The 56,545-nt window shown below is 73.2% G+C and carries 52 protein-coding genes and 1 pseudogene (2 of these 53 only partly in view); 28 read left to right on the plus strand and 25 right to left on the minus strand.

The annotated features are described in order from the left end of the window. Nucleotides 1–896 carry the 3' portion of an adenosine deaminase gene (locus tag CK485_RS17185; protein ID WP_109451555.1) on the plus strand. The gene continues 421 nt to the left of window position 1, outside the view, so only the last 896 of its 1,317 coding nucleotides appear in the window; its start codon lies off the left edge, out of view; it ends in the stop codon at nt 894–896. A 238-nt stretch (nt 897–1,134) separates the two neighbouring features. Beyond that, a complete protein-coding gene (locus CK485_RS17190; protein WP_109451557.1) occupies nt 1,135–1,455 on the plus strand; it encodes a hypothetical protein in 321 nt (106 codons plus the stop codon). A 128-nt stretch (nt 1,456–1,583) separates the two neighbouring features. Here CK485_RS17190 and CK485_RS17195 read toward each other — a convergent pair whose 3' ends face one another. The 4 genes from CK485_RS17195 to CK485_RS17210 all read right to left on the minus strand — a co-directional run bounded on the left by CK485_RS17195 (nt 1,584) and on the right by CK485_RS17210 (nt 5,280). Continuing rightward, complete coding sequence (locus CK485_RS17195) at nt 1,584–2,147, minus strand: VanZ family protein (protein WP_241968378.1); 564 nt, start codon at nt 2,145–2,147, stop codon at nt 1,584–1,586. Nucleotides 2,148–2,300: 153 nt separating this feature from the next. Further along, the gene (locus CK485_RS17200; RefSeq protein WP_199239371.1) at nt 2,301–2,963 is read right to left on the minus strand and encodes a hypothetical protein; all 663 of its coding nucleotides are present in this window, start codon (nt 2,961–2,963) and stop codon (nt 2,301–2,303) included. Further along, the gene (locus tag CK485_RS17205) at nt 2,960–4,606 is read right to left on the minus strand and encodes a HAMP domain-containing sensor histidine kinase (RefSeq protein WP_109451559.1); all 1,647 of its coding nucleotides are present in this window, start codon (nt 4,604–4,606) and stop codon (nt 2,960–2,962) included. The genes CK485_RS17200 and CK485_RS17205 overlap by 4 nt, the downstream gene beginning before the upstream one ends. After that, entirely contained in the window at nt 4,603–5,280 is a 678-nt protein-coding gene (locus CK485_RS17210) for a response regulator transcription factor (protein WP_199239372.1), read from the minus strand. The genes CK485_RS17205 and CK485_RS17210 overlap by 4 nt, the downstream gene beginning before the upstream one ends. Nucleotides 5,281–5,570: 290 nt before the next feature. Here CK485_RS17210 and CK485_RS17215 point away from each other — a divergent pair, with 290 nt between their 5' ends. Together CK485_RS17215 and CK485_RS17220 are read left to right on the plus strand one after the other, a co-directional pair. Further along, on the plus strand, nt 5,571–6,386 hold the full coding sequence (locus tag CK485_RS17215) for a SigE family RNA polymerase sigma factor (RefSeq protein WP_199239373.1): 816 nt from the start codon (nt 5,571–5,573) through the stop codon (nt 6,384–6,386). 244 nt (nt 6,387–6,630) lie between these two features. Further along, nucleotides 6,631–7,197 (plus strand): hypothetical protein, encoded by a 567-nt coding sequence (locus CK485_RS17220; RefSeq protein WP_109451564.1) that lies wholly within the window; start codon nt 6,631–6,633, stop codon nt 7,195–7,197. A gap of 65 nt (nt 7,198–7,262) precedes the next feature. Here the strand turns inward: CK485_RS17220 and CK485_RS17225 are convergent, their stop codons facing one another. After that, complete coding sequence (locus CK485_RS17225) at nt 7,263–7,925, minus strand: ATP-binding protein (protein ID WP_241968379.1); 663 nt, start codon at nt 7,923–7,925, stop codon at nt 7,263–7,265. A 205-nt stretch (nt 7,926–8,130) separates the two neighbouring features. Between CK485_RS17225 and CK485_RS17230 the strand changes: the two genes are divergently transcribed. Then, entirely contained in the window at nt 8,131–8,490 is a 360-nt protein-coding gene (locus CK485_RS17230) for a hypothetical protein (RefSeq protein WP_109451566.1), read from the plus strand. A gap of 125 nt (nt 8,491–8,615) precedes the next feature. Here CK485_RS17230 and CK485_RS17235 read toward each other — a convergent pair whose 3' ends face one another. Genes CK485_RS17235 through deoC form a run of 3 tightly spaced genes read right to left on the minus strand, consistent with a single transcriptional unit; the run spans nt 8,616 to nt 11,861 of the window. Next, nucleotides 8,616–9,485: an aldehyde dehydrogenase family protein gene (locus CK485_RS17235; RefSeq protein WP_109451568.1), complete on the minus strand. Its 870-nt coding sequence runs from the start codon at nt 9,483–9,485 to the stop codon at nt 8,616–8,618. Continuing rightward, nucleotides 9,478–10,914, minus strand: a complete 1,437-nt coding sequence (locus tag CK485_RS17240) for an aldehyde dehydrogenase family protein (RefSeq protein ID WP_109451570.1) — start codon at nt 10,912–10,914, stop codon at nt 9,478–9,480. The genes CK485_RS17235 and CK485_RS17240 overlap by 8 nt, the downstream gene beginning before the upstream one ends. 5 nt (nt 10,915–10,919) lie before the next feature. Continuing rightward, a complete protein-coding gene (gene deoC / locus CK485_RS17245) occupies nt 10,920–11,861 on the minus strand; it encodes a deoxyribose-phosphate aldolase (protein WP_109453150.1) in 942 nt (313 codons plus the stop codon). Nucleotides 11,862–13,316: 1,455 nt separating this feature from the next. Here deoC and CK485_RS17250 point away from each other — a divergent pair. Then, nucleotides 13,317–13,994 (plus strand): PH domain-containing protein, encoded by a 678-nt coding sequence (locus CK485_RS17250; protein ID WP_109451572.1) that lies wholly within the window; start codon nt 13,317–13,319, stop codon nt 13,992–13,994. Nucleotides 13,995–14,031: 37 nt separating this feature from the next. Then, on the plus strand, nt 14,032–14,868 hold the full coding sequence (locus CK485_RS17255) for a pentapeptide repeat-containing protein (RefSeq protein WP_109451574.1): 837 nt from the start codon (nt 14,032–14,034) through the stop codon (nt 14,866–14,868). Between the two features lie 22 nt (nt 14,869–14,890). Here the strand turns inward: CK485_RS17255 and CK485_RS17260 are convergent, their stop codons facing one another. The 3 genes from CK485_RS17260 to CK485_RS17270 all read right to left on the minus strand — a co-directional run bounded on the left by CK485_RS17260 (nt 14,891) and on the right by CK485_RS17270 (nt 18,219). After that, nucleotides 14,891–16,561, minus strand: coding sequence for a phospho-sugar mutase (locus tag CK485_RS17260; protein WP_109451576.1), 1,671 nt, complete (start codon nt 16,559–16,561; stop codon nt 14,891–14,893). A gap of 32 nt (nt 16,562–16,593) precedes the next feature. Then, a complete protein-coding gene (locus CK485_RS17265) occupies nt 16,594–17,415 on the minus strand; it encodes a purine-nucleoside phosphorylase (protein ID WP_109453152.1) in 822 nt (273 codons plus the stop codon). 366 nt (nt 17,416–17,781) lie between these two features. Next, on the minus strand, nt 17,782–18,219 hold the full coding sequence (locus tag CK485_RS17270; protein ID WP_109451578.1) for a gamma-glutamylcyclotransferase: 438 nt from the start codon (nt 18,217–18,219) through the stop codon (nt 17,782–17,784). A gap of 244 nt (nt 18,220–18,463) precedes the next feature. Here CK485_RS17270 and CK485_RS17275 point away from each other — a divergent pair. After that, nucleotides 18,464–19,912 (plus strand): annotated as a pseudogene (locus CK485_RS17275) (NAD(P)H-quinone dehydrogenase); the annotation flags it as partial. Nucleotides 19,913–20,066: 154 nt separating this feature from the next. Continuing rightward, on the plus strand, nt 20,067–21,029 hold the full coding sequence (locus CK485_RS17280) for a DeoR/GlpR family DNA-binding transcription regulator (RefSeq protein ID WP_109451581.1): 963 nt from the start codon (nt 20,067–20,069) through the stop codon (nt 21,027–21,029). Nucleotides 21,030–21,118: 89 nt separating this feature from the next. Here the strand turns inward: CK485_RS17280 and CK485_RS17285 are convergent, their stop codons facing one another. After that, nucleotides 21,119–22,894 (minus strand): biotin carboxylase N-terminal domain-containing protein, encoded by a 1,776-nt coding sequence (locus CK485_RS17285; RefSeq protein ID WP_109451583.1) that lies wholly within the window; start codon nt 22,892–22,894, stop codon nt 21,119–21,121. A gap of 384 nt (nt 22,895–23,278) precedes the next feature. Between CK485_RS17285 and CK485_RS17290 the strand changes: the two genes are divergently transcribed. Further along, nucleotides 23,279–23,722, plus strand: a complete 444-nt coding sequence (locus tag CK485_RS17290) for a hypothetical protein (protein ID WP_109451585.1) — start codon at nt 23,279–23,281, stop codon at nt 23,720–23,722. 7 nt (nt 23,723–23,729) lie between these two features. On the opposite strand, the gene CK485_RS17295 is transcribed toward CK485_RS17290, so the two are convergent. From CK485_RS17295 to CK485_RS17305, 4 genes are all read right to left on the minus strand, one after another. Continuing rightward, nucleotides 23,730–24,329: a nucleoside triphosphate pyrophosphatase gene (locus CK485_RS17295; RefSeq protein WP_109451587.1), complete on the minus strand. Its 600-nt coding sequence runs from the start codon at nt 24,327–24,329 to the stop codon at nt 23,730–23,732. 36 nt (nt 24,330–24,365) lie between these two features. After that, the gene (locus CK485_RS29085; RefSeq protein ID WP_199239374.1) at nt 24,366–24,509 is read right to left on the minus strand and encodes a hypothetical protein; all 144 of its coding nucleotides are present in this window, start codon (nt 24,507–24,509) and stop codon (nt 24,366–24,368) included. A gap of 91 nt (nt 24,510–24,600) precedes the next feature. Beyond that, a complete protein-coding gene (locus CK485_RS17300) occupies nt 24,601–24,810 on the minus strand; it encodes an acyl-CoA carboxylase epsilon subunit (protein WP_109451589.1) in 210 nt (69 codons plus the stop codon). Between the two features lie 9 nt (nt 24,811–24,819). Beyond that, nucleotides 24,820–26,400 (minus strand): acyl-CoA carboxylase subunit beta, encoded by a 1,581-nt coding sequence (locus CK485_RS17305; RefSeq protein WP_109451590.1) that lies wholly within the window; start codon nt 26,398–26,400, stop codon nt 24,820–24,822. 151 nt (nt 26,401–26,551) lie between these two features. On the opposite strand from CK485_RS17305, the gene CK485_RS17310 reads away from it, so the two are divergent. The 5 genes from CK485_RS17310 to hutH all read left to right on the plus strand — a co-directional run bounded on the left by CK485_RS17310 (nt 26,552) and on the right by hutH (nt 32,578). After that, a complete protein-coding gene (locus CK485_RS17310) occupies nt 26,552–27,430 on the plus strand; it encodes a biotin--[acetyl-CoA-carboxylase] ligase (RefSeq protein WP_109451592.1) in 879 nt (292 codons plus the stop codon). A gap of 114 nt (nt 27,431–27,544) precedes the next feature. Next, nucleotides 27,545–28,621, plus strand: coding sequence for an adenylate/guanylate cyclase domain-containing protein (locus tag CK485_RS17315; RefSeq protein ID WP_241968380.1), 1,077 nt, complete (start codon nt 27,545–27,547; stop codon nt 28,619–28,621). Nucleotides 28,622–28,640: 19 nt separating this feature from the next. Beyond that, complete coding sequence (locus tag CK485_RS17320) at nt 28,641–29,456, plus strand: enoyl-CoA hydratase-related protein (RefSeq protein ID WP_109451594.1); 816 nt, start codon at nt 28,641–28,643, stop codon at nt 29,454–29,456. A 390-nt stretch (nt 29,457–29,846) separates the two neighbouring features. Further along, complete coding sequence (locus tag CK485_RS17325; protein WP_109453154.1) at nt 29,847–30,995, plus strand: diguanylate cyclase; 1,149 nt, start codon at nt 29,847–29,849, stop codon at nt 30,993–30,995. Nucleotides 30,996–31,027: 32 nt separating this feature from the next. Next, a complete protein-coding gene (gene hutH, locus CK485_RS17330; RefSeq protein WP_109451595.1) occupies nt 31,028–32,578 on the plus strand; it encodes a histidine ammonia-lyase in 1,551 nt (516 codons plus the stop codon). 18 nt (nt 32,579–32,596) lie between these two features. Here the strand turns inward: hutH and CK485_RS17335 are convergent, their stop codons facing one another. Continuing rightward, on the minus strand, nt 32,597–32,947 hold the full coding sequence (locus CK485_RS17335) for an LAETG motif-containing sortase-dependent surface protein (protein WP_109451597.1): 351 nt from the start codon (nt 32,945–32,947) through the stop codon (nt 32,597–32,599). A 177-nt stretch (nt 32,948–33,124) separates the two neighbouring features. Here CK485_RS17335 and CK485_RS17340 point away from each other — a divergent pair, with 177 nt between their 5' ends. The 6 genes from CK485_RS17340 (at nt 33,125) to CK485_RS17365 (ending at nt 38,581) form a co-directional block, all read left to right on the plus strand. Next, nucleotides 33,125–33,508, plus strand: a complete 384-nt coding sequence (locus CK485_RS17340) for a hypothetical protein (RefSeq protein WP_109453156.1) — start codon at nt 33,125–33,127, stop codon at nt 33,506–33,508. Between the two features lie 178 nt (nt 33,509–33,686). Further along, nucleotides 33,687–34,964: an Ig-like domain-containing protein gene (locus CK485_RS17345; RefSeq protein ID WP_241968381.1), complete on the plus strand. Its 1,278-nt coding sequence runs from the start codon at nt 33,687–33,689 to the stop codon at nt 34,962–34,964. Nucleotides 34,965–35,125: 161 nt separating this feature from the next. Next, the gene (locus CK485_RS17350; RefSeq protein WP_109451601.1) at nt 35,126–36,535 is read left to right on the plus strand and encodes an ABC transporter permease; all 1,410 of its coding nucleotides are present in this window, start codon (nt 35,126–35,128) and stop codon (nt 36,533–36,535) included. 21 nt (nt 36,536–36,556) lie between these two features. Continuing rightward, on the plus strand, nt 36,557–37,276 hold the full coding sequence (locus tag CK485_RS17355) for an ATP-binding cassette domain-containing protein (RefSeq protein ID WP_109451603.1): 720 nt from the start codon (nt 36,557–36,559) through the stop codon (nt 37,274–37,276). Nucleotides 37,277–37,443: 167 nt separating this feature from the next. Next, on the plus strand, nt 37,444–37,965 hold the full coding sequence (locus CK485_RS17360) for a DUF2165 domain-containing protein (protein ID WP_275124640.1): 522 nt from the start codon (nt 37,444–37,446) through the stop codon (nt 37,963–37,965). Between the two features lie 292 nt (nt 37,966–38,257). Further along, complete coding sequence (locus CK485_RS17365) at nt 38,258–38,581, plus strand: GYD domain-containing protein (protein ID WP_109451605.1); 324 nt, start codon at nt 38,258–38,260, stop codon at nt 38,579–38,581. Between the two features lie 391 nt (nt 38,582–38,972). Here CK485_RS17365 and msrA read toward each other — a convergent pair whose 3' ends face one another. Next, nucleotides 38,973–39,626, minus strand: a complete 654-nt coding sequence (gene msrA, locus CK485_RS17375) for a peptide-methionine (S)-S-oxide reductase MsrA (protein ID WP_109451607.1) — start codon at nt 39,624–39,626, stop codon at nt 38,973–38,975. Nucleotides 39,627–39,723: 97 nt separating this feature from the next. On the opposite strand from msrA, the gene CK485_RS17380 reads away from it, so the two are divergent. Beyond that, the gene (locus CK485_RS17380; protein WP_109451609.1) at nt 39,724–40,884 is read left to right on the plus strand and encodes a cystathionine gamma-synthase; all 1,161 of its coding nucleotides are present in this window, start codon (nt 39,724–39,726) and stop codon (nt 40,882–40,884) included. A 34-nt stretch (nt 40,885–40,918) separates the two neighbouring features. Here CK485_RS17380 and CK485_RS17385 read toward each other — a convergent pair whose 3' ends face one another. The 3 genes from CK485_RS17385 to CK485_RS17395 all read right to left on the minus strand — a co-directional run bounded on the left by CK485_RS17385 (nt 40,919) and on the right by CK485_RS17395 (nt 42,311). Next, the gene (locus CK485_RS17385; RefSeq protein WP_241968382.1) at nt 40,919–41,182 is read right to left on the minus strand and encodes a hypothetical protein; all 264 of its coding nucleotides are present in this window, start codon (nt 41,180–41,182) and stop codon (nt 40,919–40,921) included. After that, complete coding sequence (locus CK485_RS17390) at nt 41,179–41,697, minus strand: sigma factor-like helix-turn-helix DNA-binding protein (protein WP_109451611.1); 519 nt, start codon at nt 41,695–41,697, stop codon at nt 41,179–41,181. Before CK485_RS17390 ends, CK485_RS17385 begins: the two co-directional genes overlap by 4 nt. 131 nt (nt 41,698–41,828) lie before the next feature. Continuing rightward, complete coding sequence (locus tag CK485_RS17395) at nt 41,829–42,311, minus strand: MarR family transcriptional regulator (RefSeq protein WP_109451613.1); 483 nt, start codon at nt 42,309–42,311, stop codon at nt 41,829–41,831. A 96-nt stretch (nt 42,312–42,407) separates the two neighbouring features. Between CK485_RS17395 and ilvA the strand changes: the two genes are divergently transcribed. The 3 genes from ilvA to CK485_RS17410 all read left to right on the plus strand — a co-directional run bounded on the left by ilvA (nt 42,408) and on the right by CK485_RS17410 (nt 45,715). Then, a complete protein-coding gene (gene ilvA, locus CK485_RS17400) occupies nt 42,408–43,649 on the plus strand; it encodes a threonine ammonia-lyase (RefSeq protein ID WP_109451615.1) in 1,242 nt (413 codons plus the stop codon). A 189-nt stretch (nt 43,650–43,838) separates the two neighbouring features. Beyond that, nucleotides 43,839–44,861 carry an ATP-binding cassette domain-containing protein gene (locus tag CK485_RS17405; protein ID WP_109451617.1) on the plus strand — a complete coding sequence of 341 codons (1,023 nt, stop codon included), beginning with the start codon at nt 43,839–43,841 and terminating at the stop codon, nt 44,859–44,861. Continuing rightward, the gene (locus CK485_RS17410) at nt 44,858–45,715 is read left to right on the plus strand and encodes an ABC transporter permease (RefSeq protein WP_109451619.1); all 858 of its coding nucleotides are present in this window, start codon (nt 44,858–44,860) and stop codon (nt 45,713–45,715) included. The genes CK485_RS17405 and CK485_RS17410 overlap by 4 nt, the downstream gene beginning before the upstream one ends. An 82-nt stretch (nt 45,716–45,797) precedes the next feature. Here CK485_RS17410 and greA read toward each other — a convergent pair whose 3' ends face one another. Together greA and CK485_RS17420 are read right to left on the minus strand one after the other, a co-directional pair. Next, on the minus strand, nt 45,798–46,295 hold the full coding sequence (gene greA / locus CK485_RS17415) for a transcription elongation factor GreA (RefSeq protein WP_109451621.1): 498 nt from the start codon (nt 46,293–46,295) through the stop codon (nt 45,798–45,800). Nucleotides 46,296–46,619: 324 nt separating this feature from the next. Further along, nucleotides 46,620–47,024: a DUF4307 domain-containing protein gene (locus tag CK485_RS17420; RefSeq protein WP_109451623.1), complete on the minus strand. Its 405-nt coding sequence runs from the start codon at nt 47,022–47,024 to the stop codon at nt 46,620–46,622. Between the two features lie 130 nt (nt 47,025–47,154). Between CK485_RS17420 and mca the strand changes: the two genes are divergently transcribed. Together mca and CK485_RS17430 are read left to right on the plus strand one after the other, a co-directional pair. Continuing rightward, a complete protein-coding gene (gene mca, locus CK485_RS17425; RefSeq protein WP_109451625.1) occupies nt 47,155–48,030 on the plus strand; it encodes a mycothiol conjugate amidase Mca in 876 nt (291 codons plus the stop codon). A gap of 12 nt (nt 48,031–48,042) precedes the next feature. Next, nucleotides 48,043–48,351, plus strand: coding sequence for a hypothetical protein (locus CK485_RS17430; RefSeq protein ID WP_342673482.1), 309 nt, complete (start codon nt 48,043–48,045; stop codon nt 48,349–48,351). Between the two features lie 153 nt (nt 48,352–48,504). On the opposite strand, the gene CK485_RS30095 is transcribed toward CK485_RS17430, so the two are convergent. Both CK485_RS30095 and CK485_RS17445 read right to left on the minus strand, forming a co-directional pair. Beyond that, nucleotides 48,505–51,678 carry a tetratricopeptide repeat protein gene (locus CK485_RS30095; RefSeq protein WP_109451629.1) on the minus strand — a complete coding sequence of 1,058 codons (3,174 nt, stop codon included), beginning with the start codon at nt 51,676–51,678 and terminating at the stop codon, nt 48,505–48,507. Nucleotides 51,679–52,498: 820 nt separating this feature from the next. Next, a complete protein-coding gene (locus CK485_RS17445) occupies nt 52,499–54,439 on the minus strand; it encodes a DNA/RNA helicase domain-containing protein (RefSeq protein ID WP_109451633.1) in 1,941 nt (646 codons plus the stop codon). 167 nt (nt 54,440–54,606) lie between these two features. On the opposite strand from CK485_RS17445, the gene CK485_RS17450 reads away from it, so the two are divergent. Next, nucleotides 54,607–56,545, plus strand: the 5' portion of a protein-coding gene (locus CK485_RS17450) for a thioredoxin domain-containing protein (protein WP_109451635.1). The gene runs 86 nt beyond the window's last position; the window shows 1,939 of its 2,025 coding nt (coding positions 1–1,939); it begins with the start codon at nt 54,607–54,609; its stop codon lies beyond the right edge, outside the window.

Here is a 56,545-nt window from a genome sequence, read left to right on the forward strand (position 1 = left end):
TCGCCGCCGAGTGCGCCGAGGACCTGGCGGCCGACGGCGTGGTCTACGCCGAGATCCGCTACGCCCCCGAGCAGCACCTGGAGGCGGGCCTGTCCCTCGAAGAGGTCGTCGAGACCGTCAACGAGGGTTTCAGGGAAGGCGAGCGCCGCGCGCTGGCGGCCGGCCACCGCATCCGGGTCGGCGCGCTGCTGACCGCGATGCGGCACGCGGCCCGTTCGCTGGAGATCGCCGAACTCGCCAACCGCTACCGCGACCTGGGCGTCGTCGGCTTCGACATCGCGGGCGCGGAGGCCGGCTTCCCTCCGACCCGCCACCTCGACGCCTTCGAGTACCTCAAGCGGGAGAACAACCACTTCACCATCCACGCCGGCGAGGCGTTCGGCCTGCCGTCGATCTGGCAGGCGCTCCAGTGGTGCGGCGCGGACCGGCTCGGCCACGGCGTGCGGCTGATCGACGACATCCACGTCGCCGAGGACGGCACGGTCAAGCTGGGCCGGCTCGCCTCCTACGTGCGAGACAAGCGCATCCCGCTGGAGCTGTGCCCGACCTCCAACCTCCAGACGGGCGCGGCCCCTTCGTACGACCGGCACCCGATCGGCCTGCTGCGCGCGCTGCACTTCCGGGTCACCGTCAACACCGACAACCGGCTGATGAGCGCGACCAGCATGAGCCGCGAGTTCGGCCATCTGGTGGACGCCTTCGGCTACACGCTGGACGACCTGGAATGGATCACCGTCAATTCCATGAAGTCCGCGTTCATTCCTTTTGACGAACGTCTGGCCATGATCAATGACGTGATCAAGCCGGGTTACGCCGAGTTGAAGGCCGAATGGCTGTTCCAGCCCGCGGCCGGATCATCCGGCGTGGCCAGCGGTTCCGCCACGCCCGGCGCGTAACGGGACGGCGGCGCGGAACCGCCCGAACGAGGCAGGCAGGCCGGGGTCACGCGCGAGGCGCGCGGCCCCGGCCCGTTGTTTGCGCGGCATGGCGCACCTGGCTAGCGTCTGACGAACGGTGATCACAGCTTCACCTGTCGTGATCACCACTTTCCGCGGTAACGGTAGCGGTCCGCACGCCATCGCGGGCCGGCGCACGCCATCGCCGACACAAGCCATCGTTCGAGGATGTAATTCGATGAAGACCGGAACCATGAAGACCCTCGGTGCCGCCGCTCTCGGCGTGGCCTTCGCCGCCGCGGCCGCCGGCACGGCCAGCGCGGCCCCGGCGCTCCCCTCGGTGCCCGCCGCGGACCCGGCCTCCGCTCTCGACGCGCTCACCACGCAGCTGCCGGTCGACCAGGTCTCCAACCTGGTCCCGGGTGCCGCCCAGGCCACCGACGCGGTCAAGGGCGTCGTGCACAACGCCCCGTCGACCCTCGCCGCCGCCAACGGCGGCGGCCTGCTGGGCGGTCTGCCGGTCGGCAACCTGAGCGGTTCGCTCCCGCTGGGCGGCTGACGCCCGCACGCCAACGGCACCGACGCGCCGCCGACCGCGTGCGTCGCATGTCCGCAAACGGGCCGTGCTCCTTCACCGGGCGCGGCCCGTTGGCGTACCCGGGGCCACCGCGCCGCGGGACCCGCGGCTTACGGCACCAGCCGCACCGACGGCAGCGCGGCGCCGGAACCGGCCCCCGCGCCCGCCGCTCCCGAAGCCACCGCGCCCCCTCCCGCCGTCCCCACGGCCGAGTCGGCCGTCCGCGGCTCGGCGGGCCGTCCGTAGCCGCGCCGCCGCAGCGCCGCGCGGGCCGCCGGGACCACGGCGAGGTGCGCCAGCACCACCCCGAGCGTGTTGAGCAGCACCACGTCCACGTCGAAGACCGAACCGGCGACCCCGGTCCGTACGACCTCCGCGCCGAACGCCAGCATCAGCCCGCCGAACGCCGTGCGCGCGAAGGAGGCCGGCGCCGAGGTGGTCACCCGGCCGCCGGCCAGCGGCAGCAGTACGCCCAGCGGCGCCAGCAGCAACAGCCCGGCGGCCAGGTGGTGCACGGCGGCGGCCGGGCCGAGTTCCAGGTACTGCCGGATGGTGTGCAGCGGCACCACGCTCCCGGCCGGGATCCAGGTGCCCGACGTCGGGCGCAGCGCCAGCAGGTAGACGCCGACGAGGTGGAGTGCGACGAGAGCGGCGCCCACCGGACGCGCCCACATCGGGGATGGCTGTCGCCGCCCGCCGCCGCGCGTGGTCCGCTCCTCGACGGGAAGCACTTCTCGCTGCACGTCAAGTAGGGACGCCGCCGGCCAGGCGCCGGTTCCGTGCCCACCGGTGCGACCCGGGTCACGTCCGACGCGCCGCCGGTCGTCCTACGACACCGGCTTGCCCGCCGTCGTGCCCGCGTCCGGCACCGTGCGCATCGTCTCGTCGCAGGTGTAGCGGCGCGGCGGCACGTGCGGGTCGGGCCCGCCCAGCACGACCGTGCGGCCCGAGTCGCCCGCCGGGGTGCCCGCGAAGGTGCACACCAGCTGGCCCATCGCGTACGAGGGCAGGTCGTCGGGGTCCTGGTCGAGGCGGAGCGTCGCGGCCGGGTCGCCCTGCGCGGGCCCGGAGACCTGGAGGCCGCCGGGCACCTCGGTGGCGAAGCCGCCCTTCTCCTCGGCCTGGTCCGGCTTGCGTTCCAGCTCGGCCAGCAGCAGCCGCGCCGCGTTCAGGCGACCCGACTGGTTCAACGCCTTCGCCGGGACGGCGCGTTGCACCGGTGAGACCCGCTGGCTGCACACCAGGTAGACCTCGGCGGAGGTCAGGCCCGCCGCGTCGTCGGACGCACTCGCCCGCGGCAGCGCGCAGGAGACCCGGGTCGGCGCGGGCCCGGCGTCCACCGGCACGGCCGTCGCCCTGATCCCGCAGCCCGCCGCGGCGCCGCCCAGCACCGCGAGACCCAGCGTCAGCCGCAGCGCCCGCGTGACGGCCCGGGACGCCGCCCTGCCCGCAGTCGTGCCGTTCCCGGGGCGGGTCGTCGCACGTCTCACCGCCGCCCCCCGTCCGCGTGGCCGCCCTGGCCGTCGTGCGCCGCGGGGTCGTGGTCCGCCCCGTCACCGTGGCCGCCGTCGCCGTCGCCGTCGCGCTCCTCGCCTTCCGGCGGGGGCATCGGCAGGCGCAGGGTGAACACCGCGCCGCCCTCGGGGCGGTTGGCGGCGGTGATGTCGCCGCCGTGGATGTGCGCGTTCTCCATGGCGATGGACAGGCCCAGGCCGCTGCCCTCACTGCGGGCACGGGAGGCGTCCGCCTTGTAGAAGCGGTCGAAGACGTGCGGCAGCACGTCCTCGGGGATGCCGGGTCCGTTGTCCGCGACCCGTACCACCAGTTCGGCCCCTCTCCCGCCACCACCCTCGGCAAAGGCGTTTCGCGCCCCGCCCTCGTCGGGCCCCTCCGTGCGCACCGTGACGCGGACCGGGGAGCCGCCGTGCTTGAGGGCGTTGCCGATCAGGTTGGCCAGGACGACGTCCAGGCGGCGCGGGTCGAGGCGGACCAAAATGCCGCGCGGCGCGTCGAGTTCGACCGCGTCCAGCCAGGCGCGGGCGTCGATGCAGGCGGTCACCAGGTCGGCGACGTCGACCTCGTCGACGCGCAGCTTGGCGGTGCCGGCGTCGAAGCGGGTGACCTCCATCAGGTTCTCCACCAGGTCGCCGAGGCGGCGGGTCTCGGTGACCACCAGCCGCACCGCGGGGGCGATCATCGGGTCGAGGGAGTCCGCCTCGTCCTCCAGCACCTCGGTGACGGCGGTGATGGCGGTCAGCGGGGTGCGCAGCTCGTGCGACATGTCGGCGACGAACCGCCGGGAGGCCGCCTCGCGGTTGCTCAGCTCCTCGACCTGGCGCTGCAACGCCTCCGCCGCGTTGTTGAACGTCCGTGACAGCTCGGCCAGTTCGTCCGTCCCCGACACCCGCAACCTGGTGTCGAGCCTGCCCTCGCCCAGCCTGCGCGCGGCCACACTCAGCCGCTGCACCGGCCGCAGCACGGTGGAGGCGGCGGCCTGCGCCAGCAGCGCGGCGCCGATCAGCGCCAGCGCCGTGGCGATGCCCAGCGACCAGGCGAGCGAGTTGAGGTCGCTGCGCTCGGCGGCCAGCGACTTGTACATGTAGCCGGTCGGCCCGTCGCCGATCATCCGCGCGCCGCCCACCAGGTACGGGTGTCCGCCGACCGTCGTGCGCTGCCAGTACAGGTGGTACGCGTCGTGGTTGCCGTCGGTCAGCGGCCGGGCCTTGTCGACGGCCGTCCGCAGCGACGCGGGCACCTGGGAGAGCGTGAAGGCGGCCCGGTCCGAACTGGCCGCGCACCGCGTGCCGTTGACGTCCGTGCCGAGCAGCAGGACCTGGTAGCTCTGGGTGTTGCTCGCCATCCGGTCGGCGGCTTCCTGCAACTCGTCGCAGGGCGCGTTCACCGGGAGCGAGCCCACGTTGCGGGTCATCGAGGCGCGGAAGTCGTCGAGCGCCGCGTTCTGGGCGCGAGTGAGCACCGCGTCGCGGTTGAGCCAGTACGCGATCCCCGACGCGGACACCGCCGCGGTCAGCGCGACCGCGGCGAACACCGCGAGCAGCCGCAGCCGCAGACTGCCGAACCGCACCCGGGTCACCCAGGACAGCACGCGGCGCACCGCGGAGGGCGTGGTCACTGCGGCGGATCCAGCCGGTAGCCGACGCCCCGCACGGTGCGGATCAGCCGGGGCGAGGAGGGCACGTCCTCGACCTTGGCCCGCAGCCGCTGCACGCACGCGTCCACCAGCCGGGAGTCGCCGAGGTAGTCGTGCTCCCACACCAGGCGCAGCAACTGCTGACGGGACAGCGCCTGTCCGGGCCTGCGGCTCAGCTCCAGCAGCAACCGCAGCTCGGTGGGCGTCAGTTGGAGGTCCTCGCCGTCCTTGGTGACGGTCATGGCGGAGCGGTCGATGACGATCGAGCCGAACGCGGCGGCGTCGGTGCTGTCGCGCTCGCCCCGGCGCAGCACGGCGCGGATGCGGGCGTCCAGCACCCTCGGCTGGATCGGCTTGACCACGTAGTCGTCGGCGCCGGACTCCAGGCCGACGACCACGTCGATGTCGTCGCTGCGCGCGGTCAGCAGGATGATCGGCAACTGGTCGGTACGCCGGATGCGGCGGCACACCTCGAACCCGTCGATGCCCGGCAGCATCACGTCCAGCACGACCAGGTCGGGACGCTGCTCGCGCAGCCGTTCCAGACCCTCCTCGCCGGTCGCGGCGGCCACCACACGGTGACCCTGTCGGGTCAGGGCGAGTTCGAGGCCGGTACGAATCGCGTCGTCGTCCTCGATAAGCAACAGGTAGGGCACGCAGGCCATTGTGTCGCACGCCTCCGGCGGCCCACGACCGCCGTCGTCCCGCCATTCCCCTCACACCACGCGGGCGTTCACCCTGCGTCACGTGCGATCGCCCGCGCGTCGATGACGAACGGGTCCGCCGCCCGTCGCGTCACGTCCGTCCGGCGTAGCGGGCCGCGCTGTGACGGTGCTGTGACATTCGACGGACAGCCCCATGAAACTGATCCGACAGTCTTTTCTCCACGGCGGCCGACCACCGCCGAATCCGTCAGAAGCTGGTTCCACTCCACGGGGGTCCCGAGATGAGCGCCATGCACACCACCACCTCCGCCGCGATCGTGCGGCAGCGCCCGCACTCCGCCGAGTGGAACGACAATCTGTCCGGTGCCGAGGGACACCTCCTGCCGCAGAGCAGGGGCGGGCGGGGGTGCGCGCCGCGCCTGCGGCCTGAGGTCTCCCGAGGCACCGGACGCCAGCCGGTCGGGTCGGGTTCCGCGCGCCACCGCGCGCCGTTCATGACCGCGATCGAGGGCGGGGCCGCGGGGGTCGCCGCCACCGCGTACGGGGAGGCCACGGGGGAGCGGAAGAGCCGTTCGAGCGAGGCGGACTTCACCGCCTACGTCGCCGAACGCCGCGCCTCCCTGTACGCGACCGCCTACCACCTCACCGGTGACCGCCACGAGGCGGAGGACCTGCTGCAGAGCGCGCTGTTCTCCACCTACCGCGCCTGGGACCGGATCACCGACAAGGCCGCGGTGGGCGGCTACCTGCGCCGCACCATGACCAACCTGCACATCTCCGCCTGGCGCCGCCGCAAGCTCAACGAGTACCCGACCGAGGAACTGCCCGAGACGGTCGGCGACAGCGACGAGATGCACGGCACCGAGCTGCGCGCCGTCCTGTGGCAGGCGCTGGCCAAGCTGCCCGAGGCGCAGCGCACGATGCTGGTGCTGCGCTACTACGAGGGCCGCACCGACCCGGAGATCGCCGAGATCCTGGGCATCAGCGTCGGCACCGTCAAGAGCAGCATCTGGCGCTCGCTGCGCCGCCTGCGCGACGACCAGGCGCTCGCCCAGGGCCGCGACGAGACCGAGGCGTTCGGCGAGCTGGTGGCCTGAGAAGACCGGGGGAACCGAGGGGGAGCGGGGCAGGGCCCCGCGCCGAGGGGAAACAGGCGGTCGCGCGCGCCTGCCGGGGAAATGGGACCCCGCAGGCGCCCGCGACCGCCTTCGGCGTGGCGTGACCACGGGCCGCTCCGCCGGGGCCCGAGCCGCACGCTCCTCCCGGTGATCCCTCGTTCCCGGGCGCTCCGTAGGATGCGCGCACGCTCGTGGCGAACACGGCGCGATCAGGAGGGGAAGCATGAAGATCTCAAGGCGCGTGACCGCGGTGGCGGTCGTGGGGGCGAGCGCGCTGGCGCTGCTGCCGGGAGTGGCCCAGGCGGCGCCCGCGGCACCGGCCTCGGTGCCGTCGGGTACCTGCGTCTACGGGGCGGTCACGGGTTCGGGGAACCTCGGTGACGAGCCGATCTCGACCAAACCGGGCCAGAACCTCGTCACCTACACCACGGTCCGCGACGCCAAGCCGACCGCGTTGTCGGGGGTGTTCATCGACTACGAGATGACGTCCCCGTCCACCCACAAGGGCCCTGCGCCCACCGTGTGGTGGAAGTTCAACGGCGGCTCCTGGCACCACATGCCGATGAGCTGGAACCCGGCTGTCAACGGCGCGTCCGCGGTCTGGATCGGCGGTGACGGCACGCTCGGCAACATCCCCGGGCATTCCACCCGCACACTGGAGATGACCGTGGACTATCCCAAGGGCGCGGCGCGCGGCATCTACAGCGGAAACGTCTGGGTCGGTGCGAAGACCTGCGGAACGCAGCTGCTCGGCGGCCTCCTGGTCACCACTGCCTACGAACCGAAGTAAGGCCCGTCGACGGGCGGGACGGGCAGGGTGCGCCACGCCCCGCCCGTCCCAACCGCCCGCGCCGGCTACCGGATCGCGTACGCCCGCGGTTGGCACCGGGCGGGCGTCGACGCCGTGCGGGTGATCAGGGTGAGGGCCGCTCCGCCGTCGCACGCCTTCGCGCCCAGGGCGGTCTGGTGGGCCACGATGCCGCGCTCCGCACGCATCAGGCGCCAGCCGCGCCGCAGCAGGTACGGCACCGACTTGCGCCCCTCGCGCAGGTCGCGGCGCAGCCGCCGCCACGCCGTCACCACCGGCCGCCCGCGCAGGCACACCGCCGCGCCCAGCAGCCCGGCCGCCTCGCACCGCGCGACCAGCTCGGCGGCGAAGATCCCCTCCGCCACGAACAGGCCGGCCCCGCCGAGTCCGACGACCGCGTCGCCCGTGATCGAGCTGGACGCGATGTCGTACACCGGCACCCGCGCGGTTCCCGTCCGCGCCAGCGTCTCCAGCGCGGCCATCGCCGCGTCCGCGTCCCACGACAGCGGCGAGTCCCAGTCGGGGCCCGCGCCGTGCGGCAGTTGGGGCAGCGTGGGGTCGCCGGCGGCCTTGTAGAAGTCGTCGAGGTTGAGCACCGGCAGCCCGGTGCGCTCGGCCAGCGTGGACTTCCCCGACCCGGAGGGCCCGGTCAGCAGGACGACGCGGGCGGTGGGCACGGCGGCGGGGGCGGCGGGATCAGCGGTGGTCACGGAAGACCAGTGTGACGCATCCGCCGCGCACGAGCGCTGGTGGACCGTACGCGCCGGATCAACTACGCTGTGCGGTCAGCGCGTTGTGTCCGTAATGCCCGTTAATCGTACGGTTCGATGAGCGGACTTACGGCCCTGGCCCGCACCAGAAGACCGCACAGGCAGAAGCAACAGACCACCGCACCGTCCGGCAGGCAGGTACCCCATGTCGTTCCGCACCACCTCCGCCTCCCGCGCCCTGCTGCGTACCGCACTCGCCCTGTCGGCCGCCGGGGCCGCCCTGGCCGCGGGCGCGGGCGCCGCCCAGGCGAGCCAACTGCCCGGCGCCGACGACGTGGTGGGCGGTACGGTCCAGGGACTGGAGAGCGGCGTCTCCCCCGTCAAGCACCTCCAGCTCGACCCGCTGGCCCGCACCACCGTCGACCCGCTGACCAACGGCGTCGGCACCCAGATCGCCGACTTCAAGCCGGTCGGCACCCAGACGGTCACCGGGCCGCTGACCGACGGCGACTCGCTGTCCCAGTTGCCGCTCGTCGGCGAGGTCACCAACCTGCTGCCCGGCTGAGCGGACCGCTCCGGCGATCGCGCCGACTCCCGCCGTGAGCGCGCCGCGGCCCCCGGACACGCCGAAGGCGGCGGCCCGTCACGCACACGGACCGCCGCCTTCGTTCGCCGCCGGAAGGGCCGCGTTCACACCCCGATCGGGTGCCAGACCGTCTTGGTCTCCAGGAACGCCAGCAGCCGCTCGGTGCCCGGCTCCGCCGTCCAGTCCTCGGCCGCCCCCGCCGGACGCAGCACCCGCTTGAGGTTCTCCGCCGCCGCGACCTCCAGCTCGCGCGCCAGGTCGGCGTCCGCGCCGGTCAGGTCGATCGCGTTGACGTCGGCGTGCGCGGCCAGGTGCGGGGCGATCTCGGAGGCCTTGCCGGACAGCACGTTCACCACGCCACCGGGCACGTCCGAGGTGGCCAGCACCTCCGCCAGCGACAGCGCGGGCAGCGGCGCGTCATGCGACGTCACCACGACCGCGGTGTTGCCGGTCGCGATCACCGGCGCCAGCACCGAGATCAGGCCGAGGAACGACGACTCGCGCGGCGCCAGCACCGCGACCACGCCGGTCGGCTCGGTGGTCGAGAGGTTGAAGTACGGCCCGGCCACCGGGTTCGCGGCCCCCGCGATCTGCCCGATCTTGTCCGTCCAGCCCGCGTACCAGACCCAGCGGTCGATCCCTGAGTCCACGACCGCCGCCGCCCTGGACTTCGACAGCCCCTCGGCGTCGGCCACCTCGCGGACGAACTGCTCGCGGCGCCCCTCCAGCATCTCCGCGACGCGGTAGAGGACCTGGCCGCGGTTGTACGCGGTCGCCCCCGACCAGCCGCCGAACGCCTTGCGCGCGGCCACGACCGCGTCCCGGGCGTCCTTGCGCGAGGCCAGCGGGGCGTTCGCGAGCCAGTTGCCCTTCGCGTCCTGCACCTCGTACACCCGCCCGCTCTCGGACCGGGGGAACCTGCCCCCGACGAACAACTTGTAGGTCTTGAGGACGTTCAAGCGCGAGTCAGACATTGAGGTACGCCTCCAGACCGTGCCGGCCGCCCTCGCGACCGAAGCCCGACTCCTTGTAGCCGCCGAACGGCGAGGTCGGGTCGAACTTGTTGAACGTGTTGGCCCACACCACGCCCGCGCGCAGCTTGTCGGCCATCCACAGGATCCGCGAGCCCTTCTCGGTCCAGATGCCCGCCGACAGCCCGTACGGCGTGTTGTTCGCCTTCTCCACGGCCTCCGCGGGCGTGCGGAAGGTCAGCACCGACAGCACCGGGCCGAAGATCTCCTCGCGGGCGATCCGGTGCGCCTGGGTGACGCCGGTGAACAGCGTCGGCGCGAACCAGTAGCCGGAGGAGGGCAGTTCGCATGCCGGGGCCCAGCGCTCGGCGCCCTCCGCCTCCCCGGCCTCGGCCAGCGCGGTGATCCGGGCCAGCTGCTCGGCGGAGTTGATGGCGCCGACGTCGGTGTTCTTGTCCAGCGGATCGCCGACCCGCAGGGTCGCCATACGCCGCTTGAGCGCGTCCAGCACCTCGTCGGCGACCGACTCCTGCACCAGCAGGCGGGAGCCCGCGCAGCACACGTGGCCCTGGTTGAAGAAGATGCCGTTGACGATGCCCTCGACGGCCTGGTCGACCGGCGCGTCGTCGAAGACGATGTTGGCCGCCTTGCCGCCCAGCTCCAGGGTGAGCTTCTTGCGGGTGCCCGCGACGGTGCGGGCGATCGCCTTGCCGACCTCTGTCGAGCCGGTGAACGCCACCTTGTCGACGCCCTCGTGCGCGACCAGCTCGGCGCCGGTCGAACCGTCACCGGTGAGGATGTTGACGACACCCTTGGGCAGGCCCGCCTGGCGGCAGATGTCGGCGAAGAACAGCGCGGACAGCGGCGTGGTCTCGGCCGGCTTGAGCACGACCGTGTTGCCGCAGGCCAGGGCCGGTGCGACCTTCCACGCCAGCATCAGCAGGGGGAAGTTCCACGGGATGACCTGGGCCGCGACGCCCAGCGGCTTCGGGTCGCTCCCGTAGCCGGCGTGACCCAGCTTGTCGGCCCAGCCCGCGTAGTAGAAGAAGTGCGCGGCGACCAGCGGCAGGTCGGCGTCGCGCGACTCGCGGATCGGCTTGCCGTTGTCCAGCGACTCCAGCACGGCCAGTTCGCGCGAGCGCTCCTGGACGATCCGGGCGATGCGGAACAGGTACTTGGCGCGCTCGGCGCCCGGCAGCGCGGACCACTTCTCGAACGCCTTGCGGGCGGCGCCCACGGCGGCGTCCACGTCGGCGGCGCCGGCCTGCGCGACCTCGGAGAGCACCTCCTCGGAGGAGGGGCTGACGGTCTTGAAGACCTTGCCGTCCGCCGCCTCGCGGAACTCGCCGTCGACGAACAGCCCGTAGGACGGGGCGATCTCGACGACCGACCGCGACTCGGGGGCGGGCGCGTAGCTGAAGGGGGAGGTCATCGTGATCAGTCCACCGTCACGTAGTCGGGACCGGAGTACCGGCCGGTGCTCAGCTTCTGACGCTGCATCAGCAGGTCGTTCAGCAGGCTGGAGGCGCCGAAGCGGAACCACTCCGGGGTCAGCCACTCCTCGCCGAGCGTCTCGTTCACCATCACCAGGTACTTGATCGCGTCCTTGGAGGTGCGGATGCCGCCGGCGGGCTTGACGCCCACCTGCACGCCGGTCGCGGCGCGGAAGTCGCGGACCGCCTCCAGCATCAGCAGGGTGCCCGGCGGGGTCGCGTTGACGGCGACCTTGCCGGTCGAGGTCTTGATGAAGTCGGCGCCCGCGAGCATCGCGAGCCAGGAGGCGCGGCGGATGTTGTCGTACGTGGACAACTCGCCGTTCTCGAAGATCACCTTGAGGTGGGCGGCGGTGCCCTCGGGACGGGCGCAGGCCTGCTTGACCGCCTTGATCTCCTCGAAGACGGCCATGTAACGGCCGGCCAGGAAGGCGCCGCGGTCGATGACCATGTCGATCTCGTCCGCGCCCGCGGCGACCGCGTCCGCGGTGTCGGCCAGCTTGACGGGCAGCGCGGCCCGGCCGGCCGGGAAGGCGGTGGCGACCGAGGCGACGTGGACGCCGGAACCGGCGAGCGAGGCCTTGGCGGTCTCCACCATGTCGGGGTAGACGCAGATCGCGGCGACCCTCGGGGTCGTGCGGTCGGTCGGGTCGGGGTTGACGCCCTTGGCGCACAACGCCCGGACCTTGCCGGGGGTGTCGGCGCCTTCCAGGGTCGTCAGGTCGATCATCGAGATCGCCAGATCGATGGCGTAGGCCTTGGCCGTCGTCTTGATGGAACGCGTACCGAGCATCGCGGCCCGGCCTTCGAGGCCGACCGCGTCGACACCGGGAAGCCCGTGCAGGAACCGGCGCAGCGCGGCATCGGAGGCGGTCACGTCCGCCATGGACGCCAGCCGCGCGGCGGCGTCGGGGCCGTGAGCGGGGACCGTCTGGGGGATGGACTGGGGCATGGTCACCACCCGAGCATATCTACGCGCGTAGCGGATGTCACCCCCCGGGGTTCCGGGCGGCTCCGGGCGGCCCTGCTCGGGCCGCCCGGAGCGGACGGGATCGGGCCGCGCGGCCGGAGGCGGGCATGTACCGGCCGTCGGCCGTGGGGGCCCGCCTACGGCGGCTAGACCGACGGCCTGCGGCCGACGGGTCGCTTTCGGTAGTGGTCCGGCGCGGGTGCGTTGTGGCTGGTCGCGCAGTTCCTTGCGCCCCTGTGGGGCCTGCGGCCCCCTCTGGGTTGCGGCGGACTAGGGCGTCGGCGTGCGGTCGAGGGGTCGTTCTGGGTGTGGTCCGGCGCGGGTGCGTTGTGGCTGGTCGCGCAGTTCCCCGCGCCCCTATGGGGCTGCGGCCGCCCTCTGGGCTGCGGTCTGCGGTCGAGGGGTCGTTCTGGGTAGTGGTCGGGCGGGGGTGCGTTGTGGCTGGTCGCGCCGTTCCCCGCGCCCCTGTGGGGCGTCGGCCCTCGTGGGCGTTGGCGAACGGGGTGAGGGAGAGGCGTGCGCTCAGCTGATTATCGGGCTGCCACTGAAGAGGCCACTGGCCTGCGGTCGGTGACACCGCCTGCGGCTTCATTGGCCTCTGCCCTCGCGCAGTCCCCGGGGCACTGTGGGGCGACGGTCTCGGGGTGTGGGTCAGCGGAGTCGGGGGGGGGTGTGGAGGGTCGTCGCGGCTCGTTCGTCGTTGGTGCCCACGCCAGCGTCGGCGCCCGGATCTCGCGGAGCGCCTCGACCGGTGTCGCGCGATCGAGTCCAGACTGCGGCCCCAGCGCGACCGGGTCCACATCGGCCGCTCGGAGCCACTGTTCCGTGCGCGCCTCCGCCGAGTCCGGTGCGAAGCTCCCCCCATCCGTCGCGACCGCGAGTCTGCCCCTTCCGCCGCGCCGCGTTCGAGCATCCGCTCCGCGATCCGCCCGTCGTGCGAATAGCGCTCCAGGAGCGCTGGGCCGTCGTAGGTCAGGACCGCAGCGGGGTGGTGCGGCTTGGCGCTGCGGGTGTGGGCCAGCCACAGGCTGGCGTCGTCGGCCACCCTGTGCGGCAGGACCAGCGCGGCCTGTCATCGCCCACCTCCGGGTAGGCGAGCCGCGCGCCGTCACCGCTGGCACCGGTTTCGGCGTGTTGGCCGGGCGGCGACCAAGGTCCGCGGATTACTTGTCGCCCCGTTGTCTCCAGCAAGGAAATCGTCAACCTCGCTCCCCTCGCCCTCTACGAAAACCCTTGCCGGAGACAACGACCAGACAAGTAATCTCGCGACCCCCACCCCCACCCCGCCGGATCCACCTGCCCGCCATCGATGCCATACCGCAACCCGAGCCGCTCGCGGTTCACCCCGGCGTCTCGTGCAGAATCGATCGCATGACCAGCCAGTACCCGTCCCCCTCGCCGAACCGGCGCGCCGGCGCCGACGGCTCCCCGTACGCGGACCGCGCCTTCCGCTCGCCCATGGGCGTCGTCGGGGGCGTGCTGCTGCTCGCGCTGGGGCTGTGGCTGGTGATCGACGCCATGCTGCACGGGACCGGACGCACGCCCTGGCTGGCGCTGGCCGTCCTGGTGCTGGGCGCGCCGCTGGTCTACGCCTTCACGCTGCGTCCGGTGGTCTACGCGGGCGAGGCCCGGATGCTGGTGCGCAACCCGTTCAGGACCATCACGATCCCGTGGGCCGCCGTCGAGGCCGTGCGGTCCGGCTACACCAGTGAGGTGCTGGCCGGGGGCAGGACGTTCCAGCTGTGGTCGGTGCCGGTCTCGATGCGGGCCCGCAAGCGCGCCAGCCGGCAGGCCATGCGGGCGGCGGCGGGCGGCGACACCGCAGCCGCCCCCTCCCGCGGCCCGGTGTTCGGCCGCGGCGGCACCGCGGCCGCGGACGGCCCGCCCCGCGCGCAGTCCGACCAGGTCGTCGACCAGCTCAACGAACTCGCCGAGCGCAACGCGCCCAAGGAGGGCGCCAAGGGCGAGGTGGCGGTGCGCTGGGCCTACGAGGTCATCGCACCCGCCGTCGTCGGCGCGATCGCGACCGTCGTCCTGGCCGCGAGCTGACCCCGGCCCGCCCCCGCCTCCCTCGAAGGACCCCCGCGTGCTCCCTGGCGACCCGGCAGCGAACCCGTCCCCGTCCGAGCTTCCCGAGCTGAGGGCCGACTGCGCCCGCTGCTTCGGGCTGTGCTGCGTCGCGCTGCCGTTCTCGCGGTCGGCGGACTTCGCGCTCGACAAGCCCGCGGGAACGCCGTGCCCCAACCTGGCGGACGACTTCCGGTGCCGAACGCACGACACCCTGCGGCGCGACGGCTTCACCGGGTGCACCGTCTTCGACTGCTTCGGGGCCGGGCAGAAGGTCTCGCAGGTGACGTTCGAGGGGCGCGACTGGCGTGGGGACGCCGGGCGGGTCCGGCGGATGTCCGAGGTCTTCCCGGTGATGCGGCACCTGCACGAACTGCTGCGGTACCTGGCCGAAGCGCTGGCCCTGCCCGCCGCCGCGCCCGTCCACGGGGAACTGGCGCAAGCCCGCGAGCGCGTCGAGGCGCTGACCCGGGGCACCCCGGAAGAACTCGTCGCGCTGGACGTGGCCGCGTTGCGCGCCGAGGTCAACGCCTCCTTGCTGCGCGCGAGCGACCTGGCCCGCGCGGGCGTCCCGGGGCGGAAGAAGGACAGGAGGGGCGCCGACCTGTTCGCGGCCCGCCTGAAGGGCGCGTCGCTGCGCGGAGCGAGCCTGCGCGGCGCCTGTCTCGTCGCGGCCGACCTGCGCGGAGCGGACCTGCGCGAAGCCGACCTCACCGGCGCCGACCTGCGCGACGCGCGCCTGCACGGCGCCGACCTCACCGGCGCCCTGTTCCTCACCCAGCCCCAACTGGCCGCCGCCCAGGGCGACATGACGACGAGGCTGCCGGAAACGGTGAGCAGGCCCACCCACTGGTGAGCCTGCCCGTACCGCTGTCCGATCAGATCCCGGCCGCCGCCGCGAAGTCCTTCTTCAGGGCCTGAAGCGTCTCCCGGGCCGTGGCCCGCGCCGCGTCCAGCCGCTCCGCCCCGGCCACCGGGACGACGGTCTCCAGGTAGCACTTGAGCTTGGGCTCGGTGCCGCTGGGCCGGACGATGACCCGGGCCGAGGCCACCTCGCCGTCGCCGGAGAGGTGGTAGCGCAGACCGTCCGTCGGCGGCAGCCGGTCCGTGCCCTGAGCGAGGTCCTCCGCCGAGGCGACGTCGAGACCCGCCAGCCGGGACGGCGGCCGCTCACGCAGCCGCGCCATCGCGCCCGCGATCAGGCCGAGGTCGGCGACCCGCACGGACAGCTGGTCGGTGGCGTGCAGCCCGTGCTCCAGCGCGATCTCGTCCAGCAGGCAGGAGAGCGTGCGGCCCTCCGCCCTCAGGCCCGCCGCGAGTTCGGCCACGGCCAGCGCCGCCGTCACGCCGTCCTTGTCCCGTACGCCCTCGGGGTCGACGCAGTAGCCCAGCGCCTCCTCGTAGCCGTAGCGCAGCCCCGGCACCCGGGCGATCCACTTGAAACCGGTCAGCGTGTCCTCGTACGGCAGTCCGGCCGCCGCGGCGATCCGCGACAGCAGGGAGGACGAGACGATGGAGGCCGCAAGCGTGCCCTTCGCGCCGGAACGCACCAGGTGCGTCGCGAGCAGCGCGCCGACCTCGTCGCCGCGCAGCATCCGCCAGCCGCCCTCCGCCGAGGCGTCGGGCACGGCCACGGCGCAGCGGTCGGCGTCCGGGTCGTTGGCGATCACGATGTCCGGTGAGACGCGGCGGGCGTGCGCGAACGCGAGGTCCATCGCGCCCGGCTCCTCCGGGTTGGGGAACGCCACCGTCGGGAAGTCCGGGTCGGGATCGGCCTGCTCGGGCACGACCGAAGGGGTGCCGAAGCCCGCGCGTTCGAACGCGGCGACCAGCACGTCACGGCCGACCCCGTGCATCGGCGTGTAGACCACCGACACCTCGCGCGGTCCGTCCTCCGTCACCACGGACCCGGTACGCGCCAGGTAGGCGTCGGTGATCTCCTCGCCCAGCACCTGCCAGCCGCCGTCCGCCAGGGGCACGTCCGCGAGCGCCTCGACGGCGGCGATCTCGGCGGCGATCTGCCCGTCGGCGGGCGGCACGATCTGCGAGCCGTCACCCAGGTAGACCTTGTAGCCGTTGTCGCGCGGCGGGTTGTGGCTGGCGGTCACCATGACGCCCGCGACCGCTCCCAGGTGGCGGATGGCGAAGGCCAGCACCGGCGTGGGCAGCGGCGACGGCAGGACCGCGGCGCGCAGGTCCGCCCCTGTCATCACGGCCGCGGTGTCTCGGGCGAAGTCGTACGACTTGTGGCGCGCGTCGTAGCCGACGACGACCAGCCCGTCGCCCTGCCCGCGGCCCCTGAGGTACGCGGCGAGACCGGCCGCCGCGCGGATGACGACGGCGCGGTTCATCCGCATCGGGCCCGCGCCCAGCTCTCCGCGCAGACCGGCGGTGCCGAACTGCAGCGTCCCGGCGAAGCGGTCGGCCAGCTCGTCCGCGGCCGCCTCGGTGCCCGCCTCCAGCAGTTCGGCCAGCTCGGCCCGGGTCTGGGGGTCGGGGTCCTCGGCCAGCCAGGCGCGTGCCTGCGACAACGTGTCGTCGTTGACCATCTACGGCTCCTAGTCGCGTCGGTGCGAGTGCGTCACATACGGCCGAGGACCTGGGCCAGCAGGCTGCCCATCCGGGTCGCCGACTCGCGTCCGGCCTCCAGGACCTCTTCGTGGTTGAGCGGCTCGCCCGTCATGCCGGCGGCGAGGTTGGTCACCAGGGAGATACCCAGCACCTCGGCGCCCGCCTCACGCGCGGCGATCGCCTCCAGCGTGGTGGACATGCCGACCAGGTCACCGCCGATCGCGCGGACCATGCCGATCTCGGCCGGGGTCTCGTAGTGCGGGCCGGGCAGCTGGACGTAGACGCCCTCGGTCAGCGTCGGGTCGACCTCCTGGCACAGCGCGCGCAGCCGCGGCGAGTACAGGTCGGTCAGGTCGACGAAGTTGGCGCCCTGGATCGGCGAGGTCGCCGTCATGTTGATGTGGTCGCTGATCAGGACCGCCTCGCCGGGACGGAAGGTGGGACGCAGCCCGCCGCACCCGTTGGTCAGCACGATGGTCTTGCATCCGGCGGCGACGGCGGTACGGACACCGTGCACCACGGTGGCGACGCCCTTGCCCTCGTACAGGTGGTTGCGGCCCAGGAAGACCAGGGCGCGCTTCTCGCCGATCCGCACGGAGCGGATCTTGCCCGCGTGCCCCTCGACGGCGGGCGGCGGGAAGCCGGGCAGCTCGGTGACGGCGATCTCGTGCTCGGGCTCACCCAGCGCGTCGGCGGCCGGGACCCAGCCCGACCCCATGACCAGCGCGACGTCGTGGCTCTCCGCACCGGTCAGCTCGCGCAGGCGTGCGGCGGCGGTCTCGGCGGCGGCGTAGGGGCTCTCGGATGCGGATGCGGTTGCGTTCACGCGGATGAGGGTAACCGAGGTTTGCCTACGCGCGTAGACGTCTCCTGGACAGGAGCGCGAGAATTGTCCGATCGAACAGTTGACAGCGATCGTTATGCGCGGATCACACAGATTTGTGCCCACGTGCGTCGTCGGTCAGGAACAGTCGGCCGGTTTCCGGCGGAGTCCAAGGACGACCGGGATGGTGGAGGACGGCGTGAGGGGGCGGGGTGGGGCAGTTCCTCCGTGGACGCTGCCGCATATTCGTGAGTCCTCTGACGTCCCCGTGAAGCAGCGCCGTACGTCCAGGGCGGGGGCTCGTGAGCATGCGGTCCACGGAGGGACTGCCCCACCCCGCCCCCGACCCCCGCGCCACCCGCGGAGGAACGACGATCAGCAGGGCCGCTTCCGCAGCTCCATCACGTAGTCGTGCGGCGCCCCCGCCGACTCCGCCGCGTCCGCGATCTCCCCGAGATACCGCGCCGAAGGCAACCCGCCCTCGTAGTCGTTGAGCACGTAGACCCACGCCGTCAGATCCCCGTCCAGCGTGTGCACCCGCACCGTCGTGCGCCGGTAGATCCCCAGCGGCACGCCCTCCCACCGGTCCATCGACTCCTCGTCCACCGGCGCGATGTCGTACAGCCCCACGAACACCTGGTGCAGGGGATCCTCGACGAGCGTGGCGATCGCCCCCTCCCACCCCATCTGCTCGCCGCCGAACGTCAGCCGCCACCCGTTCAGCCAGCCCGTCCCGCGCAGCGGGGAGTGCGGTGCGCGGCGGGTCATCAGCCTGGCGTCGAGGTTGCCGGCGTAAGCGGCGTAGAGCGACATGAGCGACAGCGTACGGGAGCGGCCTGAACGCGGGCCGGGCCCGACGGAGTGGGCAGGGCGGGCCCCGCTGACCGAACGGCGCGGGCCGGCAGCACGGGGCGGCACCGGCGGCGCGGACCGAACGGCATGGGGCGGCATCGGCGGCGCGGACCGGACGGCACGGGCCGGCAGGCGGCGGCACGGGCTCGCGCCGGCGTAGCCGCCCCCACCGAGCCCCCGGTTAGACGCTCTCGTCGCGTGCGGGACAATGGAGGACGTGACTCGGATCGTGATCATCGGTGGCGGACCCGGCGGATACGAGGCGGCGCTGGTCGCCGCCCAGCTCGGCGCGGAGGTGACCGTCGTCGACTGCGACGGGCTCGGCGGCGCGTCGGTGCTGACCGACTGCGTGCCGTCGAAGACCCTGATCGCGACGGCCGAGGTCATGACGACCTTCGACTCCTCGTACGAGGAGCTCGGCATCGTCGTCGCCGACGACACCCCGCCCCGCGCGCAGTCCGCCCGGGTGCACGGCGTGGACCTGGGCAAGGTCAACCGCCGCGTCAAGCGCCTCGCGCTGGCCCAGTCGCACGACATCACCGCCTCCGTCACCCGCGCCGGCGGCCGGGTGATGCGCGGCCGGGGCCGCCTGGAGCCGACGCAGGAGCTGGACGGCACCCGCACCGTCACGGTGACCGCCGCGGACGGCACGGCCGAGACGCTCAGCGCCGACGCGGTCCTGATCGCCACCGGCGCCCACCCCCGGGAGATCCCGGACGCGCAGCCGGACGGCGAGCGCATTCTGAACTGGACGCAGGTCTACGACCTGGAGGAGCTGCCGGAAGAGCTGATCGTGGTCGGCTCCGGTGTGACCGGTGCCGAGTTCGCGGGCGCCTACCAGGCGCTGGGCAGCCGGGTCACCCTGGTCTCCTCCCGCGACCGGGTGCTGCCGGGCGAGGACCCGGACGCGGCCGCCGTGCTGGAGGACGTCTTCCGCCGCCGCGGCATGAACGTGATGGCCCGCTCCCGCGCGGCAGCCGCCAAGCGCGTGGGGGACCGGGTCGAGGTGACGCTCGCCGACGGCCGCGTGATCTCCGGGACGCACTGCCTGATGGCGGTCGGCTCGATCCCCAACACCGCCGGGATCGGCCTGGAGGAGGCGGGGGTGCGGCTGAAGGAGTCCGGTCACGTGTGGACCGACAAGGTCTCGCGCACGACCGCCCCCGGCGTCTACGCGGCGGGCGACTGCACCGGCGTGCTCGCGCTCGCGTCGGTGGCCGCGATGCAGGGCCGGATCGCGATGTACCACTTCCTGGGCGAGACGGTCGCGCCGCTGAACCTCAAGACGGTCTCCGCGAACGTCTTCACCGACCCGGAGATCGCCACCGTCGGCTACAGCCAGGCCGACGTGGACAACGGCGTGATCGACGCCCGGGTGATCAAGCTGCCGCTGCTGCGCAACCCGCGCGCCAAGATGCAGGGCATCAGGGACGGCTTCGTGAAGCTGATCTGCCGTCCCGGCACCGGGATCATCGTCGGTGGCGTGGTGGTCTCGCCGCGCGCCAGCGAACTGATCCACCCGATCTCGATCGCCGTCGACAACAACCTGACCGTCGAGCAGATCGCGAACACCTTCACCGTCTACCCGTCGCTTTCTGGTTCGGTCGCCGAGGTGGCGCGGCAGTTGCACAGCCGCAGGACCGCGCAGAACTGACGCCCCGCCACGGGGGCGCCGCCATGGGGGAACCGGCCGGAACGGCTGGTTCCCCACGCGCCTTATAGCACCGGCGCGGCCCGCGCGTGAACAACTTCTGTTAATTGGTGCAAACTACTGAAAGCAGACGCTCGTTGGCGTTACCGTCTGTTTTGTGTTCGCAGCAGAACGTCGTCAGTTGATCCTCGAAATGGTGCGGGCGAACGGAGCGGTGTCGCTCCGGGAGCTCGCCCGCGTCGTCCAGACCTCCGAAGTGACCGTACGGCGTGATGTGCGGGCTCTGGAGGCCGAAGGACTGCTCGACCGCCGGCACGGTGGCGCGGTGCTGCCGGGTGGTCTCACCCGGGAGTCCGGCTTCCCCCAGAAGTCCCACCTGGCCACCGCGGAGAAGACCGCGATCGCCGACCTCGCGGCCGGACTGGTCGAGGAGGGCGAGGCGATCGTGGTGGGCGCCGGGACCACCACCCAGGAACTGGCCCGCAGGCTCGCCCGCGTCCCCGGCCTGACCGTCGTCACCAACTCGCTGCTGGTCGCCCAGGCGCTCGCGCACGCCAACCGGGTCGAGGTGGTGATGACCGGCGGCACCCTGCGCGGCTCCAACTACGCGCTGGTCGGCAGCGGCGCCGAGCAGTCGTTGCAGGGGCTGCGGGTGTCGCGGGCGTTCCTGTCGGGCAGCGGGCTGACCGCCGAGCGGGGCCTGTCCACCTCCAACATGCTCTCCGCCAGCGTCGACCGCGCCCTGGTGCAGGCCGCGGCGGAGGTCGTGGTCCTCGCCGACCACGGGAAGCTGGGCACCGACACGATGTTCCAGACCGTGCCGTCCGACGTGATCACGCACCTGGTCACCGACGAGCCGCCCCCCGGCGAGGACCGGGCGGCGACGGAGATGCAGGCGCTCGCCGACTGCGGGGTGCGGATCACCGTCGCGCAGGTGTCGCCCTCGGACGGGGGCGAGAGCGCGTCAGGCGGCCGGCAGCCGCGCAGAGACGTTCCGGTACCGGGCCCGCGCCGCCACGCCCGCCCCGGCGGCGCGGCACCGTCCGGCGGCGGCCCGCTGCGCACGACCCCGTTGCCGCAGGACGGCCGAGTCGCCGACCTGGCCCCGCGCAGGCGTTAGCCGTACGGGCCACGTGCCGCGCACGCGAAGGGCCCCGGCCGCCTCACAGGCAGGCGGCCGGGGCCCTTCGCGTCACGTGCCGGACCAGGTCAGTCCTTGATCTCGCAGATCGCTGCGCCCGAGGAGACCGAGGAGCCGACCTCGGCCGCCAGGCCCTTGACGGTGCCCGCGCGGTGGGCGTTGATGGGCTGCTCCATCTTCATGGCCTCCAGGACCACGATGAGGTCGCCCTCGGCGACTTCCTGGCCCTCCTCGACCGCGACCTTGACGATCGTGCCCTGCATCGGGGAGGCGAGGGTGTCACCGGAGGCCGCGGCGCCCGTCTTCTTGGCGGTCTTGCGGCGGGTGGCCTTCTTCGCCCCGGCCGCCGGGGCCACCGCGAGGCCGCCGCCGAAGGACGCGGGCAGGGTGACCTCCAGGCGCTTGCCGCCCACCTCGACCACGACGGTCTCGCGGGCGCCCTCGCCCTCCTCGTCGTCCACCGCGCCACCGGCGAACGGCGGGATGGTGTTGTCGAACTCGGTCTCGATCCACCGGGTGTGGACGGTGAACGGCGCGTCGGAGCCGGTCAGTTCGGGGCCGAACGCCGGGTCGGTGACGACCGCGCGGTGGAACGGGATGGCGGTCGCCATGCCCTCCACCTGGAACTCGGCCAGCGCCCGGCTCGCCCGCTCCAGCGCCTGCTTGCGGGTGGCGCCGGTGACGATCAGCTTGGCCAGCAGCGAGTCCCACGCCGGGCCGATCACGGAACCGGCCTCCACGCCCGCGTCCAGCCGCACGCCGGGGCCGGAGGGCGCGTCGAAACGGGTCACGGTGCCGGGGGCGGGCAGGAAGCCCCGGCCCGGGTCCTCGCCGTTGATGCGGAACTCGAAGGAGTGGCCGCGCAACTTCGGGTCGTCGTAGCCGAGTTCCTCGCCGTCGGCGATGCGGAACATCTCGCGCACCAGGTCGATGCCGGCGACCTCCTCGGTCACCGGGTGCTCCACCTGGAGGCGGGTGTTGACCTCGAGGAAGGAGATCGTGCCGTCCTGGCCGACCAGGAACTCGCAGGTGCCGGCGCCCTCGTAGCCGGCCTCCTTCAGGATGGCCTTGGACGCGCGGTACAGCTCGGCGACCTGAGCCTCGGACAGGAACGGCGCCGGGGCCTCCTCGACCAGCTTCTGGTGGCGGCGTTGGAGCGAGCAGTCACGGGTGGAGACGACGACCACGTTGCCGTGCTTGTCGGCCAGGCACTGGGTCTCCACGTGCCGGGGGCGATCGAGGTAGCGCTCGACGAAGCACTCGCCGCGGCCGAAGGCGGCGACCGCCTCGCGTACCGCGGAGTCGTACAGCTCCGGGACCTCTTCGAGGGTGCGGGCGACCTTCAGGCCGCGGCCGCCGCCGCCGAACGCCGCCTTGATGGCGATGGGCAGGCCGTGCTCGCGGGCGAACTCCACGACCTCGTCGGCACCGGAGACCGGGTCCGGGGTGCCGGCGACCAGCGGTGCGCCCGCGCGCTGCGCGATGTGGCGGGCGGCCACCTTGTCGCCCAGGTCGCGGATGGCGTGCGGCGGCGGGCCGATCCAGACCAGCCCCGCGTCCAGCACCGCCTGCGCGAACTCGGCGTTCTCCGACAGGAAGCCGTAACCGGGGTGGATCGCGTCCGCCCCCGAATCCGCCGCCGCCTTCAGAACCTTGGCGATGTCCAGGTAGCTGGTGGCCGGGGTGTCGCCGCCCAGCGCGAACGCCTCGTCGGCCGCGCGGACGTGCAGAGCGTCCCGATCCGGATCGGCGTAGACGGCTACGCTGGCGATCCCGGCGTCCTGGCAAGCACGGGCGACGCGGACGGCGATTTCGCCGCGGTTGGCGATGAGCACCTTGCGCACGATGGCTCCCTCCTTGAAACAAGCCGAGTTTAGGGACTGCCGACACGTCATGCCGAGTCACCCCTATGGGTGAGCTTGCCCACACGCAGGGTGGTACCGATCTCTCGCGCGACGCTGGAGGCCTTGTCGGTCCACGGTACGCCGGGCGATCGCGTCGTCCTGCCCGATCTTGCCAGGGGCGCGCGGGTGGGGACGGTCGGCGGCGATTCTTTGTGGGGTTCCCACGAGTGAAGGCCGGAAAGTCTGACGTGTGCCGGTTGACGCACGGCGGATACCCGACAGATGCACGACGGAGACGCGACAGAGATCGTCCGGCGTCTTGTGGCGCGCATTACCCGTTAGTAGCGTCAATCCCGTCGGTACCGCCGGTAACGAGGGGGGCCCATGCGCAGACCGATAGCCGCCGTCACGGCGGTCGCACTGGTGGTGGACGCGTGCGCCGTGGCCTTCGTCAACGTGGTGCTGGGGCTCGCCGTCAAGCGGCAGAACATGTCGCTGGCCGGGCTGAAGCCGAAGGCCATGTCGTCCGGGGCGTTCGGGGCCGCGGTGCTCTTCGGGCTCTTCCTGCTGGTGTGCGCGGCCTTCGCGGCCCGCGCCGCGATCACCGACCGGGGCCCCGGCCGGGTGGGGCGGATCGTGCTCATCGTCTGCGCGGTGGTGCACGGGGTGCTCGGCGCGTTCCTGGTCGGGATGATGGGGTGGCTCGCGTTCGCGGCGATGATGGTGGTGCTGGCCCTCCTGGTGGCCACGCTGATGTCCTACGCGCCGCCGCGCCCGGTGCCGGCCGACGAGCCGCCGCCCAGCTCGCCCAGTCCCACCACCGGGTGAGACCCTGCTAGGCCCACAAGTCCGTGATGCGCACGCCGAGTTCGGCCAGCAGGCGGCGCAGCAGCGGCAGCGACAGGCCGATCACGTTGCCCGGGTCGCCGTCCACGCCCTCGATGAACGGCGCCGACCGGCCGTCGAGGGTGAACGCGCCCGCCACGTGCAGCGGTTCGCCACTGGCCACGTACGCCTCGATCTCCGCGTCGTCCGGCGTGCCGAACCGCACCGTGGTCGACGCCGTCTCGCCGACCCGCTTGCCGGTGGCCGTGTCGATCACGCAGTGCCCGGTGCGCAGCACGCCGGTGCGCCCGCGCATCGCCCGCCAGCGCTCGACGGCGTCGGCGGCGTCCTTCGGCTTGCCCAGCGCCCGCCCGTCCAGGTCCAGCACCGAGTCGCAGCCGACGACCAGCGCGTGATCCCCCGACCCGGCCGCCACCGCGGTCGCCTTGGCCTCGGCCAGCACCCGGGCCAGCTCGGCCGGGGTGGGCGCGCTGATCGCCTCCTCGTCCACCCCGCTGACCACCACCCGCGGATCGAGTCCCGCCTGCCGCAGCAGTCCGAGCCGGGCGGGGGAGGCGGAGGCGAGCACCAGGGTGCGGTCAGCGGTCATGCGGATCAGGGTAACGAGCGCGTGCGGCGGCCCGCCTCAGGGCCGCCAGGCGGCCAGCACCATCAGCGCCGGCAGCAGCACCGCCATCAGCAGCCCGGCCCGCCGCATCCTCGCCAGCGCCCGCCGCAACTGCGCGTCGGGTTCGTCGGGTTCGCCGGATCGGCGGTCGGACCACAGCATCCCCCGATCCTGCGCCGGGCCGGTGGACCTGCGCCTGAGTAGGAGTACTCAGAACGCGCAGGACGACCGGCCCCTCGTGCGAAGCCCTGGGTCAGCCCGGCCAGAACGCCGTGCGCCACACACCCGCGCCGGGCCTCGGCAGCGGGCGCAGCGCCGCCGAGCGCGCCGGGTCCGCCCACGCCCGCAGCGGCGCGCCGCCGGCTGCCGTGCCCTCGCCGGACGCCGTGCCGCGGGCCTGGACGACCGCCAGCGCGGCGGCCAGTTCCTCAGGGGTCGGGTTGCCCCGTACGACCTTGATCATCGCGGCCTCCTACAGCGGGATGTTGCCGTGCTTCTTCGGCGGCAGGCTCTCGCGCTTGTTGCGCAGCGTCCGCAGCGCCTTGACGATGTGCGAGCGCGTCAGCGACGGCTCGATCACCGCGTCGACGTAGCCGCGTTCGGCCGCGACGTACGGGTTGAGCAGGGTGTCCTCGTACTCCGTCATCAGCCGCGCCCGCAGCGCCTCGGGGTCCTCGGCCTCGGCGAGGGTGCGGCGGTGCAGGATGTTGACCGCGCCCTGCGCGCCCATCACCGCGATCTGCGCGGTCGGCCAGGCCAGGTTGAGGTCGGCGCCCAGGTGCTTGGAGCCCATGACGTCGTACGCGCCGCCGAACGCCTTGCGGGTGATGACGGTGATCAGCGGGACGGTGGCCTCGGCGTAGGCGTAGATCAGCTTGGCGCCGCGGCGGATGATGCCGTTCCACTCCTGGTCGGTGCCGGGCAGGAAGCCGGGCACGTCGACGAAGGTCAGCACGGGGATGTTGAAGCTGTCGCAGGTGCGCACGAAACGCGCCGCCTTCTCGGAGGCGTCGATGTCCAGGCACCCCGCGAACTGCATCGGCTGGTTGCCGACCACGCCCACCGGGCGGCCCTCGACACGGCCGAAGCCGGTGAGGATGTTCGGCGCGAACAGGCTCTGCGTCTCCAGGAACTCGCCGTCGTCCAGGACGTGTTCGAAGACGGTGTGCATGTCGTAGGGCTGGTTGGCGGAGTCCGGCACCAGGGTGTCCAGCTCCAGGTCCTCGGCGCTGACCGCGGTGTCCGCCTCCTCGGCGTACGCGGGCGGCTCGGAGAGGTTGTTGCTCGGCAGGTACGACAGCAGCGCCTTGACGTACTCGATGGCGTCCTTCTCGTCGCCCGCCATGTGGTGCGCGTTGCCGGACTTCGTGGAGTGGCTGCGGGCGCCGCCGAGTTCCTCGAAGCCGACGTCCTCGCCGGTGACCGTCTTGATGACGTCCGGACCGGTGATGAACATGTGCGAGGTCTGGTCGACCATCACCACGAAGTCGGTGATCGCGGGGGAGTAGACCGCGCCGCCCGCGCAGGGGCCGACGATCAGCGAGATCTGCGGGATCACCCCGGAGGCGTGGGTGTTGCGGCGGAAGATCTCGCCGTACATCCCGAGGCTGGTGACGCCCTCCTGGATGCGCGCGCCGCCGGAGTCGTTGATGCCGATGACCGGGCAGCCGTTCTTGAGCGCGAAGTCCATCACCTTGACGATCTTCTCGCCGAAGACCTCGCCGAGCGCGCCGCCGAAGACCGTGAAGTCCTGCGAGAACACCGCGACCGGCCGGCCGTCCACGGTGCCGTAGCCGGTGACCACGCCGTCGCCGTACGGGCGGTTGTTCTCCAGGCCGAAGTTGGTGGAGCGGTGCCGGGCGAACTCGTCCAGCTCGACGAAGGACCCCTCGTCCATCAGCAGCTCGACGCGCTCACGGGCGGTCAGCTTGCCCTTGGCGTGCTGCTTCTCCACGGCCCTTGCGGACCCGGCGTGGGTGGCCTCCTCGATACGGCGGCGCAGGTCCGCGAGCTTGCCCGCGGTGGTGTGGATGTCGTACTCCGGCTCGGCCATATCCGGCGGCTCTCCTGCTCGTCTGGTCGGACATACGGGGTGCGCGACGTGACTAACGAGTAACGCTGTTTCCTCAGCGTAGTGTCGAGGTGGCGCTGTGAGCACTGCGGCGTTGGCCACACTGCGCCGTGCGGGCTCATAGGGTGCCGTCATGACCTCAAACCGCTGGGCCGACCTCGACCGCCCGCCGCTGAACGAGACCGCGCTGCGCCGCGCGCTGCTGACCGACGACAGTCTGTGGACCTCGCTGGACGTGGTCGCGAACACCGGGTCCACCAACAGCGATCTGGTGGCCCGGGCGCGCGAGGGCGCCGCCGAGGGCGCGGTGCTGGTAGCCGAGGAGCAGTCGGCGGCGCGCGGCCGGCTGGACCGCCGCTGGTCGGCGCCCGCCCGCTCCGGGCTGTTCCTCTCCGTACTGCTGCGGCCGGCCGAGGTGCCGGTGGAGCGCTGGGGCTGGCTGCCGCTGCTCGCCGGGGTCGCCACCGCCGCCGCGGTCTCCCGCACCGCGGGCGTCGACACGGGCCTGAAGTGGCCCAACGACCTGCTGGTCACCGTCCCCGAGGACTCCGACAAGCTCCGTCCGGGGGAGACCCCACCCGGCTCCGAGCGCAAGGCGGCTGGCATCCTCGCGGAGCGCGCCGGGGAGGACGGCATCGTCCTGGGCATCGGCCTGAACGTCACGCTGACCGAGCAGGAGCTTCCGGTGCCCACCGCAGCGTCGCTCGCGCTCGCCGGGGCGAAGGTGACCGACCGCGATCCGCTGCTGCGCGCCGTGCTGCGCTCGCTCGGCGAGTGGTACGGCGCCTGGCGGGCCGCGGAGGGCGACGCGCACGTGTGCCGCCTCCAGGAGACCTACGCGGCCGGCTGCGCGACGCTGGGCCGCACGGTCCGCGTCGAGCTGCCCGGCGGTCAGGCCCTGGTCGGCGAGGCGGCCGCGATCGACGGCGACGGACGGCTGGTGGTCGACACCGGGGAACGGCGTGAAACCGTCGCCGCGGGTGACGTGGTGCACGTACGAGCGACGTTGTGAGCGTGAGCTACGGCACACTGCCGTATCGTTGACCCGACGTTCTCCTGGGGCATCCCAGGTGACCCCCAGTGTGATCGGAAGGGCAGTGGTCAAGAGCCGGGCAGGGGGCGGGCGGTGACCGCGGACGACGAGCCGCGCACCGGCGGCGCCAGCACTCCCGAGGAACGCAGCGAGGCGGTCGGCGCGAACCCGCTCGCGCTCCGCCTCGAACAGCTGATCCTCGGCGCCGACCGCCGGTACACGCCGTTCCAGGCGGCCCGCAGCGCCGGGGTGTCGATGGAACTGGCCTCCCGCTTCTGGCGGGCCATGGGCTTCGCCGACATCGGGCAGGCCAAGGCGCTCACCGAGGCGGACGTGCTGGCGCTGCGGCGGCTGTCGGGTCTGGTGGAGGCCGGGCTGCTGAGCGAGTCGATGGCGGTGCAGGTCGCCCGTTCCACCGGACAGACCACCGCCCGCCTGGCCGACTGGCAGACCGACTCCTTCCTGGAGGGCCTCACCGAGCCGCCGGAGCCCGGGATGACCCGCGCGGAGGTGGCGTACCCGCTGGTCGAGCTGCTGCTGCCGGAGCTGGAGGAGTTCCTGGTCTACGTCTGGCGGCGGCAGCTGGCGGCGGCCACCAGCCGGGTCGCGCAGGCCGACGACGAGGAAGCGGTCGACCGCAGGCTCGCGGTGGGCTTCGCCGACCTGGTCGGCTTCACCCGGCTGACCCGCAGGCTGGAGGAGGAGGAACTCGGCGAACTGGTCGAGGCCTTCGAGACCACCTCCGCCGACCTGGTCGCCGCCCACGGCGGCCGCCTGATCAAGACCCTCGGCGACGAGGTGCTCTTCGTCGCCGACGACCCCGGGGTCGCGGCGGAGATCGGGCTGCGCATGATCGAGACGCTGACCGGCGACGAGACGATGCCGGCGCTGCGGGTCGGGATGTCCTTCGGCACGGTGACCACCCGGATGGGCGACGTCTTCGGCACCACCGTCAACCTGGCGAGCCGCCTGACCTCGATAGCGCCCCGGGACGCGGTCCTGGTCGACGGCTCGCTGGCGCAGGCGCTGGGCGAGTCGGGCGACGCGCCGGTCTCCGAGGCGGAGGTCGACGAGGACGACAAGTACCGCTTCGCCCTTCAGCCGATGTGGCGGCGCCCGGTGCGCGGTCTGGGAGTCGTCGAGCCCTGGCTGCTGACGCGGCGCGGCTGAGCTGCCATGATCGGCGCTCATGACGGAGCAACAGCAGACACAGCGGTACGGGGAGTGGGTCGCCGTACGGCGACACGGTGACCGCGGGTTCGTGGCCGAACTGGTCCTGGACCGGGTCAAGGCGATGAACGCGATCTCCACGCGGATGGCCGGAGACGTCGGCGCGGCCTGCGCGGATCTCGCGGCCGACGCCGGGGTGCGGGTCGTCGTGCTGACCTCCACCCACGAGCGGGCCTTCTGCGTGGGGGCGGACCTCAAGGAGCGCAACGGCTTCAGCGACGCCGACCTGATGCGGCAGCGCCCGGTGACCAGGGCCGCGTACACCGGCGTCCTGGAGCTGCCGATGCCCACGATCGCGGCGGTGCACGGCTTCGCGCTGGGCGGCGGCTTCGAGCTCGCGCTGTCGTGCGACGTGATCGTGGCCGACGGCACGGCGGTCGTGGGCCTGCCCGAGGTCTCGGTCGGCGTCATCCCCGGAGGCGGCGGCACCCAGCTGCTGCCGCGCAGGGTCGGCGCGGCGCGGGCGGCGGAGCTGGTGTTCACCGCCCGCCGCGTGGAGGCCGCCGAGGCCCGCGAGCTGGGCCTGGTCGACGTCCTGGTGGACGACGGACGCGACCGCGAGGAGGCGCTGGCCATGGCGGAGCGCATCGCCGCCAACTCGCCCATCGGCCTGCGCAGCGCCAAGCGCGCACTGCGGCTGGGCCAGGGGCTGGGCCTGCGGGAGGGCCTGGAGGTCGAGGACGCGGCCTGGCGGGCGACGGCGTTCTCGGCGGACCGGGCGGAGGGCGTCGCCGCCTTCAACGAGAAGCGCAGGCCGGACTGGCCGGGGGTGTAGGGCCGTCAGGCCTGTAGGGAGACCTGGTTCCGCAATCGCTTGCTTCACCGTTGTCTCCGGCAAGGAATCTTGAGGCGGAATTCCTTGCCGGAGACAACGACGTGACAAGTGATCCGCGAAGGGACGTCCCCGGGGCGCCGCCTCCCGTGCGCGCGGCGCGCGGCATCAGCTCGGTGCGCAGCATCTGAGCCCCTCGCCTCCGCCCCTCCCTCAAGCCGCGCAGCGGCGCAGAAGCAGCACTCCGTCACCACGGCCCGACCGCCGCCACCGCTGCTCTGTTCAGCCCTAACGCACTGTCACGCGAGTCAAAACGTCCCGGATGTCCTTAGCCTTGGGAGACCGACGACGAACGGGCGCGACGGAGGGCGGTGAGCGGTGAGCGCGGAGACGGTGGGAGACGGGCGGATGATGGCCGTCGTGGGGCTCGCCCAGGCCGTGGCGACGGCGCAGACGCCGCTGGACGCGGCCTGCGCGGCCGTCGGGCGCGCGCGCACCGCCCTGCGCGGCACGTTCGCCGCCGTCTCGGTGTGGGAGCGGGAGTCCGGGCGGCTGCGGGTGCTGGTCAACGACGGCGACCTCGCTCCGGGGGAGGAGCCGCTGCCCGCCGACGAGACCTATCCGGTCAACGACTTCCCCGAGGTCGTGGAGTACCTGCACGACGAGTGGGCCGGCGGCGGCGAGCCGCACGCGTGGGTGGAGACCGTGGACGGCGCGGGCGCCGGCCCGTACCCGCACCAGCGGGTCGCCGCCCTGCGCCGCCGGGGCCGGGGCTGCTGCGTGGTCGCCCCGATCGTGCTGCACGGGCGGGCCTGGGGCGAGCTGTACGTCGCGCGGGAGCCGGGCGCCCGGATCTTCGACCGGGCGGACGCCGAGTTCGCCACCGTGCTGGCCGCCGTGATCGCGGCCGGGATCGCGCAGACCGAGCGGCTGGAGGAGGTGCGCAGGCTCGCGTTCACCGACCCGCTCACCGGGCTCGCCAACCGCCGGGCCGTCGACGCCCGGCTGGACCAGGCGCTGGAGCGCCACCGGCAGCAGGGCACCCCGGTGAGCCTGGTGGTCTGCGACCTCAACGGGCTCAAGCGGGTCAACGACACCCTCGGCCACGAGGTCGGCGACAAGCTGCTGGTCGGCTTCGGGTCGGTGCTGTCGCTGTGCGGCGCGATGCTGCCCGGCAGCCTCGCGGCCCGGCTCGGCGGCGACGAGTTCTGCCTGCTGGCGGAGGGGTGCGAGGCGGCCGAGGTGGAGAAGGCCGCGGTCGAGCTGTGCTCCCGGGCGCGCTGGCTGGGCCTGGGGGACGGGGTGGCGGTGGGCGTGGCGTCCACCGACTCGCCCGCCGGGCCGGTGCGCTCGGCGCGGCGGCTGTTCCGGCTGGCGGACGCGGCGCAGTACCGCGCCAAGGCGGAACGATCCGCCAGGCCGGTGATCGCCGGTCGCGCGGTGGCCGAGCTGGCGGACTCCACGCCGTCCCGCCCGGACGAGCGGCGCAGCTTCCGGGGGCGTCGGCCGCGTAACGGTTCCCGGCCGGGTCGTGACAGCTAACGATTCACTGTCTATGGTTCGTGAATATGAATATGCACAGTGTGGTCTTGGGATCGTCGGGGACCAGCGCGGACGACGTGCTGGCGGTGGCGCGGGGTGCCGCGCGCGTCGAGCTGTCCGCCGAGGCGCTGGAGGGCATAGCCGCCTCGCGCGCGGTCGTCGACGAGCTCGCGGCGTCCTCCCGTCCGGTCTACGGCGTCTCGACCGGCTTCGGCGCGCTCGCGGTCATGCACATCGGCCCCGAGCTGCGCGCGCAGTTGCAGCGCTCCATCGTCCGTTCGCACGCGGCCGGGATGGGCCCGCGGGTCGAGCGCGAGGTCGTGCGGGCGCTGATGTTCCTGCGCCTGAAGACGCTGGCGTCGGGCCGTACCGGCGTGCGCCCGGTGGTCGCCGAGACCATGGCGGCGATCCTCAACGCCGGGATCACCCCGGTGGTCCACGAGTACGGCTCGCTGGGCTGCTCCGGCGACCTGGCCCCGTTGTCGCACTGTGCGCTGACCCTGATGGGCGAAGGCGAGGCCGAGGGCCCGGACGGCGTGGTGCGCCCGTCCGGCGAGCTGCTCGCCGAGCACGGCATCGAGCCGGTCGAACTGCGCGAGAAGGAGGGCCTGGCGCTGCTCAACGGCACCGACGGCATGCTCGGCATGCTGCTGATGGCCGCCTCCGACCTGTCCGTGCTCTTCAGCTCCGCCGACGTCACCGCCGCGCTGTCCCTGGAGGCGCTGCTCGGCACCGACAAGGTGCTCGCCCCCGAGCTGCACGCCATCCGCCCGCACCCCGGCCAGGCCGCCAGCGCCGAGAACATGCGCCGGGTGCTGGAGGGCTCGAAGCTCACCGGCCACCACCAGGACGCCGCCCCCCGTGTGCAGGACGCGTACTCCATCCGCTGCGCGCCGCAGGTCGCCGGCGCCGGCCGGGACACCCTCGCGCACGCCCGCCTGGTCGCCGACCGTGAGCTGGCCGCCGCCGTGGACAACCCGGTGGTGCTGCCGGACGGCCGTATCGAGTCCAACGGCAACTTCCACGGCGCGCCCGTCGCCTACGTGCTGGACTTCCTGGCGATCGCCGCCGCCGACCTCGGCTCGATAGCGGAGCGACGCACCGACCGGCTGCTGGACAAGAACCGCTCGCACGGCCTGCCGCCGTTCCTCGCCGACGACCCGGGGGTCGACTCCGGCCTGATGATCGCCCAGTACACCCAGGCGGCGCTGGTCAGCGAGAACAAGCGGCTCGCGGTGCCGGCCTCCGCCGACTCCATCCCGTCCTCCGCCATGCAGGAGGACCACGTCTCCATGGGCTGGTCGGCCGCCCGCAAGCTGCGCCTGGCGGTGGACAACCTGGCCCGGATCATCGCGGTGGAGCTGGTCGCCGCCACCCGCGCCGTCGAGATCCGCGAGCAGGCGCACGACGAGGCCGCCGCCGCGCCCGCGACCCGCGCGGTCATCGAGGCCGCCCGCGCCGCCGGTGTGGCCGGCCCCGGCCGGGACCGCTTCCTGGCCCCGGACCTGGCGGCGGCCGAGGCGTTCGTCCGCTCCGGTGCCCTGGTGCGCGCCGCCGAGTCGGTCACCGGCCCGCTGGCGTAACGGGCCGGGGCACACGCCTCAGAGCAGGACGAGGGCGCGGCGCCTGGAGTACAGCAGCAGCGCCGCGCCCACGCCCAGGAAGGCGCTGCCGCCCACCAGGTACGGCGTGGTGTCGACGCTTCCGGTGTCGGCGAGCCCCGCGGCGGTGGCCGCCGCCGCGCCCTTGACGGTGTCCGCGGAACGCCCGGTGCCCGCGGCGGCGGCACCGGCCGGCCGCGTGGAGGCGGTCGTCCCCGCCGACACGGCCGACGCCGTCGCGGAGTGCTCGGGATGCTCGACCGACGCGGACGCCGAGGGCACGAAGCACAGGGCGGCCAGCAGTCCCCCCGCGACCGCGGTCGTGGTGGTGAGCGAACGGCGCGTGGCCATGGAACCCCCTTGCAGGTACGGCGAGTTCACCGTGGCAGCGATGTTAGTGAGATTCCGGCGCCGCTGGGAAGCCGCCTGGTAATGCGCCCGCTCAGCGGCCCTCCCGCGGTGGTGAACGCCGCGGCGCCCGCCGTGTCCGGGCAACCGCGGGCCTCCTGGGCGCCTACCCTCCGTCGCATGAGTACGGACAACGAACCCCCCAACGGCACGAGCGGAACCGAGGGCGACGGCGCCCGCTACGTCCGCCTCCAGGTCGAACTGGTCCTGGAGCTGACCGACACCGGCGAGCTGACCGGCGCCGCGCTGGACCAGATCGCCGGCGACGAGTTCATGCCCGACGAGGAGCGGGCGCACGCCCGGGACGCCGTCCAGCGCGACGAGGCCGAGGCGCTCGCCTACCTGGTCGACCCCTTCGACCTGGTCACCGGGGTCCCCGGGGTGGAACTCGTCCAGGCGTCGTGGAACAGCGCCCACACCGAGTACGACCCGGACGACGACGAGTGGGACCTGTGGGAGGACGAGGCCGACGACGAGGCCGACGAACAGGACGAGGCCGAGTAGGCCTCACCGGGCGCTGACAGGGCCCGTGACCAGCGCGAACGCGGTCACGGGCCCTCCGCGTGCCCGGGTGCGATTCCTCACAGAAGCCCCCGGAACGGAACGGACCTATGGCCACAGATGTTCTCCTTTAGTGCGTTGGCGTGAAACCCACGCAGTAGCCGTATGGATGGAGATAGGTGTGAAGTCCCCCTCGCAGGCCGGTACCGGCACGTCCTCCGAGCACCGCCGCAGGCGCGTCGCACGGCGCGGCGTCGCCGCGGCGTCGGTGCTGCTCGGCGGCGCCGTCGCGCTCACCGCGTGCGGCGGACCGGGCTCGCACGCCGCGTCGAAGGCGTCCACGCCGGCCGCCGCCGACTCGGCGCCCGCGAAGGATCTCTCGCAGGCGAAGATCACCATCACCCCGAAGGACCGGACCACCGGCGCGAGCATCGCCGCCGACTCCAAGGTCGCCGTGGCGGACGGCACCCTCACGCACGTGACGATGACCGAGGCCGTCAGCGGCAAGGCGGTGCCGGGCCGGATATCCGCCGACGGCAAGAGCTGGGCGCCCGACGACCGGCTCTCGCGTGCCACCCAGTACCGGATCTCCGCGAGCGCCAGGGACGCGGGAGGCCGTCCGGCGGACGCGAACGCGACGTTCACCACGGTCTCGCCCGCGCACAGCTTCATCGCGAACTACACGCCGGACGGCGGCTCCACGGTGGGCGTGGGGATGCCGGTCTCGCTCGACTTCGACAAGGCGATCACCGACAAGCAGGCCGTCGCCTCGCACATCTCGGTCTCCACCAGCAGCGGCCAGCGCGTGGTCGGCCACTGGTTCGGCGACCAGCGGCTCGACTTCCGGCCGCAGCAGTACTGGAAGCCCGGCTCCAAGGTCACGCTCAAGCTGAACCTGGACGACGTCAAGGGCGCCTCCGGTGTCACCGGCGTGCAGAACAAGACCGTCACCTTCACCGTCGGCCGCTCGCAGGTCTCCACCGTCGACGCGGCCACCCAGACCATGACGGTGGTCCGCGACGGCCGGGTGATCCGCACCATCCCCGTCTCCACCGGCAGCCCGCAGCACACCACGTACAACGGGCAGATGGTGATCTCCGAGAAGTACCAGCAGACCCGGATGAACGGCTCGACGGTGGGCTTCGGCGGGGAGTACGACATCCCGGACGTGCCGCACGCGATGCGGCTGAGCGCGTCCGGCACCTTCATCCACGGCAACTACTGGTCCGCGCCGGGCATCTTCGGCTCGGCCGCGACCAGCCACGGCTGCATCGGGATGCGCGACGTCAAGGGCGCGGGCGACCCGACCACCAACGCCGCGTGGTTCTACGGCAACTCGCTCGTCGGCGACGTGGTGATCGTCAAGAACTCCCACGACAAGACCATCGCGCCGGACAACGGGCTCAGCGACTGGAACATGCCGTGGAGCCAGTGGACCGCGGGCGGCGCCACGTCCTGACGGTGCGTCAGGTGACGGTTCACCCAGGTGGTACGGGCTCGCGCGCCCCGTGACCGCCGGAACTTCTCACCGCGGTCTCATCCTCGCCTCAGCGACACCTCACCGCCGCTCCCTAAGCTGGGACGCGGGAGCGGCGGGCGGCGGCACTGGCGAGGGTTGGGATGTTCTTCACCTGTCTACGGCGTGAGCTGCGACGTCCTGGCAGGCGCGTGCTCGCGGTGATGGCGGGGCTGGCGCTCGCCGTCGCCCTCGTCGTCAGCACCTGCGCGTTGCGCGACGGGACGCAGCGGGCCCGCGAGGAGGTGCTGCGCTCCGCCTACGGCACCGGCACGGACCTGACCGTCACGCGGACCGCGCCGGGCGACGACGGCGCCCCCGGTCTGGACTTCGCCGCCCGCGTCGGCCCCACCACCCGCGACGGCGACCGGGTCACCGTGCGAGGACCCGCGCCGCTGGACGCCACCGCGGTGGCGAAGGTCGCCGCGCAGCCCGGCGTGGCGCGGGCGGCGGGCGGACTTCAGCTCGACGTCGCCGCGACGCACGGTGGCGGGCGCCTGAGCGCGTGCGGCGTGGACGTGACCGCGCCGGGGCTCGGACCGCTGAGCGCCTCCACGATCACCCGGGGCAGCGCCTTCACCGCCGCGCAGGACGACGCGCCCGTCGCGGTGGCCGACAGCGGCTACGCCGCCGCCCACCACCTCGGCGTCGGCTCGTCGCTGACGCTGGCCGGGGCCGCGTACCGCGTCGTCGGCATCGCGACCCCGTCCGCCGGCACCGCCCCCGCGCAGGTCTACCTGCCCCTGCGGCGCGCCCAGGCCCTCGCCGGCACGCCCGGAGCGGTCGGCACGATCTACGTGACGGTGTCGCAGGGGACGAGCGGGGCGGTGGGTGCGGCGGCCGCGGGGACGGGCGACCCGGCGCGGGGGGCGGCCGCCGCGATCCGTCGCGCCCTGCCCGGCACCATCGTCTCCACCTCCGCCGACCTCGCCTCCGCCGTCAGCGGACCGCTGGCGACCGCCTGCCGCTGGACGGCGGGCCCCGGCGGCTGGGCCGCGTTCGGCGTGGCGGCGGCCGCCGTCGTGGCCGCCGCGGTCCTGATGGCCTCCGCGATCGGCCGACGCGGGCGGGAGTACGCGGCACTGCGCGCCCTGGGCTGGCAGCGCGCCCGGATCGCCCGGCAGGCGGTCGGCCTGGCGGGCGCGACCGGGCTGATCGGCGCCGCCGCCGGACTCGCCCTCGGCCTGACCGCCTCCCGCGTCCTCACCGCGATCGGACCCACGCTCACCGCCCACCCCTCCGGCTCCGGCTCCGCCCACGCCCGGGCCGGCGACCTCGCGGCGGTCGCCGGATCGCCCGGTGACCTCGACGGCTTCCACGCCGTCACCCGCGGCGCCGGGCACGCGGGCGGCCGGGCCCTGAGCGTCGCCCTGACCGCGCCCGTCCCCACCTCCCTGATCGCGCTCGCCGCCGTCCTCGTGCCGGCCGCCGCCCTGCTGATGGCGGCCTGCGGCGCCTGGCGGGTGCGCCGCCCGCGGCCGGTGAGCGCGCCGCGCGCCTCGGCACGGCCTTAGGCTGCCGCGATGGGATCGCCCATGTACCGACTGACCGCCGTCACCAAGCGCTACGCGGCCGCCGACGCCGTCGGCTCGGCTGAGGCGCTGAGCGGCGTCACGCTGTCCGTCCCCCGGGGCGGGCAACTCGTCGTGCAGGGACCGTCCGGCGGCGGCAAGTCCACGCTGCTGCGGCTGCTCGGCGGCCTCGACCGCCCGACCGAGGGCAGCGTCGAACTGGACGGCACGGACCTGGCCGCACTCGACGACGCCACGCTGGCCGCCGTACGCGCCGAGCACATCGGATTCGTACCGCGCCGGGCGCACCTGCTGCCCGCGCTGACCGCCCGGGAGAACGTGGAGACCGCCCTCGTGCCGCTCGGCGTACGGCGTGCCGAACGGCGGGCGCGGGCGGCCGGGGTCCTGGAGTGGGCCGGCCTCGGTGACCGACTGCGGCGCGTACCGGCCGAGTTGACGCCCGCGGAGCGGCAGCGGGTGGCGATCGCCCGGGCCGTGGTGAAGCGGCCGAAGGTGCTGCTGGCCGACGAGCCGACCGGCGGCCTCGGCAGGCAGGACGCCGCCGGGGTGCTGGCGCTCCTGGAGGCCGCCCGCCACGTCGACGCCCGCCCCGGGCTCGTACCGACGCTCGTGATGGTCACCCACGACTCGGCCACCGCGCGCAGGGCGCCCCGGCTGGCGGTGCTCAGGCGCGGACGCGTCGAGCTGACCGAGCGCGAGGACGGGGACGCCGCGAACGGATGACGCCGGTGGGCGCGCCCTCGCGTCCGAGCGGTCGGCGGCCGGGAAAGGACCACCATTGACCCGCCCGCCAACTCCCCGCCGTGGAGGCCCCCTTGGGCACGCCCCTCGACACCGACCCGGCCCGCACCGGCGCTTGCGGTCCGCGCCGTCCCGGCCCTGTCGACCGCCTGCTCGGCGCCGTCGGCACCGCGCGTGCCGCCGCGACCGCGCTCACCGCCACCGTGGGCGTCTACATGGCCCTGGTGGCGTTCGGCAACATCACCGACTTCGGCACCAACCGCGCCTACGTGCGGCACGTGTTCGCGATGGACACCACGTTCCACGACAAGGCCCTGATGTGGCGGGCGATCACCAGCCCCGGCCTGGCCGACGCCGGATACGTGGCGATCATCGCGTGGGAGACGCTCACCGCGCTCGTGCTGATCGCGGCGACCGTGTGGTGGTGCGGCGCGGCCCGCCCCGAGCGGGCGCTGCGGGCCCGGCGTGCGGCGGTGCTGGGGCTGGTGATGACGGAGCTGCTGTTCGGCGCCGGCTTCATCGCCATCGGCGGCGAGTGGTTCGCGATGTGGCAGTCCAAGCAGTGGAACGGCCTGGACTCGGCCATCCGCGACTTCACGCCGGCGGGCGTCGCGCTGCTGGCCGTCCTTCTGACGGGCGGGGAGCGGGAGGGCGCTTTGCCCCGCGAGTGACCGGCTCACGGCGCGCAGTACGCCCCCGGTGACCCAACGGGCGCCGGCGCGTGCCGCCGGCCGGGGCATTGCGCGGCGAAACCGTTACTTCCGGCCTCGTGCGCGGTATCCAGCGGACCGTGCGGCACAGGCCGCAAGCCCGCGAGGAAGGCCCCATGCGCGCACGCCCCCGCCGTCTGCTCGGCACCGCTGTCACCCCCGGGGGCGGCAACGCGCGGACCATCGTGCCGAAGATCGCCGCCTGCCTCGCCCCGACAAGCCCCTCCAGGGCTGACACCGCAGGGAGCCCGACATGCCCAAGTACCTGATCCAGTCCCGCTACACCCCCGAAGGCGCCAAGGGCCTGCTCGCCGAGGGCGGCACGGCCCGTCGCGCGGTCGTGGATGCGGTCGTCACCGGTCTGGGCGGCACGGTCGAGTCGGTGTACTTCGCCTTCGGTGGCGACGACCTGATCACCATCGTGGACCTCCCCGACGAGGCGTCCATGGCGGCGGTGAGCCTCACGGTCACATCGAGCGGCGCGATCACCACGAGGACGACACCACTGCTGACGGCCGCCCAGCTGGACGAGGCGACCCGCAAGAAGGTCGATTTCCGCGCACCGCAGGCGGGTTGACACGCCCGTGGCCCTTCGACGGCCCTGACGTCGGGGTCGTACGCCTGCACGGCCTTCCACCTGCCGGAACGACCCGAACAGACCCTCGTCGTCCACGTGCCCCAGGGCCGGGCCCAGTGACGGGTGCCGGAACCCGCCGGGGAGGGTGCCGAGGGTGGTGAAGCCGAGGTGCTCGTGGCACCGGACGCCCGCGAAGCCGCGGGCCGAGGCCCGGTCGAGCAGGTACTCGCCCAGCCCCCCGGCCGACGCCCCGGCCACGCGCCTGCCGAGCACGCGTCGACCCCGCACCGCTACGACGACACGGCCACGGGGCGCACCACCCGCCTGGGCTTCCGTCCGGCCGGGCGGGTTGCCCGGGGGCGTCCGACCGAGAGCCGCGCCGCGGACCCCCTCAGGCCCCGGCCACGCCCACCGGGCAGGAGACGCCCGTGCCGCCGAGGCCGCAGTAGCCCGCGGGGTTCTTGTCCAGGTACTGCTGGTGGTACTCCTCGGCGGGGTGGAAGGGGCCCGCGGGGGCCAGTTCCGTGGTGATCTCGCCGTAGCCGCTCGCGGTCAGGACGGGCTGGAAGGCGTCGCGGGAGGCGGCGGCGGTCTTCGCCTGGAGGTCGTCGTGGGTGTAGATCGCCGAGCGGTACTGGGTGCCCACGTCGTTGCCCTGGCGGAAGCCCTGCGTGGGGTCGTGCGACTCCCAGAAGACCTTCAGCAGCCGCTCGTACGAGACGACCGCCGGGTCGTAGACCACCCGTACCGCCTCGGTGTGGCCGGTCTCGCCGGAGCAGACCTCCTCGTACGTCGGGTTCGGGGTGTGGCCGCCCTGGTAGCCGACGAGCGTGGTCCACACGCCCGGCGTCTGCCAGAAGCGCCGCTCCGCTCCCCAGAAGCAGCCCAGGGCGAAGTCCGCCACCTTCAGGCCCTCCGGGTACGGGCCCAGGATCGGGTTGCCCAGGACGGTGTGCCGGGGCGATCCGGCGAGCACGGGTTCGGCGCGGCCGGGAAGGGCCTCCTGCGCGGTGGGGAGCTTCGTCTTGAAGCGGCTGAAGAACATCGCTACCTCTCCGAGGGATCCGGGCCGGCCTGACAACCTCAAGCGTCAACGCCGACGGCCCGCGCGGGATTCCTTCCCGGCGCATTACGCTCGCACCATGAGCGAGCACCACACCCACACCGACCGGGGCTTCGAGACCCGCGCCATCCACGCGGGCCAGCCCGCCGACGCCCAGACCGGCGCCGTCGTCACGCCGATCTACCAGGTGTCGACGTACAAGCAGGACGGCGTCGGCGGCCTGCGCGGCGGCTACGAGTACAGCCGGTCGGCGAACCCGACCCGTACCGCCCTGGAGGAGAACCTCGCCGCGCTGGAGGGCGGCCGCCGCGGTCTGGCGTTCGCCTCCGGGCTGGCCGCCGAGGACTGCCTGCTGCGCACCCTGCTCGCCCCCGGCGACCACGTGGTGATCCCCAACGACGCCTACGGCGGCACCTTCCGCCTGTTCTCCAAGGTCGTCGAGCGCTGGGGCGTGCAGTGGTCGGTGGCCGACACCTCCGACACCGCCGCCGTGCGGGCGCAGCTGCGGCCCAACACCAAGGTCGTCTGGGTGGAGACGCCCAGCAACCCGCTGCTCGGCATCACCGACATCGCCGCGCTCGCCGCCGTCGCGCGCGGCGCGGGCGCCCACCTCGTCGTGGACAACACCTTCGCCAGCCCCTATCTCCAGCAGCCGCTGGCGCTCGGCGCCGACGTCGTCGTGCACTCGACCACCAAGTACATGGGCGGCCACTCCGACGTGGTCGGCGGCGCGCTGGTCACCTCCGACGCGGAGCTGGGCGAGCGGCTGGCCTACCACCAGAACGCGATGGGCGCGGTGGCCGGGCCGTTCGACGCGTGGCTGGTGATGCGCGGGATCAAGACGCTGGCGGTGCGCATGGACCGGCACTGCGAGAACGCCGAGCGGGTCGCCGAGATGCTCGGCAACCACCCGAAGGTCAGCCAGGTCCTCTACCCGGGCCTGCCCACCCACCCCGGTCACGAGGTCGCCGCCAAGCAGATGAAGGCGTTCGGCGGCATGATCTCGTTCCGCGTCGAGGGCGGCGAGGAGGCGGCGGTCGCGGTCTGCGACCGGGCGAAGCTGTTCACCCTGGGCGAGTCGCTGGGCGGCGTGGAGTCGCTGATCGAGCACCCGGGCCGGATGACCCACGCCTCGGCGGCGGGTTCCGCGCTGGAGGTGCCGAACGACCTGGTCCGGCTGTCGGTCGGCATCGAGGCGATCGACGACCTGCTGGCGGACCTGCGGCAGGCGCTGGGCTGACTCGCAGCCGCATCTCGTCACGCCGCCGCCCGGCTCACCAACCGCCGGGCGGCGGCACGTTGAGCGGGGGCGGGGAGGGCCACACGGCGATCGCCCAGACCGCAACCGCCACGGCGGCGGCGAGCAGGAGCAGGGCGAGCGCGGTACGGGCCAGGCGTCTTCGGCGCAGGCGGCGCGCGCCGCGGGCCATCGCGCGTACGGCCAGGTCCGGCGGGACCACCGGATAGGCGGCGTCCAGCATGGCGTGGACCTCGGCCTCCCTGCCGCCCGGCAGCCGGTCGACCGCCCCGCCGCTCACGCAGGGCCCCCGGCACCCCGAGCCCCGGTATCGCGGCCACCCGGATCGCGGCCGACCGGATCGCGGGCCCGCGAAGCGCGGCCGGCCGGGTCGCGGCTGCGCATCGCCGCCACCGCGCGCCCGCACAGGGTGCGCAACCGCTCGGTGGGCAGGCCCAGTTGGGCGGCGGCCTGTTCGTCGGCCAGGCCCTCGTACATCCGCAGCACCAGCACCAGCCGCTCCCTGGGCGGCAGCCGGTCCAGGCGGCCGCCGCACGGGCGGCGGTAGCGCCAGGCGCGGTGCGCGTAGCCCGCGGTCAGCTCCTGCCGGGCGTGCGCGTACGGGTCCTCGCCGCGCATCCGGAACCAGTCGGCGTACGTGCGTGACAGCGCGGCGACCACCAGCCGCTCGGCCTCGCCGGGATCGCCGGTCAGCAGCGTCGCGACGTGCAGCAGCCGTCCGCCGGCGCCCGCGGTGAACGCCTGGAACTCGCGGGCCCTGCGCTGCTCCCTGATCCGCCGTCGCGCGTTGACCATGCCTCCCCCCGGCACAGTGGTGTTGGGCCATGGGACGGCATCGCGGTCGCCCCGGTCAAGAGGCGCGCGGCACGCGTTCGGCGCGAGGTGGCGAGGCGGCACGCGTCCGGCCGCCGCGGGTCCCGGGGCGGTCAGTCGCCCTGCGCCACCGTCAGGTGGTACTTCGACAGCGCCAGGTTGAAGCGCGTCAACAGCTCGGTGAACGCCTCGCGTTCGTCCGCCGACCAGTCCTCGGTGACGACGGCCATCAGCTCGCGGCGGGAGGCGCGGACCTCCTCCAGGCGCTCCAGCCCGCGCGGGGAGAGCGCGAGCACCACCGCCCGGCCGTCGTCGGGGTGCGAGGTGCGCTTGACCAGGCCCGCCTCGACCAGCGGCGCGACCTGACGGGTCACGGTGGAGGAGTCGATGCCCATGCCCTCGGCGAGCGCCTTGACGCCCATCGGGCCTTCCCGGTCGAGCCGGTTGAGCAGCAGGTACGCCGCCCGGTCCATGGAGTTGCGGGCCCTGCCCACGCCGCCGAGCCGGGTCTGCTCGGCCCGGCGGGCGAAGAGCGCCACCTCGTGCTGGAGGCGCTCGTAGAGTGCGGTGGACGTCATGTCAACGGTGGTCGGCATGTCGGAAGGGTACGCGGACGGGCTGTTCCCCGTACCCCCGCTGTCCAAACATCGGACCGCCGAGCCGAACGTGCGGCGTGCTGCCATGCTGGGCGCATGGACCACCGCACCACCGGCCGCGGGGTCGCAAGCCCCGCCGCCGTCACGCTCGACGACGTACGCCTCGCGGCCAAGACGCTCTCGGGCGTGGCCAGGACGACCGCGCTGGAGGGCAGCCGACACCTGTCCGCCCTGGTCGGCGCCCCGGTCCACCTCAAGTGCGAGAACCTCCAGCGCACCGGCTCGTTCAAGCTGCGCGGCGCCTACGTGCGCATCGCGGGCCTGACCGCCGCCGAGCGGGCCGCCGGGGTGGTCGCGGCGAGCGCGGGCAACCACGCGCAGGGCGTCGCGCTGGCCGCCGCGCTGCTGGGCGTGCGGGCCACCGTCTTCATGCCCACCGGCGCGCCGCTGCCGAAGGTCGCGGCCACCCGGGAGTACGGCGCCGACGTGCGCGCCCACGGCCAGGTCGTCGACGAGACGCTGCACGCCGCGCGGGAGTTCGCGAGCGAGACCGGTGCCGTCCTCATCCACCCCTTCGACCACCCGGACGTCGTCGCCGGCCAGGGCACCGTCGGCCTGGAGATCCTGGAGCAGTGCCCCGAGGTGCGCACCGTCGTCGTCGGCATGGGCGGCGGGGGGCTCGCGGCCGGGATCGCGGTGGCGGTCAAGTCGCTGCGGCCCGACGTGCGGATCGTGGGCGTGCAGGCGCAGGGAGCCGCCGCGTACCCGGTGTCGCTTGCGGCGGGGCGGCCGGTGGCCCTCCGGTCACCGCACACCGTGGCGGACGGCATCAGGGTGGGACGCCCCGGCGACGTCCCGTTCCGGATCGTGGACGAGCTGGTGGACGAGGTCCGCACGGTCTCGGAGGACGAGCTGTCGTCGGCGCTGCTGCTGTGCCTGGAGCGGGCGAAGATGGTGGTGGAGCCCGCGGGGGCCAGCCCGGTCGCCGCGCTGCTGTCGGACCCGGGCGCGTTCGAGGGCCCGGTGGTCGCCGTGCTGTCCGGCGGCAACGTCGACCCGCTGCTGCTGCAGCGGGTGCTGCGGCACGGCATGGCGGCGGCCGGCCGCTACCTGTCGCTGCGGGTGCGGCTGACCGACCGGCCGGGGGCGCTCGCGCTGCTGCTGGGGGTGCTGTCGCGGGCCGACGCCAACGTGCTGGACGTCGGTCACGTGCGCATCGACCCGCAGTTGCAGCTGACGGAGGTGGAGGTGGAACTGCAACTGGAGACCGACGGGCCGGAGCACTGCGCGCGGCTGATCGAGGCGCTCGGCGCGGAGGGTTACGCGATCATCCGCTGAGCGGACCGGCGGGCAGGGGTGGCTGCCCGTAAACCGGTTGACGCGATATATCGCGTCACGCGATACTCGTGGGAGCGGTTCGGGCGTCTGCCACGCCCGTACGCCTTTCATTCCGTATGTTCGTACGGCTGGCTGCCCGCCGGTGGTACATCCTCATCCTCACCCGCTCCACACACTGGGAGACCTCACATGCCAGGCGCCATCCACGCCGAAGGGCTGGTGAAGACCTTCGGTGACGTCAGAGCTCTGGACGGTGTCGATCTCGACGTGCCCGCCGGCACCGTCCTCGGTCTGCTCGGACCCAACGGCGCCGGGAAGACCACCGCCGTCCGCGTGCTGACCACCCTGTTGCGGCCCGACAGCGGCACCGCGCACGTCGCCGGCATCGACGTGCTCAAGCGGCCCAACGAGGTGCGCAGGTCGATCGGGCTGTCGGGGCAGTTCGCGGCCGTCGACGAGTACCTGACCGGCCGGGAGAACCTCCAGATGGTCGGCCAGCTCTACCAGTTGCCCGCCCGCCGGGCGAAGGCCAGGGCGCTGGAGCTGCTGGAGCGGTTCAACCTCGCCGAGGCCGCCGACCGGCCCGCCAAGACCTACTCCGGCGGCATGCGGCGCCGGCTGGACCTGGCCGCCGCGCTGGTCGTCAGCCCGCCGGTGATGTTCATGGACGAGCCGACCACGGGTCTCGACCCGCGCAACCGCCAGCAGTTGTGGGAGGTCATCGAGGAACTGGTCTCCGGCGGCACCACGTTGCTGCTCACCACGCAGTACCTGGAGGAGGCCGACCGCCTCGCGCACGACATCTGCGTCATCGACCACGGCAAGGTGATCGCCCGCGGCACCTCCGACCAGCTCAAGGCCCGCACCGGCGGCGAGCGCGTCGAGGTCGTCGTGCAGGACCGCGACCTGCTGGCCACCGCCACCGAGGTGATGGCCGGCTTCGCCAAGGGCGAGCCCAAGGTCGAGAAGCAGATGCGGCGCATCACCGTGCCCGTCACCGGTGGCGCCAAGCTGCTCGCCGAGGTGATCAGGGAACTGGACACCCGGGGCATCGAGATCGACGACATCGGCCTGCGCAGGCCGACGCTCGACGACGTGTTCCTGTCGCTGACCGGGCACGTCGCCGAGGAGGCCGACTCCGACGAGGAGACGCCCGGCGGGTCCGGGCCCACCGGCAGCACCGGCACCGAGACCGAGGAGGCGGCCCGATGACCACGGCCACCGCGACCGACCAGACCCTCGCCAAGCGCCCCACCGGCGGCCCGCTCCAGGCGGCGCACGACTCGCTGGTGGTCGCCAGGCGCAACCTGATCCGGATGCTGCGCATCCCCGAGGTCGTCATCTTCGGCCTCATCCAGCCGATCATGTTCGTCGTGCTGTTCTCCTACGTCTTCGGCGGCGCCATCCCGGTCCCCGGCCAGCACGGCAGCGACCCGTCGGTCTACCGCAACTACCTGATGGCCGGGATCTTCGCGCAGACCGTCACCTTCGCCACCGCGGGCGCGGGCGCCGGGATCGCCGACGACATGCACAAGGGCCTGATCGACCGCTTCCGCTCGCTGCCGATGGCGCGCGGCGCGGTGCTGACCGGGCGGACCATCGCCGACCTGGTGCAGACCGCGCTGACCGTGGTGGTGCTGGCCGTCGTCGCCGTGATCGTCGGCTGGCGGGTGCACAACGGCGTGCTCGACACGCTCGCCGCGTTCGGCCTGCTGCTCCTGCTCGGGTACGCGTTCTCCTGGATCGGCGCGCTGATCGGCCTGTCCGTGCGCACCCCCGAGGCGGCCACCTCCGGCGGGCTGATCTGGCTGTTCCCGCTGACGTTCATCTCCAACGCGTTCGTGCCCACCAGCAACATGCCGGCGTTCCTGCGCACGATCGCCGACTGGAACCCCTTCAGCGCGACCGTGCAGGCCTGCCGCCGGCTGTTCGGCAACCCGACCGGCATCGTCTCGCACGCCTGGCCCATGCAGCACCCGGCGTGGGCGTCGCTGATCTGGTCGGTCGTGATCATCCTGGTCTTCCGCACCTGGTCGGTACGGAAGTACCGCACGGCGGCCGCCTGATCCGCCCCCCCGTACCCGACGCGCGAGGGCCGCGAGCGTTCGATCACGCTCGCGGCCCTCGTCGTACGCCCTACGGCCGGTCTCAGCCCTGGTACGGCTTGGCGTCCAGGATGCGCACCGCCGCCTTCGAGCCGTTCGGCAGCTCGTACGAGGCGTCGTCGCCGGTCTTCTTGCCGTTGACCGCGGAGCCGAGCGGCGACTGCGGCGAGTAGGTGTCGATCTCGTCGGAGACGTACTCGCGCGAACCGAGCAGGAAGGTCAGCGTGTCGTCCGGGTCGCCGTCGAAGGCGATCGTGACGACCATGCCGGGCGCGACCACGCCGTTGTCCGCGGGGGCCTCGCCGACCTTGGCGTGCTGGAGCAACTGGGTCAGCTGGCGGATGCGCAGCTCCAGCTTGCCCTGGTCCTCGCGCGCCGCGTGGTATCCGGCGTTCTCCTTGAGGTCGCCCTCCTGGCGGGCTTCCTCGATCTTGGCCACGATCTCGGCGCGTGCGGGACCCGACAGGTGTTCCAGCTCGGCCTTGAGCTGGTCGTACGCCTCCTGGGTCAGCCAGGTGACGCTCTCGCTGGTCTGGGTCACAGGTGCTCCTCGTCGGTACTCGGCTTGCGGTGGTTCTGGTGCTGGGTCTCGTGGTGGTTCTCGCGGTGCCGGACGGCTCTGGTGGCCGTCGGGCCCGCCGTGCGGCGGGGTGCCGCTCCCGGCGGGCGCGGCGCGTCCGGCGCCAGATGTGCGACACGCCCCTCCAACCAGCTTGCGCCATGTCGGACGGGCGAAACCACGAGCGTAACAATTCCCGCCGCCCGGCGGGAGCAGGGCAGGGGTGAAATCCGCCCGGCGACGCCCACCCGCGGAAACCGGCCGCCCGGTCCGGAAACCGTGCCGTCGGCGCTGCTCAGCGGCTGGTCAGCGCGCCTTGCAGCTCAGCAGCTCGGCGTCGGTGGCGCGGGCGGTGGTGCGGATCGTCACGCCCGCGACCACGGTCGTGCCGTGCTGCGTGACGGTCACGTCCTTGCGGCCGACCTCGTCCTTGTCGACGTTCTCGGAGACCACCGTGCACACGGCGGACTGGTCGGCTCCCTTGTAGACCTGGATGGTGGCGTTCACCTGCGAGGCGGAGACCACCTTGAAGGTCAGCACGTCGGCGTTGACGCTGCTGCCCGACATGTACGACCAGCCGTACAGGCCCAGCGCCACCACCGCGAGAGCGCCGGCCACCCAGGCCGCGACGCGCAGCTTGCGGTCGGAGCGGTCGGGGGTCCTGGGGCGCCCGTAGCGGCCCTCGGGCAGCCCTTCGCGCACGGCGGTCATGTCGGTTCCTCCAGCGGCGGGGCCACGGAATTATTCAGGCCCCCGCGTCGGTCACTATAGAGGGCGTCCCCGGACGCGATGACAGTGCTCCCGGAACGGCTCCGGAGCCCCATTCCATAAGGATCTTGTCTTGACCGAGCAGCTGCGGCTGATGGCCGTACACGCGCACCCCGACGACGAGTCCAGCAAGGGCGCGGCGACGATGGCGAAGTACGTCTCCGAAGGCGTCGACGTGCTGGTGGCCACCTGCACCGGCGGCGAGCGCGGTTCCGTGCTCAACCCCAAGCTCCAGGGCGACCCGTACATCGAGGAGCACATCCACGAGGTGCGGGCCAAGGAGATGGACGAGGCCCGGCAGATCCTCGGCGTCAAGCAGGCGTGGCTCGGCTTCGTCGACTCCGGCCTGCCGGAGGGCGACCCGCTGCCGCCGCTGCCCGAGGGCTGCTTCGCGCTCCAGGACGTGGACGAGGCGGCCGGCGCGCTGGTGAGGCTGATCCGCGAGTTCCGCCCGCACGTGATGACCACGTACGACGAGAACGGCGGCTACCCGCACCCCGACCACATCATGACCCACAAGATCTCGATGCTCGCCTTCGAGGCGGCGGGCGACCCGTCGCGCTACCCGGAGGCCGGCGAGCCGTGGGCGCCGCTGAAGCTCTACTACAACCAGGGCTTCAACCGGGACCGCACCCTCGCCCTGCACGAGGCGCTGCTCGCCCGCGGCCTGGAGTCGCCGTACGGGGACTGGCTGGAGCGCTGGGAGAAGATGGACCGCCCCGAGCGGCAGATCACCACCTACGTGCCGTGCGCCGACTTCTTCGAGACCCGGGACAAGGCCCTGCTCGCGCACGCCACCCAGATCGACCCGGACGGCTTCTGGTTCCACGTGCCGATGGACCTCCAGAAGGAGGTCTGGCCGACCGAGGACTACGAGCTGGCGAAGTCGCGGGTGCCCACCAGCCTGCCGGAGTCGGACCTCTTCGCGGGCATCGGCGAGGCCGGGTAGACAATGGTGGGTGTGAACGCATCCCTCGCCCCCGTGCCGGCACACTCCGCCCTGGTCATGCTCGCGGACGTCAACCAGAACAAGGTCACGCCCGGCCTGCTCGGTTTCGTCGTCTTCGCGGCGCTCGGCGCGGCGGTGTGGCTGCTGCTCAAGAGCATGAACAAGCAGTTCAAGAAGGTGGACTTCGAAGAGGCCCCCGACCCGGAGCCGGGTGCGGGACGTAAGGAGAAGGCGTCCGCCCCGGCTTCGGCCCGCCAGGCTTCCACCCCTGGCTCCGCCGCCGGTTCCGCCTCCGGCGGGGCCGCGCGCGGCGAGGGCTAGCCCGCCCGCGGAGGGACGCGATCACCCCCGGGGGCCGGTCTCGGCCGGCCCCCGCGGGCGGGCGTCTCGGCGGCTTCACCCGGCCCCGGGAGCCGGTGTGTCCGACATCACGTCCGACGCCACCTCGCCTCCTGCGCCCGCGCCCCTACGCCCTCAGCCCCCGTCCCGCGCCCGTACGTCCTCGCGCAGGGCCAGCCGGTCGCGGGCCGAGCGTCCCGGCGTCATGCCGAGCCGCCAGACCTCCCACGCCGCCCCCGGTTCAAGACCGCGCCGCAGCACGTGCGACCACGCCGTGACGTATTCGGCGACCGCCGGATCGCGGCCCTCGAAGTCCTGCGACGCCAGCGCGGCCAGCTCCTCGCGGGCCTCCTGCGCGCCGTCCTCGGAGACCAGCGGCAGATACGTGCAGCGCAGGAAGCGCGCCCAGTCCTCCCCCCTGCGGTCCCCGATGCCCCGGAAGAGGGCGACCGCCTCGTCGGCGAGCGCCAGTGCCTGCGGCAGCCGCCCGTTGCCCGCGTCCACCACCGACAGCTCCACGCACGACCACGCCTCGCCGTGCGGCACTCCCGTGCGGTGGAAGTCCTGCCGGGCGTCCTGGAGCATCTGCCGGGCGAAGCCGCTGTTGCGCAGGTTGCCCACCCGCCGGGCCCGCACGTCCCGGGTGACGCGGCCCGCGTGGTGCCGGGCGCACGCCAGGCCGTAGACGTCCCGCATCCGGCTGAACATCCCGCGGGCCCGCTCCAGCGACCGCAGCGCCTCGTCGGCGTCGCCGGTCTCCTCCTGCGCCTGCCCCAGGTAGTACAGCGTCCACGCCTCGCCGCGCGCGTCCTCGTTCTCCCGGTGGCGGGCCAGTGCTTCGCCGAGACCTGCCACCGCGTCGGCCGCCTCACCGCGCGCCAGGCGGGCCCGGGCGAGCTGGGTCAGCGTCCAGGCGGTGCCGCGGTTGTCGCGGGTGGCGGTGTACTCCTGCGCCGCGTGCCGCAGCTCGCCCTCGGCCAGCGCGACCTGCCCGAGCCGCAGGTAGGCCTGGCCCAGCTGCATGTGCGCCCACGCCTGCCCGTGCACGCTCTCGCTCTCGCCGTGCAGTTCCAGGGCCGGCAGCAGCATCCGCAGCGCGTCGGCGACCCGGCCCTGGTCGCGCAGCACGGCGGCCAGCGCGTGCAGCGTCCAGGCGCGGTCGGCGCGCAGGTCGTCGCCGCTTTGCAGGTCCAGCGCCTCGCGCAGCTTGGCCGCCGCCTCGGTCAGGTTGCCCTGGTGGTGCAGCGTGATGCCGAGGCTGCACAGCGCGCGGGCCGCGCCGGCCGGGTGCTGCGCCTCGAAGTAGAGGTTGACCACCGACGTCAGCGTGGAGCGCGCCCGGTCCAGCTCGCCCAGCTGCCGGGCGGCGATACCGGTGCGCCACTGCACCGAGCGCACCAGCAGCCCCTGGTCGACCTGCTGGGTCAGTTCGCTGATCTCACCGAGCCGGTACAGGTCGCCGCGCAGCAGGCAGTAGTCGCACAGGGCGCCCAGCAGGTGCAGGACGGCGGCCTGGTCGACGCCCTCGGCGGTGCGCAGCGCGGCGGTGATGAACGACGACTCCTCGTCCAGCCAGCGCAGCGCCGCGTCCAGCGAGGCGAAGCCGTGCGAGCCGACCGCGCCGCCCGCGTCGTTGCCCGCCCGGGTCGAGGTCTTGCCGTCGACCAGCCGGATCACCAGGTCCGCCAGCTCCGAGTAGGTGCGGATCAGGCGTTCCTGCGCGGCGGCCCGCTCGTCGGGCTCCTCCTCGTCCAGCAGCCGCGCCAGCGCGAAGCCGCGCACCGCGTCGTGCAGCCGGTAGCGGCTGCCGCGCACCGGCTCGACCAGCCCGGCGCGCGCCAGGTCGTCCAGCCTGCGGGCGGCCTCCGCCTCGTCGGTGGCCAGCAGCGCGGCCCCGGCGGCGGCGCCCAGGCTGGCCCGGCCCGCCAGCGCGAGTCTGCGCAGCAGCCGCCGGGAGACCTCGGGCTGGTCGCGGTAGCGCAGGCTCAGGGCGCGCTCCAGCGGGTCGATCGGGCCGTACGCGTCGAGGTCGTCAGCGAGGCCGCGCAGCGTGCGCGAGCCCAGCGAGGTCCCGGCGGCGCGCAGCGCGAGCGGCAGCCCGCCGCACAACTCCCGCACCCGGTCGGCCGATCCGCGGTCCTCGGGCAGCGGCTTGCCGTCCGCCAGCTCGCGCAGCAGCCCGTACGCGTCCGCCGCCTCCAGCGCGTCGACCGGCAGGTGGTGCACCCACGCGGCGTCGCCGAGGCCGAGCTCCAGCGGCCGGGCGCCGGTGACCAGCACCAGGCTCTCGGAGCGCCGGGGCACCAGCTCCCGCACCTGCGCGGGGTCGGCGGCGTCGTCCAGCAGGACGACGACCGGCAGGTCGGTCAGGTGCTTCTGGTACTGCTCGCTCAGCAGCCTCAGGTGCTGCTCCTGCGACGGCCGCTCGCGGAAGAGCAGTTGGTCGCGTGGCGCGCCCAGCCGGTTGAGCAGGTGCAGCAGCGCCTCACGGGTCGACAGCGAGCCCTCGGGGTCGCCGCCGCGCAGTGTGACGACGCAGGCCCCGCGGAACTGGTCGCTCAACTGCTGGGCGGCACGCACCGCGAGCGAGCTGCGGCCGGACCCGGTGGGCCCGTGCAGCACGACCACGACCGGCTTCGTCTCGGTGGACGCGCGGGCCTGCTGCACCCACTGGCTGATCCGCGCGAGGTGTTCCCTGCGCCCGGTGTACGGGCCCTGCGGGCGCGGGAGTTGGCCGAAGGACTGCTGGAGCACCGAGCGCTGCCGGGCGGCGGCGCTGCGGTCCTGGGTCTTGCGGCCCTCGGTCTTGCGGGGCTGGGTCTTGCGGGGCTGGGGGAGGGACTTCGTGTCCGCGGCCTTGGCCTTGGCGGCCGGGCGCACGGCGCGTTCGCGTTCGATGAACGGGGTGACGCCGCGCCGCTCCAGCGCGGTCAGCCAGGCGGAACGAAGACGTTGCGCGTCGTCGTCCGGGCGGCGGCGCAGTGCCTCGCGGGCGGCGCCTGCCGCACCGGTGGCGGCGGCAACCACGACCCCGGTGGTCAGCGCTGCCGCGGCGGACAGGCCGTGCCCGAGGTCCACGGCGAACGCGGCGGCCCCGGACACCCCGGCGAACACCGCGGGGCCCGCGGCCTTCGGCCGGCTGAGCGCGCCCAGGTAGGCCGCGTACTCCGCACCGGCCTGGGCCGCGATCTCGTCCAGCGCGGCCAGCGCCCGCTCGGTCAGCTCCTCCCCGTCCCGCCCCTGCCCCGCGACGGCCCGCACCACCCGCTCGGCCTCCCGCCGATCCCCCTCCCGAAGCCCCTCGCCCACCCGCGCCTCCCCGTAGTCCGTCTCGACCCGGCCAACAGGCCGCGTACAGAAGGCTTTTGACCGTACGGGACGAGGCGTGCACGCGTATAGCGGAACGCGAGAGGAGGCCACCGGGGGAGGGGGGCGGCGGACGTCGTCGCGGGGCGGCGGGTCGTCCACCACCACCGTGCACCAAGTGCGCGTACCCGAGTGTCCCCACTGCTTCACGAGCGACGCGACCAGCCACAGGCCCCGCCCGCTCTCGTCGCGTGGTCCCGGGCAGTGCGGACGCGGTGGCCCCAGGTCATAAGGGCCCAACTAGGCCGTTCCTTCGGAACATTTGATCGTTGGTTGATGTGTGTCGTTGGCTGACGCCCAGTGGGCACGTATCGAGCCGCTGTTGCCGGACCGGACTCTGCAGCGTGGTGGGCGGTGGCGTGATCACCGGCAGGTGGTTGACGCGATCGCGTTCAAGTACCGCACCGGGACACCCTGGATGGACCCGCCTGAGCACTTCGGCTCATGGAAGGGCGTCCACAACCGGCTGCGGAAGTGGGCCCCCGACAACACTTGGGAGAAGGTCTTCACCGCCCTGTTGGCCCAGGCCGACGCGGAAGGCGAACCGGACTGGGGCGTCGCGGTCGACTCCACCGTCGTCCGCGCTCACCAGTACGCCGCCGGGGCCCGTCACGAGGGCCCCGCGGCCGGCGAGCCGGAGCACCGCGCCCTCGGACGGTCCCGCGGCGGGTTGTGGATTCGGCGGGGCGTTGCTGGCACACCACCCGGCTGGGCCCGAGGACCTGTGGCAAGCCATCCGCCCGGCAAGCAGGAGGCGGGCGGATCAGAGTTTCTGCACGCCGAGGTCGGCGAAGAGCTTCCTGACCGCAGGGTCGACCGAGTAGAGCACCAGGCCGCGGATGGAACGGGTCATCAGCACGCGGTAGGCATTGCGCAACGCCCGGATGAGTTCGGTGTCGTCCTTGATCTGTGAGGCCTTGCTCTTCACGTGCTCGCGGTGGGCGACCCATGCGCCGTCCTCCCACGTGAGATCGGGGCCCATGATTACGCCACCCCACTCGTACTCGAGCCCTTGGGCCGTGTGCACGCATCCGATCTGCCCGAAGCCTCCGGGGTCGGTCGCCCAGAACTTTCGCCTGGGGATTCCCTGGGTGCCGTGGTTGTCACCGGCGTTCCACGGGCGTGCCCAGCCGGGGTCGGGGCTGACGTCGGGGAAGGTGCCAGTGTCATCGGTCCAGCCCCAGCACATTCCGGCGGTCATCCGGGCACTCGCGCCCGCTGGGTCCCTGCCCTCAAGGAAGGACTCCATCTCGGCAGCGCTGTCGGCGTAGTAGACCTCGAAAGGCTCAGGGTCGGTGGCGCCGTCCGGACGCCACGCGATGGGGTCCCCGGACATGAGCCGGCTGACCCAGGTGTCGTATGTCGAGCTGCCGACGGTTCGGAGTACCCGGTCCAGTTTGATCGGCACGATCTCTACGCCAAGGCTCAGGAGCTCGCTTTTGAGTCTCTCAGGGGACCAGATCTCTTCCGCGAAGAGGCGTTGATCCCCGTCGATGAAGAACACCGGCACGCGAGCGTGGGTGACGACCGCCTCCACCGAGGTCGGCCCTGTCTGCCGCATCCCGAAGGAACCGGTCTTCGGTCGCAGGCTGAGGCGGTGGGCTTCGTCACAGACGATCAGGTCCAACTCGTCGGGCCCGAACTTGTCGGCAATCTGCACCAGCGGCCTGAAGACCTTCTGGTGCCCCTTGGCAGCCCGCTTGAAGGTGTCGCGAGAGGCGATACCACCGGAAACGAAGGCAGCGGAATGTCCGGCTTGCAGCGCTTCTCCCAGCGCGGTGAGCGCAACGAGTGACTTGCCGCTGCCCGCACGTCCCTCGATGACGAATACCTTTTTCACCCCCTGCGACCCGACGGCTGTTGTGGCATCGGCAATCGCCTGGACCGCCCGCAGTTGGTGCTCGACGAGACTGAACCGGGTGTGGCCGTTGACGATCGCTGCAGTCTCGTCGGTCAGAAGGTTGGTCGAGCGTCGACGTCCGAGCAACTCCTGTGCGGCCTCCGCGCCGGAGTCCGAGCTGAAGTTCGCGGTCAGGAACTTCTCCAGGTCCCCCGGTTGCCGTGCGGTGAACGTGGGGATCTTTGGGCGAGGGGACACCTGGCTGATCCACTGGTACTCCGGATCCATCAGGTTGTGCAGGTAGGCCGCGCCCACGAGATTGACGTAGCGGTCGTCGAACATGCTGTGGTGCCTGCGCAGGTCGTCCATGTTGTTGCCGACCTGGACCGCGGGATGCTTCAGGTGCCTCTCGTACTCAGGGAACGGCGCGTAGACCAGATCCCTGGCGCAGCGCTGGCAGAGTGCGGTGTTCCCCTCCGCCCTGCACGAAGCGCAGAGCCCGGCTGCCTTCGACACGGTCGGACGCTCGATACTGCCCCACTGCTTGAGCTCGATGACCGCGTAGCTGAGCCGTCCGGACGGATGCTGTCCTGCGAGGACGACGTCGATGTGGTTCATCCGACCGTCGGCGAGGTACTCGATGAACATCCGCACCTGGCCGAGCCCGAGGTTGTCCAGCGTGGTCGCCAACTCGTAGACACTCTCACGCCAGGACCTGACATCCGAAGGGCTCGGCTTCTTGTCCTTCGGGTGCGCGGCGGTGTAGCACTCGCTGATCTTCCGGACCAACTGATGGCGGTCCCGTACCAGACGCTGTACGGACCAGAACGCCTCCAGCGGCTTCCAACCGCTCCCGACCGCCATCCCGTCTACCCCCAATGAATGGAAGCTCTCCTGAGCCGATCCACTGGAACGTAGCAGAATCGTATTGTCATTCAATTTGGATTCCCTGGCAGGTTGCGTTAGGCGGGCCACGGCGGCGCCGATCCGGGTGAGCCCTCAGGGCTGAGCCGCGTGAGACGCTGGTTCGCATGAACCGTCTGGCCGACGCGACCTCGCCCTATCTCCAGCAGCACGCCGCCAACCCCGTCGACTGGTGGCCTTGGTCGGCCGAGGCGTTCGAGGAGGCTCGGCGGCGCGACGTCCCCGTTCTGCTGTCGGTCGGGTATTCGAGTTGCCACTGGTGTCACGTGATGGCTCGCGAGTCGTTCGAGGACGTCGCGGTCGCCGCTGTCGTCAACGACGGGTTCGTCGCGGTCAAGGTGGACCGGGAGGAGCGGCCTGACGTCGACGCCGTTTACATGGAGGCGGTGCAGGCGGCTACGGGGCAGGGCGGGTGGCCCATGACCGTCTTCCTGACGCCGGACGGCGAGCCGTTCTACTTCGGGACCTACTTCCCGCCCGAGCCCCGGCACGGCATGCCCGGCTTCCGGCAGGTGCTGGAGGGCGTGCGCAGCGCGTGGCGGGACCGGCGCGAGGAGGTGGGCGAGGTCGCCGGGCGGATCGTGCGGGATCTGGCCGGGCGCCGGATCTCGCAGGCCGGGGGCGCCGCGCCGGGGGCCGAGGAACTGGGGGCCGCGCTGCTGGGGCTGACGCGGGAGTACGACGCCACGCGCGGCGGGTTCGGGGGCGCGCCGAAGTTCCCGCCGTCGATGGCGCTGGAGTTCCTGCTGCGGCACCACGCGCGCACCGGGTCCGAGGGCGCGTTGCAGATGGTGAGCGACACCTGCGAGGCGATGGCGCGCGGCGGCATCTACGACCAGCTCGGCGGCGGCTTCGCGCGCTACAGCGTGGACCGGGAGTGGGTCGTGCCGCACTTCGAGAAGATGCTGTACGACAACGCGCTGCTGTGCCGGGTCTACGCGCACCTGTGGCGGGCCACCGGCTCCGACCTCGCGCGGCGGGTGGCGGTCGAGACCGCCGACTTCATGGTGCGCGAACTGCGCACCGCGCAGGGCGGGTTCGCCTCCGCGCTGGACGCCGACAGCGACCGCGCGGACGGCACGCACGCCGAGGGCGCGTACTACGTGTGGACGCCGCGGGAACTGCGGGAGGTGCTGGGGGAGGAGGACGCCCGGCTCGCCGCGCAGTACTTCGGGGTGACGGAGGAGGGGACGTTCGAGCACGGTGCCTCCGTACTCCAGCTCAAGGGCGGGGAGTTGGCGGACGGCGAGCGGATCGGGCAGGTGCGGGCGCGGCTGCTGGAGGCGCGGGAGCTGCGGCCACGGCCCGGGCGGGACGACAAGGTGGTCGCCGCGTGGAACGGTCTTGCGGTCGCCGCGCTGGCCGAGACCGGCGCGTACTTCGAGCGCCCCGACCTCGTACGGGCCGCGCTGGACGCCGCCGACCTGCTGGTACGCGTGCACATGGACGACGAGCACGCGCGCTTGGCCCGCACCTCGCGCGACGGTGTCGCGGGCGCCAACTCCGGTGTGCTGGAGGACTACGCGGACGTGGCCGAGGGCTTCCTGACGCTGGCCGGGGTGACCGGCGAGGGCGTGTGGCTGGAGTTCGCCGGGCTGCTGCTCGACACCGTGCTGCGGCACTTCGCCGACGGGGACGGCGGCTTCCACGACACCGCCGACGACGCCGAGCGCCTCATCCGCAGGCCGCAGGACCCCACCGACAACGCGACCCCCTCGGGCTGGACGGCCGCCGCTCAGGCGCTGCTGTCGTACGCGGCCCACACCGGCTCGGAACGCCACCGCACCGCTGCCGAGGGCGCGTTGGGCATCGTGGGTGCGCTGGCCGGACGGGCGCCGCGGTTCATCGGCTGGGGACTGGCGGCGGCGGAGGCCGCGCTGGACGGACCCCGCGAGGTGGCGGTCGTCGGACCCGCGGGCGACCCGGCCACCGCCGCGCTGCACCGGGCCGCGCTGCTGGGGACCGCGCCGGGCGCGGTGGTCGCCGCCGGTGAGCCGGACGGCGAGGAGTTCCCGCTGCTGCGGGACCGGCCGCTGGTCGACGGGG

Origin of the sequence: Streptomyces sp. ICBB 8177 (genome assembly GCF_003144095.1) — a bacterium.
Classification (GTDB): domain Bacteria; phylum Actinomycetota; class Actinomycetes; order Streptomycetales; family Streptomycetaceae; genus Streptantibioticus_D.

Bases quoted from the DNA above. Each gene is read 5' to 3' on its own strand.
- CK485_RS17190 (WP_109451557.1), top strand. From the start codon at position 1,135: ATGAAGACCGGAACCATGAAGACCCTCGGTGCCGCCGCTCTCGGCGTG.
- CK485_RS17195 (WP_241968378.1), bottom strand. From the start codon at position 2,147: ATGTGGGCGCGTCCGGTGGGCGCCGCTCTCGTCGCACTCCACCTCGTC.
- CK485_RS17215 (WP_199239373.1), top strand. From the start codon at position 5,571: ATGAGCGCCATGCACACCACCACCTCCGCCGCGATCGTGCGGCAGCGC.
- CK485_RS17220 (WP_109451564.1), top strand. From the start codon at position 6,631: ATGAAGATCTCAAGGCGCGTGACCGCGGTGGCGGTCGTGGGGGCGAGC.
- CK485_RS17230 (WP_109451566.1), top strand. From the start codon at position 8,131: ATGTCGTTCCGCACCACCTCCGCCTCCCGCGCCCTGCTGCGTACCGCA.
- CK485_RS17235 (WP_109451568.1), bottom strand. From the start codon at position 9,485: ATGTCTGACTCGCGCTTGAACGTCCTCAAGACCTACAAGTTGTTCGTC.
- CK485_RS17240 (WP_109451570.1), bottom strand. From the start codon at position 10,914: ATGACCTCCCCCTTCAGCTACGCGCCCGCCCCCGAGTCGCGGTCGGTC.
- deoC (WP_109453150.1), bottom strand. From the start codon at position 11,861: ATGGCGGACGTGACCGCCTCCGATGCCGCGCTGCGCCGGTTCCTGCAC.
- CK485_RS17250 (WP_109451572.1), top strand. From the start codon at position 13,317: ATGACCAGCCAGTACCCGTCCCCCTCGCCGAACCGGCGCGCCGGCGCC.
- CK485_RS17260 (WP_109451576.1), bottom strand. From the start codon at position 16,561: ATGGTCAACGACGACACGTTGTCGCAGGCACGCGCCTGGCTGGCCGAG.
- CK485_RS17270 (WP_109451578.1), bottom strand. From the start codon at position 18,219: ATGTCGCTCTACGCCGCTTACGCCGGCAACCTCGACGCCAGGCTGATG.
- CK485_RS17290 (WP_109451585.1), top strand. From the start codon at position 23,279: ATGCGCAGACCGATAGCCGCCGTCACGGCGGTCGCACTGGTGGTGGAC.
- CK485_RS17295 (WP_109451587.1), bottom strand. From the start codon at position 24,329: ATGACCGCTGACCGCACCCTGGTGCTCGCCTCCGCCTCCCCCGCCCGG.
- CK485_RS29085 (WP_199239374.1), bottom strand. From the start codon at position 24,509: ATGCTGTGGTCCGACCGCCGATCCGGCGAACCCGACGAACCCGACGCG.
- CK485_RS17300 (WP_109451589.1), bottom strand. From the start codon at position 24,810: ATGATCAAGGTCGTACGGGGCAACCCGACCCCTGAGGAACTGGCCGCC.
- CK485_RS17305 (WP_109451590.1), bottom strand. From the start codon at position 26,400: ATGGCCGAGCCGGAGTACGACATCCACACCACCGCGGGCAAGCTCGCG.
- CK485_RS17310 (WP_109451592.1), top strand. From the start codon at position 26,552: ATGACCTCAAACCGCTGGGCCGACCTCGACCGCCCGCCGCTGAACGAG.
- CK485_RS17320 (WP_109451594.1), top strand. From the start codon at position 28,641: ATGACGGAGCAACAGCAGACACAGCGGTACGGGGAGTGGGTCGCCGTA.
- hutH (WP_109451595.1), top strand. From the start codon at position 31,028: ATGCACAGTGTGGTCTTGGGATCGTCGGGGACCAGCGCGGACGACGTG.
- CK485_RS17335 (WP_109451597.1), bottom strand. From the start codon at position 32,947: ATGGCCACGCGCCGTTCGCTCACCACCACGACCGCGGTCGCGGGGGGA.
- CK485_RS17340 (WP_109453156.1), top strand. From the start codon at position 33,125: ATGAGTACGGACAACGAACCCCCCAACGGCACGAGCGGAACCGAGGGC.
- CK485_RS17350 (WP_109451601.1), top strand. From the start codon at position 35,126: ATGTTCTTCACCTGTCTACGGCGTGAGCTGCGACGTCCTGGCAGGCGC.
- CK485_RS17355 (WP_109451603.1), top strand. From the start codon at position 36,557: ATGTACCGACTGACCGCCGTCACCAAGCGCTACGCGGCCGCCGACGCC.
- CK485_RS17365 (WP_109451605.1), top strand. From the start codon at position 38,258: ATGCCCAAGTACCTGATCCAGTCCCGCTACACCCCCGAAGGCGCCAAG.
- msrA (WP_109451607.1), bottom strand. From the start codon at position 39,626: ATGTTCTTCAGCCGCTTCAAGACGAAGCTCCCCACCGCGCAGGAGGCC.
- CK485_RS17380 (WP_109451609.1), top strand. From the start codon at position 39,724: ATGAGCGAGCACCACACCCACACCGACCGGGGCTTCGAGACCCGCGCC.
- CK485_RS17390 (WP_109451611.1), bottom strand. From the start codon at position 41,697: ATGGTCAACGCGCGACGGCGGATCAGGGAGCAGCGCAGGGCCCGCGAG.
- CK485_RS17395 (WP_109451613.1), bottom strand. From the start codon at position 42,311: ATGCCGACCACCGTTGACATGACGTCCACCGCACTCTACGAGCGCCTC.
- ilvA (WP_109451615.1), top strand. From the start codon at position 42,408: ATGGACCACCGCACCACCGGCCGCGGGGTCGCAAGCCCCGCCGCCGTC.
- CK485_RS17405 (WP_109451617.1), top strand. From the start codon at position 43,839: ATGCCAGGCGCCATCCACGCCGAAGGGCTGGTGAAGACCTTCGGTGAC.
- CK485_RS17410 (WP_109451619.1), top strand. From the start codon at position 44,858: ATGACCACGGCCACCGCGACCGACCAGACCCTCGCCAAGCGCCCCACC.
- CK485_RS17420 (WP_109451623.1), bottom strand. From the start codon at position 47,024: ATGACCGCCGTGCGCGAAGGGCTGCCCGAGGGCCGCTACGGGCGCCCC.
- CK485_RS17445 (WP_109451633.1), bottom strand. From the start codon at position 54,439: ATGGCGGTCGGGAGCGGTTGGAAGCCGCTGGAGGCGTTCTGGTCCGTA.